56 protein-coding genes, 2 other RNA genes and 1 pseudogene (1 of these 59 running past the window's edge) are annotated in these 57,671 nt (G+C 41.6%); 44 read left to right on the forward strand and 15 right to left on the reverse strand.

What is annotated here, in order from left to right:
* Together H540_RS30785 and recU are read right to left on the reverse strand one after the other, a co-directional pair.
* Nucleotides 1–2,423, reverse strand: a 2,423-nt coding sequence (locus tag H540_RS30785; protein WP_051317264.1) for a penicillin-binding protein 1A, incomplete at its 3' end; no start/stop codon positions are given.
* Nucleotides 2,424–2,486: 63 nt separating this feature from the next.
* Nucleotides 2,487–3,089, reverse strand: a complete 603-nt coding sequence (gene recU, locus H540_RS0124110) for a Holliday junction resolvase RecU (protein ID WP_028402739.1) — start codon at nucleotides 3,087–3,089, stop codon at nucleotides 2,487–2,489.
* A 116-nt stretch (nucleotides 3,090–3,205) separates the two neighbouring features.
* Here recU and H540_RS0124115 point away from each other — a divergent pair, with 116 nt between their 5' ends.
* From H540_RS0124115 to H540_RS0124130, 3 genes are all read left to right on the forward strand, one after another.
* A complete protein-coding gene (locus H540_RS0124115) occupies nucleotides 3,206–4,222 on the forward strand; it encodes a DUF2515 domain-containing protein (RefSeq protein WP_034671873.1) in 1,017 nt (338 codons plus the stop codon).
* Nucleotides 4,223–4,716: 494 nt separating this feature from the next.
* Nucleotides 4,717–4,965: a hypothetical protein gene (locus tag H540_RS0124125; protein ID WP_028402741.1), complete on the forward strand. Its 249-nt coding sequence runs from the start codon at nucleotides 4,717–4,719 to the stop codon at nucleotides 4,963–4,965.
* 13 nt (nucleotides 4,966–4,978) lie between these two features.
* Nucleotides 4,979–5,326, forward strand: coding sequence for a YppE family protein (locus H540_RS0124130; protein WP_028402742.1), 348 nt, complete (start codon nucleotides 4,979–4,981; stop codon nucleotides 5,324–5,326).
* A gap of 43 nt (nucleotides 5,327–5,369) precedes the next feature.
* Here the strand turns inward: H540_RS0124130 and H540_RS0124135 are convergent, their stop codons facing one another.
* Complete coding sequence (locus tag H540_RS0124135) at nucleotides 5,370–5,579, reverse strand: YppF family protein (protein WP_028402743.1); 210 nt, start codon at nucleotides 5,577–5,579, stop codon at nucleotides 5,370–5,372.
* A gap of 277 nt (nucleotides 5,580–5,856) precedes the next feature.
* On the opposite strand from H540_RS0124135, the gene H540_RS30790 reads away from it, so the two are divergent.
* On the forward strand, nucleotides 5,857–6,228 hold the full coding sequence (locus H540_RS30790) for a YppG family protein (protein ID WP_155891136.1): 372 nt from the start codon (nucleotides 5,857–5,859) through the stop codon (nucleotides 6,226–6,228).
* Nucleotides 6,229–6,265: 37 nt separating this feature from the next.
* Here H540_RS30790 and H540_RS0124145 read toward each other — a convergent pair whose 3' ends face one another.
* Nucleotides 6,266–7,018, reverse strand: a complete 753-nt coding sequence (locus tag H540_RS0124145; protein WP_028402744.1) for a GntR family transcriptional regulator — start codon at nucleotides 7,016–7,018, stop codon at nucleotides 6,266–6,268.
* A gap of 423 nt (nucleotides 7,019–7,441) precedes the next feature.
* Here H540_RS0124145 and H540_RS35725 point away from each other — a divergent pair, with 423 nt between their 5' ends.
* From H540_RS35725 to H540_RS0124180, 8 genes are all read left to right on the forward strand, one after another.
* On the forward strand, nucleotides 7,442–8,071 hold the full coding sequence (locus H540_RS35725; RefSeq protein WP_081415265.1) for a CotD family spore coat protein: 630 nt from the start codon (nucleotides 7,442–7,444) through the stop codon (nucleotides 8,069–8,071).
* A gap of 62 nt (nucleotides 8,072–8,133) precedes the next feature.
* The gene (locus H540_RS0124155) at nucleotides 8,134–8,688 is read left to right on the forward strand and encodes an SLOG family protein (protein ID WP_028402745.1); all 555 of its coding nucleotides are present in this window, start codon (nucleotides 8,134–8,136) and stop codon (nucleotides 8,686–8,688) included.
* A 177-nt stretch (nucleotides 8,689–8,865) separates the two neighbouring features.
* Nucleotides 8,866–9,183 (forward strand): cell division regulator GpsB, encoded by a 318-nt coding sequence (gpsB, locus tag H540_RS0124160; protein ID WP_028402746.1) that lies wholly within the window; start codon nucleotides 8,866–8,868, stop codon nucleotides 9,181–9,183.
* 68 nt (nucleotides 9,184–9,251) lie between these two features.
* Nucleotides 9,252–9,636, forward strand: an RNA gene (rnpB, locus tag H540_RS32625) — RNase P RNA component class B.
* A gap of 123 nt (nucleotides 9,637–9,759) precedes the next feature.
* Complete coding sequence (locus tag H540_RS0124165; RefSeq protein WP_028402747.1) at nucleotides 9,760–10,896, forward strand: THUMP domain-containing class I SAM-dependent RNA methyltransferase; 1,137 nt, start codon at nucleotides 9,760–9,762, stop codon at nucleotides 10,894–10,896.
* Nucleotides 10,897–10,958: 62 nt separating this feature from the next.
* The gene (locus H540_RS0124170) at nucleotides 10,959–11,144 is read left to right on the forward strand and encodes a DUF3921 family protein (protein ID WP_028402748.1); all 186 of its coding nucleotides are present in this window, start codon (nucleotides 10,959–10,961) and stop codon (nucleotides 11,142–11,144) included.
* 58 nt (nucleotides 11,145–11,202) lie between these two features.
* Nucleotides 11,203–13,140: an ATP-dependent DNA helicase gene (locus H540_RS0124175; RefSeq protein WP_028402749.1), complete on the forward strand. Its 1,938-nt coding sequence runs from the start codon at nucleotides 11,203–11,205 to the stop codon at nucleotides 13,138–13,140.
* An 82-nt stretch (nucleotides 13,141–13,222) separates the two neighbouring features.
* Nucleotides 13,223–14,743 (forward strand): carboxypeptidase M32, encoded by a 1,521-nt coding sequence (locus H540_RS0124180; RefSeq protein ID WP_028402750.1) that lies wholly within the window; start codon nucleotides 13,223–13,225, stop codon nucleotides 14,741–14,743.
* Nucleotides 14,744–14,764: 21 nt separating this feature from the next.
* Here the strand turns inward: H540_RS0124180 and H540_RS0124185 are convergent, their stop codons facing one another.
* Nucleotides 14,765–15,901, reverse strand: a complete 1,137-nt coding sequence (locus tag H540_RS0124185) for a DUF418 domain-containing protein (RefSeq protein ID WP_028402751.1) — start codon at nucleotides 15,899–15,901, stop codon at nucleotides 14,765–14,767.
* 243 nt (nucleotides 15,902–16,144) lie between these two features.
* Here H540_RS0124185 and H540_RS0124190 point away from each other — a divergent pair, with 243 nt between their 5' ends.
* From H540_RS0124190 to H540_RS0124205, 3 genes are all read left to right on the forward strand, one after another.
* Nucleotides 16,145–17,233, forward strand: coding sequence for a type III polyketide synthase (locus H540_RS0124190; RefSeq protein ID WP_028402752.1), 1,089 nt, complete (start codon nucleotides 16,145–16,147; stop codon nucleotides 17,231–17,233).
* Nucleotides 17,233–17,778, forward strand: coding sequence for an isoprenylcysteine carboxyl methyltransferase family protein (locus H540_RS0124195; protein ID WP_028402753.1), 546 nt, complete (start codon nucleotides 17,233–17,235; stop codon nucleotides 17,776–17,778). The genes H540_RS0124190 and H540_RS0124195 overlap by 1 nt, the downstream gene beginning before the upstream one ends.
* A gap of 295 nt (nucleotides 17,779–18,073) precedes the next feature.
* Nucleotides 18,074–21,727, forward strand: a complete 3,654-nt coding sequence (locus tag H540_RS0124205; RefSeq protein ID WP_028402754.1) for a dynamin family protein — start codon at nucleotides 18,074–18,076, stop codon at nucleotides 21,725–21,727.
* A 25-nt stretch (nucleotides 21,728–21,752) separates the two neighbouring features.
* Here H540_RS0124205 and H540_RS0124210 read toward each other — a convergent pair whose 3' ends face one another.
* The gene (locus H540_RS0124210) at nucleotides 21,753–22,013 is read right to left on the reverse strand and encodes a DUF3931 domain-containing protein (RefSeq protein ID WP_028402755.1); all 261 of its coding nucleotides are present in this window, start codon (nucleotides 22,011–22,013) and stop codon (nucleotides 21,753–21,755) included.
* 66 nt (nucleotides 22,014–22,079) lie between these two features.
* Here H540_RS0124210 and H540_RS30800 point away from each other — a divergent pair.
* The 8 genes and pseudogenes from H540_RS30800 to H540_RS0124250 all read left to right on the forward strand — a co-directional run bounded on the left by H540_RS30800 (nucleotide 22,080) and on the right by H540_RS0124250 (nucleotide 27,505).
* Nucleotides 22,080–22,519 (forward strand): annotated as a pseudogene (locus tag H540_RS30800) (GNAT family N-acetyltransferase).
* Nucleotides 22,520–22,531: 12 nt separating this feature from the next.
* Entirely contained in the window at nucleotides 22,532–22,792 is a 261-nt protein-coding gene (locus H540_RS0124220) for a YpbS family protein (protein WP_028402756.1), read from the forward strand.
* 11 nt (nucleotides 22,793–22,803) lie between these two features.
* Nucleotides 22,804–23,640 (forward strand): sulfurtransferase, encoded by an 837-nt coding sequence (locus H540_RS0124225; RefSeq protein ID WP_034671874.1) that lies wholly within the window; start codon nucleotides 22,804–22,806, stop codon nucleotides 23,638–23,640.
* A 109-nt stretch (nucleotides 23,641–23,749) separates the two neighbouring features.
* A non-coding RNA gene (gene ssrS / locus H540_RS32630) (6S RNA) lies at nucleotides 23,750–23,928 on the forward strand.
* 49 nt (nucleotides 23,929–23,977) lie between these two features.
* A complete protein-coding gene (locus H540_RS0124230) occupies nucleotides 23,978–24,844 on the forward strand; it encodes a 5'-3' exonuclease (RefSeq protein WP_028402758.1) in 867 nt (288 codons plus the stop codon).
* Nucleotides 24,845–25,205: 361 nt separating this feature from the next.
* The gene (locus tag H540_RS0124240; protein ID WP_028402759.1) at nucleotides 25,206–26,465 is read left to right on the forward strand and encodes a DUF2157 domain-containing protein; all 1,260 of its coding nucleotides are present in this window, start codon (nucleotides 25,206–25,208) and stop codon (nucleotides 26,463–26,465) included.
* Nucleotides 26,462–26,959, forward strand: coding sequence for a GDYXXLXY domain-containing protein (locus H540_RS0124245; protein WP_028402760.1), 498 nt, complete (start codon nucleotides 26,462–26,464; stop codon nucleotides 26,957–26,959). The genes H540_RS0124240 and H540_RS0124245 overlap by 4 nt, the downstream gene beginning before the upstream one ends.
* Nucleotides 26,960–27,247: 288 nt before the next feature.
* Nucleotides 27,248–27,505: a DUF6123 family protein gene (locus H540_RS0124250; protein ID WP_028402761.1), complete on the forward strand. Its 258-nt coding sequence runs from the start codon at nucleotides 27,248–27,250 to the stop codon at nucleotides 27,503–27,505.
* A 2-nt stretch (nucleotides 27,506–27,507) separates the two neighbouring features.
* Here the strand turns inward: H540_RS0124250 and H540_RS0124255 are convergent, their stop codons facing one another.
* From H540_RS0124255 to H540_RS0124265, 3 genes are read right to left on the reverse strand one after another with little or no spacing between them, the layout of a single operon-like run.
* On the reverse strand, nucleotides 27,508–28,401 hold the full coding sequence (locus tag H540_RS0124255; protein ID WP_028402762.1) for a DMT family transporter: 894 nt from the start codon (nucleotides 28,399–28,401) through the stop codon (nucleotides 27,508–27,510).
* Nucleotides 28,402–28,405: 4 nt separating this feature from the next.
* On the reverse strand, nucleotides 28,406–28,798 hold the full coding sequence (locus tag H540_RS0124260; RefSeq protein ID WP_028402763.1) for a reverse transcriptase-like protein: 393 nt from the start codon (nucleotides 28,796–28,798) through the stop codon (nucleotides 28,406–28,408).
* A 14-nt stretch (nucleotides 28,799–28,812) separates the two neighbouring features.
* Nucleotides 28,813–29,685 (reverse strand): aldose 1-epimerase family protein, encoded by an 873-nt coding sequence (locus H540_RS0124265; RefSeq protein ID WP_028402764.1) that lies wholly within the window; start codon nucleotides 29,683–29,685, stop codon nucleotides 28,813–28,815.
* A gap of 300 nt (nucleotides 29,686–29,985) precedes the next feature.
* Here H540_RS0124265 and H540_RS0124270 point away from each other — a divergent pair, with 300 nt between their 5' ends.
* Both H540_RS0124270 and H540_RS32635 read left to right on the forward strand, forming a co-directional pair.
* Nucleotides 29,986–30,642 (forward strand): ribonuclease H family protein, encoded by a 657-nt coding sequence (locus H540_RS0124270; RefSeq protein WP_028402765.1) that lies wholly within the window; start codon nucleotides 29,986–29,988, stop codon nucleotides 30,640–30,642.
* Between the two features lie 14 nt (nucleotides 30,643–30,656).
* Nucleotides 30,657–30,833 (forward strand): zinc-finger domain-containing protein, encoded by a 177-nt coding sequence (locus H540_RS32635; protein ID WP_081415266.1) that lies wholly within the window; start codon nucleotides 30,657–30,659, stop codon nucleotides 30,831–30,833.
* A gap of 308 nt (nucleotides 30,834–31,141) precedes the next feature.
* On the opposite strand, the gene H540_RS0124285 is transcribed toward H540_RS32635, so the two are convergent.
* Together H540_RS0124285 and cspD are read right to left on the reverse strand one after the other, a co-directional pair.
* The gene (locus H540_RS0124285) at nucleotides 31,142–31,408 is read right to left on the reverse strand and encodes a DUF2564 family protein (RefSeq protein WP_028402767.1); all 267 of its coding nucleotides are present in this window, start codon (nucleotides 31,406–31,408) and stop codon (nucleotides 31,142–31,144) included.
* Between the two features lie 364 nt (nucleotides 31,409–31,772).
* Complete coding sequence (gene cspD / locus H540_RS0124295) at nucleotides 31,773–31,970, reverse strand: cold-shock protein CspD (protein WP_028402769.1); 198 nt, start codon at nucleotides 31,968–31,970, stop codon at nucleotides 31,773–31,775.
* Nucleotides 31,971–32,162: 192 nt separating this feature from the next.
* Between cspD and H540_RS0124300 the strand changes: the two genes are divergently transcribed.
* From H540_RS0124300 to H540_RS0124325, 6 genes are all read left to right on the forward strand, one after another.
* Nucleotides 32,163–32,900 (forward strand): YqcI/YcgG family protein, encoded by a 738-nt coding sequence (locus tag H540_RS0124300; RefSeq protein ID WP_028402770.1) that lies wholly within the window; start codon nucleotides 32,163–32,165, stop codon nucleotides 32,898–32,900.
* 422 nt (nucleotides 32,901–33,322) lie between these two features.
* Complete coding sequence (locus H540_RS0124305; protein ID WP_028402771.1) at nucleotides 33,323–33,955, forward strand: LysE family transporter; 633 nt, start codon at nucleotides 33,323–33,325, stop codon at nucleotides 33,953–33,955.
* Nucleotides 33,956–33,968: 13 nt separating this feature from the next.
* Nucleotides 33,969–34,265: a hypothetical protein gene (locus H540_RS30805; protein ID WP_051317265.1), complete on the forward strand. Its 297-nt coding sequence runs from the start codon at nucleotides 33,969–33,971 to the stop codon at nucleotides 34,263–34,265.
* Nucleotides 34,266–34,391: 126 nt separating this feature from the next.
* Nucleotides 34,392–34,550, forward strand: coding sequence for a hypothetical protein (locus tag H540_RS30810; protein WP_245592344.1), 159 nt, complete (start codon nucleotides 34,392–34,394; stop codon nucleotides 34,548–34,550).
* A 570-nt stretch (nucleotides 34,551–35,120) separates the two neighbouring features.
* Nucleotides 35,121–35,459, forward strand: coding sequence for a DUF485 domain-containing protein (locus H540_RS0124320; protein WP_425388173.1), 339 nt, complete (start codon nucleotides 35,121–35,123; stop codon nucleotides 35,457–35,459).
* A gap of 2 nt (nucleotides 35,460–35,461) precedes the next feature.
* Nucleotides 35,462–37,012, forward strand: coding sequence for a solute symporter family protein (locus H540_RS0124325; protein WP_028402773.1), 1,551 nt, complete (start codon nucleotides 35,462–35,464; stop codon nucleotides 37,010–37,012).
* A gap of 156 nt (nucleotides 37,013–37,168) precedes the next feature.
* Here H540_RS0124325 and H540_RS34295 read toward each other — a convergent pair whose 3' ends face one another.
* On the reverse strand, nucleotides 37,169–37,759 hold the full coding sequence (locus H540_RS34295) for a hypothetical protein (protein WP_211241929.1): 591 nt from the start codon (nucleotides 37,757–37,759) through the stop codon (nucleotides 37,169–37,171).
* A 385-nt stretch (nucleotides 37,760–38,144) separates the two neighbouring features.
* On the opposite strand from H540_RS34295, the gene H540_RS30820 reads away from it, so the two are divergent.
* Together H540_RS30820 and H540_RS0124340 are read left to right on the forward strand one after the other, a co-directional pair.
* Nucleotides 38,145–39,068: a DNA-binding domain-containing protein gene (locus H540_RS30820; RefSeq protein ID WP_034671894.1), complete on the forward strand. Its 924-nt coding sequence runs from the start codon at nucleotides 38,145–38,147 to the stop codon at nucleotides 39,066–39,068.
* 262 nt (nucleotides 39,069–39,330) lie between these two features.
* Nucleotides 39,331–40,002, forward strand: coding sequence for an HAD family hydrolase (locus H540_RS0124340; RefSeq protein WP_028402775.1), 672 nt, complete (start codon nucleotides 39,331–39,333; stop codon nucleotides 40,000–40,002).
* 481 nt (nucleotides 40,003–40,483) lie between these two features.
* Here H540_RS0124340 and H540_RS0124345 read toward each other — a convergent pair whose 3' ends face one another.
* The gene (locus H540_RS0124345) at nucleotides 40,484–40,717 is read right to left on the reverse strand and encodes a hemolysin XhlA family protein (RefSeq protein ID WP_028402776.1); all 234 of its coding nucleotides are present in this window, start codon (nucleotides 40,715–40,717) and stop codon (nucleotides 40,484–40,486) included.
* A 196-nt stretch (nucleotides 40,718–40,913) separates the two neighbouring features.
* Complete coding sequence (locus H540_RS0124355; RefSeq protein ID WP_028402777.1) at nucleotides 40,914–41,522, reverse strand: YczE/YyaS/YitT family protein; 609 nt, start codon at nucleotides 41,520–41,522, stop codon at nucleotides 40,914–40,916.
* A gap of 212 nt (nucleotides 41,523–41,734) precedes the next feature.
* Between H540_RS0124355 and H540_RS0124360 the strand changes: the two genes are divergently transcribed.
* From H540_RS0124360 to H540_RS0124375, 4 genes are all read left to right on the forward strand, one after another.
* Nucleotides 41,735–43,888 (forward strand): DNA topoisomerase III, encoded by a 2,154-nt coding sequence (locus H540_RS0124360; RefSeq protein ID WP_028402778.1) that lies wholly within the window; start codon nucleotides 41,735–41,737, stop codon nucleotides 43,886–43,888.
* Between the two features lie 332 nt (nucleotides 43,889–44,220).
* Nucleotides 44,221–44,904 (forward strand): GntR family transcriptional regulator, encoded by a 684-nt coding sequence (locus tag H540_RS0124365; RefSeq protein ID WP_028402779.1) that lies wholly within the window; start codon nucleotides 44,221–44,223, stop codon nucleotides 44,902–44,904.
* A 269-nt stretch (nucleotides 44,905–45,173) separates the two neighbouring features.
* Nucleotides 45,174–46,232 carry a tartrate dehydrogenase gene (locus tag H540_RS0124370; RefSeq protein WP_028402780.1) on the forward strand — a complete coding sequence of 353 codons (1,059 nt, stop codon included), beginning with the start codon at nucleotides 45,174–45,176 and terminating at the stop codon, nucleotides 46,230–46,232.
* Between the two features lie 383 nt (nucleotides 46,233–46,615).
* A complete protein-coding gene (locus H540_RS0124375; protein ID WP_028402781.1) occupies nucleotides 46,616–47,755 on the forward strand; it encodes a glycerate kinase in 1,140 nt (379 codons plus the stop codon).
* Nucleotides 47,756–48,228: 473 nt separating this feature from the next.
* On the opposite strand, the gene H540_RS35730 is transcribed toward H540_RS0124375, so the two are convergent.
* Nucleotides 48,229–48,354, reverse strand: coding sequence for a transcriptional regulator, SarA/Rot family (locus tag H540_RS35730; protein WP_155891140.1), 126 nt, complete (start codon nucleotides 48,352–48,354; stop codon nucleotides 48,229–48,231).
* A 218-nt stretch (nucleotides 48,355–48,572) separates the two neighbouring features.
* On the opposite strand from H540_RS35730, the gene H540_RS0124380 reads away from it, so the two are divergent.
* The 7 genes from H540_RS0124380 to H540_RS30825 form a co-directional block, all read left to right on the forward strand.
* Nucleotides 48,573–49,502, forward strand: coding sequence for an SDR family oxidoreductase (locus tag H540_RS0124380; protein WP_028402782.1), 930 nt, complete (start codon nucleotides 48,573–48,575; stop codon nucleotides 49,500–49,502).
* Between the two features lie 630 nt (nucleotides 49,503–50,132).
* A complete protein-coding gene (locus H540_RS0124390) occupies nucleotides 50,133–51,128 on the forward strand; it encodes a GAF domain-containing protein (RefSeq protein WP_028402784.1) in 996 nt (331 codons plus the stop codon).
* A gap of 16 nt (nucleotides 51,129–51,144) precedes the next feature.
* Nucleotides 51,145–52,194 carry a tetratricopeptide repeat protein gene (locus H540_RS0124395; RefSeq protein ID WP_028402785.1) on the forward strand — a complete coding sequence of 350 codons (1,050 nt, stop codon included), beginning with the start codon at nucleotides 51,145–51,147 and terminating at the stop codon, nucleotides 52,192–52,194.
* Entirely contained in the window at nucleotides 52,191–54,038 is a 1,848-nt protein-coding gene (locus H540_RS0124400; RefSeq protein ID WP_028402786.1) for a DUF2194 domain-containing protein, read from the forward strand. Before H540_RS0124395 ends, H540_RS0124400 begins: the two co-directional genes overlap by 4 nt.
* Entirely contained in the window at nucleotides 54,035–55,504 is a 1,470-nt protein-coding gene (gene pelF, locus H540_RS0124405; protein WP_028402787.1) for a GT4 family glycosyltransferase PelF, read from the forward strand. The genes H540_RS0124400 and pelF overlap by 4 nt, the downstream gene beginning before the upstream one ends.
* Nucleotides 55,450–56,928, forward strand: a complete 1,479-nt coding sequence (gene pelG / locus H540_RS0124410; RefSeq protein WP_028402788.1) for an exopolysaccharide Pel transporter PelG — start codon at nucleotides 55,450–55,452, stop codon at nucleotides 56,926–56,928. Before pelF ends, pelG begins: the two co-directional genes overlap by 55 nt.
* Before the next feature lie 336 nt (nucleotides 56,929–57,264).
* Nucleotides 57,265–57,671 carry the 5' end (the start) of a glycoside hydrolase family 191 protein gene (locus tag H540_RS30825; protein WP_162144556.1) on the forward strand. The gene runs 463 nt beyond the window's last position, so 407 of the gene's 870 nt are visible here — the first part of the coding sequence; its start codon is at nucleotides 57,265–57,267; its stop codon lies off the right edge, out of view.

A 57,671-nucleotide genomic window follows, 5' to 3' on the forward strand; every position in this document is an offset into this window, starting at 1 on the left:
GGATTAGTACCAGTGCCTGGATTAGTACCAGTGCCTGGATTAGTACCAGTGCCTGGTGTTCCAGTTGTGCCGTCACCATTATTTGGTGTAGCAGGCTTTTGCTCAGGTGCAGGGCTTCCTGTTATGGTAACAGTTGCAGTTGCAGCATTGCTCGATTTGCCGTTTGCTGTAGCCACAACAGAGAAGGAATAGCTGCTGCCCGGTTTCACGCCGCTCAATGTAATGCTATTGCTCTTCGTAGATCCTAACGATGTTTTCGCACCGCCGTCTAATGTATAGCTTACATCAAATGCTACGTCTTGTGTTTCGTCGGACTTTTGGTAAGACCAGCTTAATGAAATCGTGTTAGAAGCTTGGTCGTATTTTGCTTGCAAGCCGGCAGGAGCGTTTGGCTTTTCTTGTGGCGTAACAGCTTTTTCACCGCCTGTAACGCCCAGTTCATTTCCGATTTTATAAACGCTGGACGGCTGTTCAAATGCAGATGTATCCGTACCGAATTTATCCATCATGCTTTTGAAGATATATTGTGAGATTTTTGTCGAATTGCCCCCAAGGTACATGTCTTCTCCGTTTTTTACGTACCCCGTCCAAACAGACATCGTATATTGCGGTGTATATCCGACAAACCAACTGTCGTTTGTCGCGTTTGACGGATAACCATATTTACGAAGCACATCTTTCGGATAGTTCGTTGTTCCCGTTTTTCCGGCTACATCAAGACGTCCGATATTTGCGGCTTGTCCTGTACCGGAGTGCACTACTGTACGAAGCATATCCGTTATCATGTATGCCGTGTAATCGTTCATAACTCGTTTTTCCTTTGGCTTGAAGCTTACTTCTTTGCCATCCGGGAATACGACTTTCGTTACGAAATGCGGCTTAATATATACGCCGTCGTTGCCGAAAGCGCTGTATGCGCCTGACATTTCGAGCGGGTTGACTTGGTTCGCCCCGATTGCGAATGACTCGAATACTTGCCCTTTATCAAAGGTGATGCCGAGGTTTTCCGCAAATGCTTTGGATTTATTAATGCCTACTTCACGCATTGTGAGAAGGGCAGGGATATTGTAAGATTGCTCCAACGCTTTTCGAATGGATAGCATGCCGTGGTATTGATTGTCCCAGTTCGAAATTTCAGCACCGGTGTCGTACTTTGTCGCTTTATCGTTAATCTGGTGGGACGTCGCCCATTTAAGATTCTCAATCGCAGGACCGTAGTCGAAAATCGGTTTGAACGTAGAACCTGGCTGACGGTCAATATCAATCGCATAGTTGCTGCCGCGGAATGTTCCTTTATTTTCTTTGCGGCCGCTTCCGATTGCGCGCACTTCACCAGTTTTCGTGTCTTGGAATACGAAAGCTGCCTGGAATTGGTCATTTGGATATTTAAAGCCATCTCCTGTTTCTGCAAGCTGATCTGCATACTTTTGTGCTTCAGGATCTAGCGTAGTATAAATAGATAAACCGTCAGTGCCGATATTTACATCTTTAAGCTGGCTTTCTACTTCTTTTGCTGCTGCATCCAAGAACGCCTGATAAGGCATTTCAGAGTTTGAAGAAGGATGAACGCCTTGGTCGACCGGTACCTTCATGGCATCTTCCATTTGCTGCTTAGAAATAACCCCTTGCTTATTCATTAATGTTAACACTAGATTTCTGCGTTTTGTCGCATCTGCTTTATGCTCCGGTTTGGAAGGATCATATCTGTTCGGCCCTTGCGGCAAACCAGCAAGCATAGCCGCTTGCGGCAGTGTTATGTTTTTCAAGTCCTTTACATCAATGCCATAGTAGTTTTTAGCAGCCGCTGCAAGACCCCATGAGCTGTTGCCGAGGTTGATTTTATTTAAATACATTTCCAAAATTTCGTGCTTGGAATATTTTTGCTCCAGCTTATATGCCAAGTACCATTCCTGCACTTTACGCTTCAGCGTTTTATCCGGTGACAGGAAAGAGTTTTTAATAACCTGCTGGGTGATGGTGCTTCCGCCTTGAGAACCGAAGCCGCCTGTAAGGTTTTCAAAAATGGCTTTTGCTGTTCGTTTTATATCAATGCCGTGATGCTGATAGAACCGGGCATCTTCAGTTGATAAAAAGGCATCCTCAACCACTTTCGGAATTTGCTCATACGTAATAGGAGTTCGCTTTTGTACACCGTATTCATGTATAAAGTTTCCGTTTTTATCATAAAATTTGGTCGATGCAGGGTCGGCCAGTTTAGAGTCATCTATTTTTGGCGCATCTTTAATCATGGCAAAGAAAGTAGCAACTCCTGCTCCAAGTGTAACTATACCAATCAGTAAGCAGGCTACCAAGAATTTTTTGAAGAACGAACCTTTCTTGCGCGGTTTTTTGTTGTTTTGCTGTTCTTGCTTTACTTTTTCTGCTTGTTTACGTTCTTCACGAGAACGATAATTATCTGACATTATCTTTCTCCTACCTTTCACTTTCTAAAAAAAGTCAAGACATGAACTTTATTGATGACTTTATCATGAAAAATAAAGCATGTCTAGTATGCGAAGATAATCGATGCGCGGATGATAACCTGATGGTAACATATGTCCGAACGTTTCGATTTCTTGCTTTGTAATCGACTTTCGCCCGCCTTCTTGCTGTCGATTCCAGAATTGAATCACATATTTGCCTTCGAGGAAATAAATCTGATCATGATACGAAAATTTAATAATAACGAAGGCGATTCCATCGTGATGCAGCACTTGGTTTATATGCTCAATTTGATGCGGATGAAAGTTTTGCAGAGGAAAGCTTGTTTTGTTCTGTGTTTCCTTTGCTTCAAAATCCACGTATTTCCCCTTATAGACGCCGTTGTAGTCAGTTGTAGAAGGCTGTTTGAAGTACGCTTCTTTAATGACAGCCGCGCTTCGCTGCGGGTAATCAACCTTTACAACTTGAAGCGGAATCGGCTTTTTATGAATACAAGCAACGCCGCCCGCAAGATAATATTGATTCGTATCATTTAGTTCCTCTTCTAAAGACATACCTCTGTTACTATAAGTATGTTTTTTTACCGGCGGGTTATGAGCGGCCTCTTGCTTTGTATACCTTTTGCCGTTCGGGTAACGGATTGTCATCGCTCGTCCACTCCAGCTTAAGAATTACTTACAAAGGTGATTATATCAAAAAACAGACAAAATAGGTCATAAAGTTTTGCGTACAAACAGGGAAAGATAGAAACGAGGTGGATAAAGTGACACGTTTTTATGCAGATTATGATCAAATCCGCAAACGCAGGCAAACCATTTTTTGGACATCTGAAGAAAAAAAGATTACAGAAGAAATAGGGCAAATCACGAGGCTCGGGAATATAGATAATATTTCTCGTACGCATACATATAAGGAATATTATAGAAGAAATCAAGAAATTCAATGGGCGTTTCTCGCAAGTATGGTATCGCGCAACGCAGGCTGGAATATGACAGATTTAGAAGGAAATTACTATCCGAAGGTATTATCAAAGGAAGTAAGAAAACGATTGTTTTTGACATATGAGAGAGCAAATTGGTTCATCTTTTCCGATGCGTATCCGCAATTACTGCTGTATGAGTACTCTGTAAGAATGAAACAGCCTCTATTTCATTTACTGGGGGCTTTTTCCGTTTCTGTTTTTATGGAGGCGGAGTGGGAGCGGTTTTGGGAGGAGAAGGATAAGAATCGTTTGATAACAGCTCTCATTATGAATGAACAGCACGTGATTCAAAAGCCGGTCATTGAGCATCCATATTTTCAAAAGCATGTATTTCATTCTCTTTTGTTCAAATTTCAAGAGATTTTTCATTTTAGCTCCGTGCTGTTTCCAACTACAGCTGGAAAATTGTATGGGTTTTCTGTTCATGAATTCATTTATCCGGTAAAAAGAGTAGAGCTTGGCAAAAAGCTGGCATGGATTTTATTTCACCCGGATTATTATAAAGCATTTTGGCAGTTTTCCGAAGAAACTGTACACACAGGATCACGTGTCGATTATGAGCAGTATTTTTCATTTTCCAAGGAACAGGATACACCTTATTTGCGAGATGTCTATCCGGTCGTTCCGCATCAACGGCATATAAATGAAGATTGGTTTAAGGAAAGCGATGAAGTCTTCTCATTGTTTTCTCCCGTTTCTAATCAACAGAAATTTGATCTGACAGAGTGGTTTTTAATCAAGCAAAAACAGTTGCATATCTTCACAGTTTTTGATAAAATTTTAAATTTAGAGGATTAAAAAAGCAAGAGATTCACTCTTGCTTTTTTGTGAAGGTATGAAAGTGCGGATGTTTTTGTTTCGGAGCTGAACGAGCCGGCTTCGCTTTTCTTGATGTCCAGCTCCGCCGGCTAGGCACTCCCGCCTAAGAACCTCCACCACAAAAAGGCAAAAAGCGCCTTTTAGGGCGGAGAACCTTTGGCTCTGTGCCTGAACGAGCCGGCTCCGCTTTTCTTATTTATGTAGCAGGAAAGTTAGGTCCGTCAAGTTTTGGGTTTCCTGTTTGCGGCGCGTTTCGTTTTTGTTTGTTCTCCTGCTCTTTTTTCTGTTGTTCTTTGCTTTTTTCCATCTTAAACACCTCCCATCCGTATTGTAGCCATCTTTGCTGAATTCATACCAGCGAGAAAAACCGCTTTCTTTGCCGAATGAAAACTAGTTTTGTCATACAAGAAGGGAGTGCTTTCGCTTAAGTAGAATGTATGTAGCAATGAAAGGCAAAAAGGGAGGTATCGGTTATGAAGGTAGTTCCTAAGGAGAGTGTGATGAAACAAATTGAAGAGCTTGTCAGTACTCTTGATTTGCTGGAAATGAATATAACACTGCGTGTAAATCATACTATTAAACACAAAGAAGACGATGTGCTGGACGGGACAGAAATTATTCATGCACATGTTGCTCATATGGAGGCAAAAATGGTTCGCCATTTAGAAGAAGGGAATTGGCTGAAAAGCGCGATCTCCTTGCATGCATTGGCAGTGATGTAAAGAAGGTGAAAATGTGAAACATACGGAAGAACTTTTGGAACTTACCGCTCAGCTCCTTGCTTGGAATGAGCGTACCATGCAAATATTTCAGAAGCGGACGGAAAGAGAAACCGATTTTTATACTGAAGTGAAACCATTTGTTGAGAAATTGGATGCAGCAGCAGAGAAATGGAAAGAGACGGCGGAACTGTGGATAAGCGAAGAGAAGCCCAAATACATTCATAGTGTACAAATTCAGCAAACCTACGACAATCTGCAGCGCAGTGCCGTGGAATGCTTCATGCCTCAAACAAAAGAAAAACGTTTTAATGAGACGCATCAAGCAATTGAATACGTGCTGAACAGTATACTGGAGTTTTAATGATAGTAAAAAAAGAAAAAAGAGAGGAAGCTCCTCTCTTTTATTATGAATTCCTTTGTATAATTCCTTCTAACATGTAATCCGGTTTTTTTGCACCAATTGCTTCTAATTCGCGAACTACATTTCGATATTGTGCCAGCCCCATTTCTCCCCGTAAATAACGCTGCCCGGCAAAATCCAACAACTCATTCATATCCGCCGGCTCATACTGCTTGATTCCGACAAAGATAATACGTAACTCCCCTAGTGTCATTATTTTACCCCCTTGAGAAGAATGCTCTTCTACTTTCATCGTAGCATAAAAATGTAATTTTCATTAATTTTTAAAAATTTAGACTTCCGACAAGGATAGACATGAATAGATTCTTACATGAACATCCCCCACTTACCGTTACACACCATTCACACGCTTGAAGTGGGGGTATTCTCGCCTAATTTATGATAAATTGTTACGAGTAAATGTTAAAGAGGTTACACATTCGCCCGCTTCTTTTCATATTCTAATGTGAAAAGAAATACGAGGAGGGAATATGATGTTTCCAAATCAAGAAAGACCATATACGTTATATAACATGCATCCGTTTGAGCCGTATCAAACAAATCAAATGAATTATTACCAGCCGTTTCAAGTATCTTACATGAATCAGCAGCCTGCTTTCTACCCGCCGCAAAATCCATATCAGCAGACACCGTGGAATCCATATAAGCCATACCCGACAGCAAACAAGCAAAACTATAAAAAACAGCCCCAAGGCCAGTTCTCCAATATCGTTTCACAATTTAAAACAGCGGACGGGAACTATGATATTAATAAAATGATGAATACAGCGGGGCAAATGATGAATGCGATGAATCAAGTTACAGGGCTTGTTAAGCAGGTGGGAGGCTTTTTTGTAAGGTAATGAAAGAGCAACACCAAGGTTGCTCTTTTTTCTTCCTTTATATATAGATTAGACGTTTTAGATCCGCGTCTCTTGCAAGCTCGTGAATAAATTTATATCGATCGGCACGATAAGTGGAAATAACATATTCAAACGGTGTTCCATTAGCTAAATAGGAGGTTCGTTTCATACATAATACAGGAGCCCCGTATTCTATTTGCAGAGAATTTGCTTGCAGTTTGTCAGCAATAGAAGCTTCTATTTCTTGCTGGGCGAATTGGATAGTGTAGCCGAGCTTCTGTTCTATATGACGATACAAAGATTGATGAACGATATCTTCTGTAAGTCCTATAAGCAGATTGGCAGGAACGTAAGTTGTTTCAATTGCCATGGGCAAATCATCTGCTAAGCGAATTCGCCGAATCTCGTATACAGGCGTATACTCCTTAAGGTGTAGAGCTTGCGCAGCGCTATAGTCTGCAGGAGTAATTGTGAAGTCAAGGAATACATTGGACGGCTTCATGCCCCTGCCTGTCATATCTTCTGTAAAGCTCGTTAATCCAGTTAAAGTTTGTTCTATTTTTTGATTGCCGACAAATGTTCCTCTGCCTTTTTTCCTGTATAAATATCCTTGCAGTACGAGGTTATTCAGCGCTTGCCGGACTGTCATGCGGCTTATTTGATAGAGCTCCGCATACTCGCGTTCTGAAGGGATCATCTGGTTGGTCTGTAACTCTCCGCTTTCAATTTGATGTTTGATGTGTTCTAATAGCTGATGATATATAGGAATTGGCGAATGCTTGTTAATCAACGAAAATCCTCCTTTACAATCCTGTCTCTTTCCATTATTTTAGAGTACGCAAAACTGTTGAGCAATGCCTTCTGCTGCTTTTTTGTGTAAGAAACAAAAAATATTTAAAAAAAGAATAAATATTGAAAATTCAGAATATAAAAACTTTATTTTCGTTCTATAAAATAGTTGTCTGTCCTCCGATTCCGATTTAAAATTATGTCTTGTGTAGACTATTGATAATGGAGAGGAAAAAAACGTGAAGAAAGCAATTTTATATCTGTTCTTTGCGATGGTGACGTTAACGTTTTTGGTTTTTACGAGTTTTAAGCATATTTTGTACACTATTTTCTCATAACAAATAGGTATTTGTATCAGTCATGTACTATATCTCTGTCATATTGTAAAGTGTAACCACATTATGATGGAGAGGAGAAAAAAACTATGTATTGTAAGCCTTGTTTTGGAGGCCCTTATGGGGCGCCTTCTTATGTTTCACCGGCTGCAATAGGTCCTGTTGCAACAACACCGCCTATAGTGCACCCGTCAAAGTATTGTGAAACTCACACATTTTCTGCAACGGTCGTACCACACATTCATCCAACGCATAACACATTAGTTAACCATCAAATGATTCAAAATCAGCACTACTTCCCGCAAACACAATCTGCAGTAAATACAGTGCAGCAAACAAATGTTCCTGGCTTTGGTCCTACGCCTTATGGTCCAGGAGCAGGTTTTGGCCCAGGAGCAGGCTTTGGCCCAGGAGCAGGCTTTGGCCCAGGAGCAGGCTTTGGCCCAGGAGCAGGCTTTGGTCCAGGAGCAGGCTTTGGTCCAGGAGCAGGCTTTGGTCCAGGAGCAGGCTTTGGCCCAGGAGCAGGTTTTGGCCCAGGACCACAAGTGGCAGGTGCTATGGCAGGTCCAAGTGGGATGCCAGGCGGAATGCCAGGTGGAATGCCAGGCGGAATGCCAGGCGGAATGCCAGGCGGAATGCCAGGTGGAATGCCAGGAATGGTGGCAGGAGCAGGAACTGGAAATATGGGACCTAGCGTTGGTGGCATGTTCAAAAAGTAAGGAACTAGAACTAGCTTCGGCTGGTTCTTTTCTTATGTGTAAGCTAAAGAAGGGTGAGGCAAATGAAAGTATTAGCTGTAACAGGATATAAGCCATTTGAAATTGGTGTTTTTTCACAGGAGCACCCGGGAGTTCGTTACATAAAAAAGGCATTGCATCGTTCTCTTCTTTCTATGCTTGAAGAGGGGCTCGAATGGGTTATAATCAGCGGGCAGCTTGGTGTAGAGCTATGGGCGGCAGAAGTTGTATTTGATCTGCAAATGGAATTTCCCAGCTTGAAGCTCGGTGTATTTACGCCGTTTTTAGATCAAGAAGAGAACTGGAATGAAGCAAACAAGGAACATTATGAGTTTGTTGTTGCGCAGGCAGATCATGTAGACAGCATTACAAAACGGAAATATGAAAGTCCGCAGCAGTTTCAATTGAAAACTCGGTTTTTTATTGAAAAAAGCGATGCGCTGCTAGCAATGTATGATGAAGAAAAGGAAGGAAGTCCAAAGTTTCTCGTGCAAGCGGCAATGGCACGGGAAAATTATCCTTGCTATTTGATTCGATTTTCCGATTTACAAGATATAATTGACGATGAACAGTGGAATATGGAGGATCAGCAATCCTAAGAAAAACCGCCCGATCCTTTTTATATACAAGTGAATAAAAAACGTCTTTTATAAAAGATAAGAAAATGAAAGAGACATTGTACAAACAATCACGAGAATGGTAAAATATTCTTAGCGTGCTTGAGGAAAATGCATGCAAGAATATTGAAGTTTTTGTAAAGACTTGAGGTGAAAGAAATGCTTTCCGATAAATTAAAGCTGACAGCGAAAGACATTTTAGAAAAAGAATTTAAAACAGGAATCCGCGGATATCAGCAAGAAGAAGTGGATAAATTTCTAGACTTAGTGATTAAAGATTATGAAGCACTTCATCAGGAGATTGAACATTTACAGCAGGAAAATGCCCGCTTAAAACGCATGGTGGAAGAACAGAAAATGAAGCAGCCGGCTGCAGTGCCAACGCCGCCGCCAGTGTATAACAATACGAACACGGATATTTTACGCCGTCTTTCAAATTTGGAAAAGGCTGTGTTTGGAAGCAAGTTATACGACTGATGTAAAGAATTTTATGTAAAAATACATTGCATCTTTTTCGTTTTTCTACTATACTAATATCTGTCATAACGTTTGGGTGATCGCTGCAGCGCAAGCTGTAGAGGAAAGTCCATGCTCGCACGGCCTGAGACGGCCGTAGTGTTCGTGCCTAGCGAAGTCATAAGCTAGGGTAGCTCGGCATCATGCTGGGCTAACGGCGGGGAAACAGCCTAAGTCTTCGGATATGGCTGGAATACTCTGAAAGTGCCACAGTGACGTAGTCCCGGAAGAAATGACGGGAGTGGAACGCGGTAAACCCCACGAGTGAGAAACCCAAATTATGGTAGGGGCATCTTCTCCAAGGAAATGAACAAGGGAGAAGGACAGATCATGCATCTGTAGACAGATGGTCACCACCGGAGTACGAGGCGGGAGCCGCTTGCAGTACAAAGGTACAGAACATGGCTTACAAAACGTTATGAACCAACATCACGAAATACAGCTCTCCTAACTAAAGGGGAGCTTTTTGTGTGCTGTATGAATGTGAAAGTAATGAGTTAAAATGGTAAAGAAGTTCTTGGTGTTAGGAGAATGAATATGAATAAAATTACGCTGATTGCTACAGCGGCTATGGGGCTAGAAGCGCTTGTTGCGCGAGAGGTTCGCAGCCTTGGATATGAATGCGAAGTCGATAACGGAAAGGTTACTTTTCAAGCAGATGCAGATGCGATTTGCCGTGCCAATCTTTGGCTGCGCACAGCAGATCGTATTAAAGTTAAAGTGGGAGAATTTAAAGCCACAACATTTGATGAGCTGTTTGAAAAAACAAAAGCATTGAACTGGGGCGATTATATACCAGAAAACGCAGAGTTTCCGGTCATTGGAAAATCTGTAAAGTCGCAGCTGTTCAGCGTATCAGATTGCCAAGGAATTGTGAAGAAGGCAGTGGTGGAGAAGCTGCGCCATACATATAAGCGCTCGACTTGGTTTGAAGAGACGGGACCGCTTTACCGTATAGAAGTTTCGCTGCTTAAGGATATTGCGACATTAACCATTGATGCGAGCGGAGTCGGTCTGCACAAGCGAGGATATCGTGTGGGACAAGGAGAAGCGCCGCTGAAGGAAACGCTGGCAGCTTCTCTTATCATGCTGACAAACTGGAGACCGGATCAGCCGTTCGTTGACCCGTTTTGCGGTTCGGGAACAATTGCGATTGAAGCGGCATTAATCGGCCAAAACATCGCACCCGGATTTAATCGTGAATTTGCGTCCGACAGATGGGAATGGATCGGAAAAGAGAGATGGAACCGCGCTCGCCAAGAGGTTGAAGACTTGGCGAATTATGATCAGCCGCTCCATATTATCGGTTCAGATATCGATCATCGTATGGTGCAAGTTGCACAGGATAATGCAGATGAAGTCGGCTTAGGGGACTTGATTACGTTTAAGCAGATGCAAGTAAAAGATTTTACAGCAAAAGAGGAATACGGTTATGTCGTGACGAATCCTCCATACGGAGAACGCTTGAGCGAAAAGCCTCTTGTAGAGAAGCTATATACGGATATGGGACGTGCATTTCAGGAACTTGATACATGGTCTGTCTATGTGCTGACAAGTCACGAGCAATTTGAAACGTTTTATGGGAAACCGGCGTCCAAGAAACGGAAGCTGTTTAACGGTTTTATTCGTACTGACTACTATCAATACTTTGGAAAACGCCCGCCGAAAGAATAGAATAAAACACCCTTGGAAGACGTATACTGTTTATTATGCATGTTTCAAGGGAGGTACGCGGAATGAAAAAGAACGTTTCAGAGTTTGACATGATTCAAAAGGCGATCTATCACACTTATGATGTGCTGGAAAATGAGTGTGCAGATCTTGCAGTGGATGAAATGAAAGCTGCACGGGAGCATTATTTGCTGGCACTCTCACATAAAACTTTAATTGATAAGCAGTATTTAAAACGAATGATAGAGTAAAAAGTTTTCCGCTTTGGAAAACTTTTTACATTTTAGAATGTAACAGTTGGAGGAGAATATGTTGACGAGAGAAAAGCTGCCGTTTGAAGTAGGAAAGCAGGATAATTTCTTTGATAAGCTGAACGAATGGGTTGGCGACGTGTTTTACGATATTTTGCCGGAAGCAGGATTTGAACTGAGAGATGAACAAGTTTTTATGGCGTTTCAGCTCGACCGTGCGTTTCGCGAAAAGAAAGTCATGTTTGCAGAGGCTGGAGTAGGAACGGGAAAAACAATTGTGTACTTGCTGTATGCGATTTGTTATGCCCGTTATACAGGAAAGCCGGCTATTGTTGCTTGCGCGGATGAAACGCTGATTGAGCAGCTTGTAAAAGAAGAAGGGGATATCGCAAAGCTGTCAAAAGCCCTTGATTTAAGAGTTGACGTACGCTTGGCAAAATCTATGGATAATTATCTTTGTTTAAAGAAAATAGAAGGCATTATGGAAGGGTATCCGTCCGAGGCAATCGAAGATGCATATGACAGCTTGCCTGAATTTGTTTTCGATCACGGAACCATGCAGACATTCCAGCATTATGGTGATCGGAAAGAATATCCTTTATTAAACGATGAAGAATGGTCCCAAGTAGCTTGGGATTATTTCCAGGACTGCTCTACGTGCGATAAGCGGCACCGTTGCGGTCAAACATTGTCCCGCGACCATTATCGAAAGGCGGCAGATCTAATTATTTGCTCGCAGGATTTTTATATGGAGCACATTTGGACTTATGACGCGCGCAAGCGGGAAGGACAAATGCCGCTCTTGCCTGAGGGAAGCTGCGTCGTATTTGATGAGGGGCATCTTGTAGAGTATGCGGCACAAAAAGCGCTGACTTACCGTTTAAAGCAAACGATGATGGAGGATCTCTTGACAAGATTGCTGCAAAACGATATTCGCCAAGAGTTTGCAGAGCTTATCGAAGATTCTATTTTGCAGGCAAGCGAATTTTTCTATTCCTTAAAAGAGCATACAAAAGAAATAGCAGGATCTGATCGTTTAGAGATTACCCGCTCAAATGATTTGATTCGGGAAGCGAAGCGGCTGTATAAAAAAGTAGAAGAAATAGGCGATGCCCTTGTCTTTGAAAGCGAACTCTATACAGTAGATCAATATGATTTAAATATAGTGGACGAGCATTTGGATATGCTGGAGCACTCATTGAAGCTGTTCATCCATGAAGAGAAGGTAATTGCTTGGGCAGAAGAAGGAGAGGGCGTGTTGACGCTTATTATCATGCCGCGTGCTGTAGAAGAAGTGCTTCGGGAAAAAGTGTTCGCAAAGAAAATTCCTTACATCTTCTCATCTGCGACGTTATCAGAAAACAGCTCATTCGATTTTATTGCAAACACCCTTGGCGTACAGGACTATTTATCGTTTTCAGTAGCCTCTCCGTTTGATTATGAAGAGCAAATGAGGGTGGTTCTGCCGACGTTCTTACACGACATATTCGCGAAAAAAATGGAGTATGCAATCAGGGAGCTTAAGAAAACAGAGGGACGAACGCTGATCTTATTCCGTACGAAGCAGGAGCTGCAAGCTTTTAAAGAGGAGATGGACAAGCAGGAGATGAATATCCCGTTTTTATATGAAGGCGATCAAGAAATCAGCCAGCTCGTGTCCCGCTTCCAAAATGAAGAGGAGACTGTGCTTTGTGCCGTTCATTTATGGGAAGGTTTGGATATTCCAGGCTCATCTTTATCGCACGTCATCATTTGGTCGCTGCCGTTCCCTCCAAATGATCCGGTATTTGAAGCAAAGCGAAGCAACGTTGCAGACCCGTTTAGGGAAGTTGACTTGCCGTATATGATTCTTCGTCTTCGTCAGGGCATCGGACGTCTTATCCGAACAAGTGAGGACAACGGATATATTTCGATTTTCCTCACAGAGGATGAAAAACCGGAAGTCATAAATGCGGTAAGAAACGCGTTACCTGTTGAAGGAGAAATGGTGAAATAAGCTTGGCAGCCGCCAAGCTTATTTTGTTTGGAAGGAATTTTGTCCTTTGTACAGAATTTCTAGAAAAAAAGGAGGATTAAATATGACAACGTATACATATGAAACAGAAAAAAAGTTTTTAGCATACGTAAACAAAATGATGAATTATGAAGAGGCACTGAATCTTATGTTTTGGGATTTGCGCACAGGAGCGCCGAAAAACGGGGTGGAGCAGCGTTCTGAAGTAATCAGTATGCTGTCAACGGAAGTATTTACGATGTCTACATCTGATGAAATGAATGCATACTTAGAAGAATTAGAGGGTCTCATTCAGGATGGAAAGGTTTCTTTAAAAACGCAGAAAATTGTGGAAGAATGCCGTAAAGATTATGATAGAAATAAGAAAATTCCTGAAGAAGAATATACAGAATATGTAAAGCTGCAGGCGAAAGCGGAAAGCATGTGGGAAACTGCAAAGGCGGAGTCGGATTTTGCCATGTTCCAGCCATACTTAGAGAAAATTGTAGCATTTAAAAAGAAATTTATATCGTATTGGGGATACAAAGAGTATAAGTATGACACGCTGCTCGATATGTATGAGCTAGGTATGACAACAGAAGTTTTAGACCGCGTTTTCGGTCAGCTGCGCGAACGAATCGTCCCGCTTGTCAAACAAATTGCGGAGTCCGGCAAAGGGCTGAAAACAGAGCCGCTTACTGCACATTTTCCACAAGAACAGCAGCGCGCGCTCAGCTTGGCCCTGTTAAAGCAATTAAGCTATAACTTTGAAGCGGGGCGTCTTGATGAGACGGTTCATCCATTTGCTATTACGTTAAATCCCGGAGATGTCCGCATCACAACGAAATATGATGAGAACGACTTCCGTACAGCTGTATTCGGGACGATTCATGAATGCGGTCATGCTGTATACGAACAAAACATTTCCGCCGATTTAATCGGCACACCGCTTTGTGACGGTACATCCATGGGAATACACGAATCACAATCTCTTTTCTTTGAGAACTTTATCGGCCGCAACAAGCATTTTTGGAAACAGAACTACGAGCTGTTAAAATCGTATGCGAATGGACAATTTGATGATGTATCTCTTGATGAATTTTACGATGCAATCAACGAATCCAAGCCGTCTCTTATCCGGATTGAAGCGGATGAATTGACATATCCGCTGCACGTTATGGTTCGCTATGAAATCGAAAAGGGTTTATTTGACGGGAATTTAGAAGTGAAGGACTTGCCTAAAGTATGGAATGACAAGATGGAGGAATATCTTGGCGTTCGTCCGCACAGCGATGCAGCCGGCGTACTGCAGGATGTACATTGGGCAGGAGGAGATTTCGGATACTTCCCGTCTTATGCATTAGGCTATATGTATGCGGCACAATTCAAAAATAGGATGCTTCGCGATATCCCGAATTTTGATGAATTGCTTGAAGAAGGAAATATAGAGCCGGTTCGTCAGTGGCTGACTGAACACGTTCATCAATACGGCAAAATGAAGAAACCGCTTGAGATTTTGCGCGATGTGACAGGCGAAGGACTGAACGCAAATTATCTTGCCGATTACTTGGAAGAGAAGTATAAAGCCATTTATAACTTGGCGTAACAGCATAGAAAAATCACCAGGTCAACCTGGTGATTTTTCTTGTTTCAATCTGCCGTACGTGCCGAGGCGCCAAATATATTCCATCGGACCGTACGAGAAATGGGAGAGCCACAGCCTGCTTCCCCATATTTGCAGCATATAAAAAACAAGACAAAACGGGATGCCCGCATACAGGGGCAGTGCTGCGCTGTTTTTGAAGCAGATGTTGAATATGAGGACAGTTGCGATGGTTTGCAGTAAATAGTTTGTAAGAGCCATGCGCCCGACATATTGAAAAGGCCGAAGCAGCCGCTGCCATTTCTCGCGCTCCATCATTCGGAGCAGCGTAAGAACATAAAAGATAAAGAGTGTTTTGCCGCTTGCGACAACATAAGGAAACACTTCTGCAGCATTATAGACATCCGTTGAAACAAAGTAAGAAAGAATTTTATACCAGCTCGGAAGTGTGAGAAGGAACGCGATAATTTGCAGCTTTTTTAGTTTTCCATCAAGCTCCTTTACACGGCGGAATATGTCTTTTTTGCCGAAGTACAACCCGAGAAGGAATAAGCCGAGCGTTTCCGGGATATATATGAGGTTGACTGCAATTTGTTCACTTGTGAAGGAAGCAAACCGCTCTTGTACTTGCTCTGTCCAATCCGCAAGCGGTGCCGGATAAGAAGAAGTGCTGCTGTGCGGCGTGAAACTGTACGCGACAAAAATGAATAACATGAACAGCATCAGCAGCATAAACGCCCATACCATAACAGTTTTCGGTCTTTTTTTGTAAAACATAAGCAAAAGAAAAGCAGTCACAGCATACGAATGGAGAATATCCCCTCTCCAAAGCAGTATAAAATGCAGGGCGCCGAACATAAGCAAAAGCAGCAGCCGCCGTATAAACAGAAGCTTCGGCCAGCTCGTTATTGTTTCAGCCCGAGTCATAAATATATAAAAGCCAAGCCCGAACAAAAATGAAAATATGGTATAGAATTTCGTTTGTACAAAAAGATCATAAAAGCATCGTATGTAAGCATCTATACCTATGTAGGCGCGCTCTTGGTCATGCATTTCCACGCCGGTTAAAGAAGGCCAGTTCACGAAGAAAATGCCGAGTATGGCGAAGCCGCGAATGACGTCCATCGAATGAATGCGCTCCTGTTTGATATTTATATTCATCATATCTCTCCCCTCATGACACAATTATAGATGCCGGCAGAACGAGATTTCCATATTTTTTTACTGCTAACCTTCGCATAGTGCGGTATAATAAGAGTGCACAACAACAGTTTTACCACTCCTTTAAAACAGGCAGCACAGCCTGGAAGCTCCCGTCAGAGGAGCTTTTTTTTGTTTTTTGTGCATACTTTGCGTCCTGTTAGAAGAAAGTAAGGGAAATATCGGAAAATAGGAGTGGGACGTATGCCGAAAATCGTGTCCGTAGGAATTTCCCCGCCGCCGCACATACTGACGCAGGAAACGGTTGTGAGCTTTGTGAAGGACTTGTTTGGAGGTACATTTAAGGACATTAAGCGGCTTCTTGGTGTATTCGAAAACGGGCAGATTGAAAAGCGGCATTTTGCAAAGGATTTCTCTTGGTTTCAAAAGGAGCGCACATTTGAAGAACGGAACCATGCATACATAGAAAGCTCCGTGACATTAGGAGCAAAAGCAATTGAAAATTGTTTGAGCAATTCATATTTTCTGCAGCGCCCTGTATGTGCAGAAGACATTGAGGCGTTTTTTTTTATCTCTTCCACAGGGCTTGCGACACCGACAATCGATGCGAAAATTATGAATGTCCTCCCGTTTTCAGCTCATACGAAGCGTATTCCGATTTGGGGGCTGGGCTGTGCGGGAGGAGCGGCTGGTTTATCTCGGGCGTTTGAATACTGTAAAGCTTTTCCGAAAGCAAAGGTAATTGTATTGGCTGTGGAGCTGTGCAGCCTGACATTCCAGCGTAACGATTTATCAAAAAGCAATTTGATCGGCACATCTTTGTTTGCTGATGGAGTCGCTTGCGTGCTCGTTGCAGGCGATGAAGCAGATGTAGCTTCTGCATTGCCTGTGCTGCCCGCTTATAAAAGCTCCCAGTCCACTCTTATGAAGGATGCAGAGGATGTAATGGGCTGGGATGTGCGAAATAACGGTTTATACGTTATTTTTTCCAAGGATATCCCCACTATCATTCGAAGTTGGCTTCGTCCGAATGTCGAGAGCTTCTTAATGAAGCAGGACATGCGGGTAGGGGACCTTATGCATTTTATCGCGCATCCCGGCGGCAAAAAGGTATTGGAAGCATACGAGGAATCTCTGGGCATGACAGAAGATAAAACGCGTATATCCTTTGAAGTCCTGCGGCAATATGGCAATATGTCTTCCGCGACTGTATTGTACGTGCTCGAGGAATATATGCAGATGGTTCGAACAGCAGGCGAATCTGGTTTGATTGCGGCATTAGGTCCGGGATTCAGCTCTGAGCTTATTTTAGTGGAGTGGGTGGAAGTGTAATGGTGTTTTTTGTCTTTTTTGCTTTTGTTGTGCTGCAGCGTATCGTAGAGCTGGTGATTGCAAAGAGAAACGAAACGCGCATGAAGGAGAAGGGAGCGATTGAGTTTGGCGAAGGGCACTATAAATATATTGTCCTTTTACATATTTCCTTTTTGCTTTCTGCGGCAGGCGAGGTGCTGTTTTTTCATAAAAACATATCTCCGCTTTGGCCGATTCTTCTTCTCGCATTTACCGGTACGCAGCTGCTCCGCGTATGGGCCATTTCTTCTCTCGGTCCATATTGGAACACGAAAATCATTGTGCTGCCAGAAGCTGAGATTATAAAAAAAGGACCGTACCGCTTTATAAGACACCCGAATTATACAGTCGTTATCTTAGAGATTTTGCTCATTCCGCTGTTGTTTCAGGCGTATTTCACAGCGATGCTGTTCAGTGTTCTAAATATTTTCGTGCTGCATATACGTATTCAAGAAGAAGAAAGAGTGCTGGCTGCAATGACAAACTATGAAAAAGCATTTGCAAAAATTTCGCGTTTTACTCCTTAATTATATTGATAATCATTCTCTTTAGTGATACAATACATTTAAAATTGATAATGATTATCAGAAGGTGGCGGTAAAAATGGTATATGGTTTTCTGGCAGGTACGATCGTTGTATATATGGCGGTAACAAAATATGTGCTGAAGAACGTTGCAGGAGCGGCAAAATGAATAAGCTGAAATAAAAAATCCCTTTCTAATATAAAAGTGAAAGGGATTTTTTTGTTTTTCTAATGTGAAAAGGACGAAAATTTAGTAAGATAAAGAAAGAATATCTTGAGGTAAAGGGGAATACAAGGGATGGTTAAAATCGCACAATCACAAGTACAACGCTTGTTGTATTTGTATGACATGTGGAAAGACAAAGGGGACGCCCAGAACAGCGCACGCCTAGGCGATGTGATCCGAAAATACGCCAAGCAGGAATTCATGATTGCGTTTTGCGGACACTTCTCTGCTGGAAAATCCACTATGATGAATTATTTATACGGAGAAGATTTGCTGCCGACAAGTCCGATTCCGACAAGCGCCAATGTCGTTAAAATTCAGCGTGGCGAAAATCGGGTTGTATTAACGCTTAAATCCGGAGAGCAGCATGCGTATGAAGGGGCGTATACAGACGAACAGCTGAAGCAGCTGTGCAAAAACGGCGATGAGGTCATCGGCATTCATATTACAAGAACAGACGCGGCTTTGCCAGAAGGTGTGATGCTTGTAGATACGCCTGGCATTGATTCCACAGATGACGCACATAAGCTTGCCACTGAATCTGCGCTTCATCTCGCGGACGTGATTTTTTATATGATGGATTACAATCATGTGCAATCAGAAGTGAACTTGCAGTTTGTAAAAGAATTGAAGGACCGGCAAAAGCGCGTATACCTTATCGTGAATCAAATTGATAAACATAAGGAAGAGGAGCTGACTTTTGAGGCCTATGCTGACAGTGTAGCGGCATCCTTCGCAAACTGGAATATTAGTACTGACGGTATTTTTTATACGTCGCTGCGCAATCGGAAACATCCTCATAACGAAATCGCGAAGCTTGAAAACCTCATCGAGGATATTATGAAGCAGCGCATGACGTATATGGAAGAGAGTGCAGACAAGGAAGCAAGTTATTTGTTAAAGGAGCACGAGAGATTTCTGTATAAGAACCATCAAGAAGAGATGGAAGAAATGCAGGAAGATTTATCCGGCGCCTCTTTACAGGAAGCAGAGAGCGCTCTTGCTCAGCTGTATGAGCAGGAGCAGCAGCTTTTGCAAAGTGAAAAAACAGCCAAGACTGATTTTTTAAAGGGATTGGATCACATTTTGCAAAATGCATACTTGCTTCCGTTTGATGTACGCAGTTTAGCTGAAGCATACTTGGAGACGGAGTTGTCCAACTTCAAGGTCGGTTTATTTTTTTCAAAAGCAAAAACACAAAAGGAAAAAGAGCAGCGCTTGCTTGCATTTTACGAAAAGTTCCGCGAGACTGCACAAGCACAGCTTGATTTCCATGTGAAAGAATATATACTGGCCTTTTTGCAAGAGCAAGGCATTTATACAGAAGAGGCGGGACGCCAGGCATACGAAATTTCCGCATCGTTTGAGCCGGCGCTTTTAACAGACAATGTGAAGCGGGGCGCAGGTCTGACAGGCGATTATGTATTGAATTATACAAATGATGTGGCCGCAGCGGTGAAAAAGCTTGTGCGCGATCAGACAGCGATCTTTATGGAGCAGCAGTTCGCTTTGCTTGCACAAAAGCGGCAGCAAGAGCTTGCGAATATCCAGAGAGAGATTATAATGTATGAAAAGCAAAAAACGGCATATACAGCTGTAAAGGAGAGTGCGCAAAGCGTACACGCTTATATACAAGAGCTGTATGATGTATGGGAGGAGCGGAAGCAGCCTGAGATAAGGACGATAGACAGTCTGCTTGAAGAACAAACAGCTGTTGTTTCTAAGCCGCTGTTGATCGCGCCGCAAGAGCAGAACGCAGTTGAGGAAATGGAAGAAAAGGTTATTCCTGCTGCAGCGCCCGGAAATCGCGTTCATGCGATTGTAGATTATGTGAAGAAGGCAGAAGCTGTCATTAGGTCCATTCCTGCTTTCCATCATTTGCATAATGAAATGATGGAAAAGCGCTCCCGCGTGGAAACAAAGCAGTTTACTGTAGCGTTATTCGGTGCGTTTAGTGCAGGGAAATCTTCATTTGCCAATGCGCTTTTAGGTGCGAAAGTGCTTCCTGTATCACCGAATCCTACGACTGCTGCCATCAATAAAATCGTACCAGTGACGAGCGAGAGACCTCATGGAACGGTGCTCGTTCAGTTGAAAGCGGCAGAGACGCTGCTTCAAGATTTACAGCTTGTATATAAAATATTTGAAAAGAATGTATCCTCTCTGCAAGAAGCGATTGATGGGATACCTGAATTGCTTGGGCATCCTTCCCCGAGCGGCCGTCAAAAAACAACGCTCAGCTTTTTGCGGGCAGTGCAAGCCGGGTATCCTGTCTTTGCCGAACATTTGGGGGAAATGCTTGAAACAAACATAGCGGATTTTGCTGAGTACGTAGCAAACGAAGAAAAATCATGCTTTGTTGAATATATGGAGCTGTATTACGATTGCGAATTCACGAGAAAAGGCATTACGCTTGTCGATACGCCGGGAGCGGATTCCGTGAACGCGCGCCATACGGATGTAGCGTTTCAGTATATTAAGAACGCCGACGCCATCTTATTCGTCACATATTATAACCATGTATTTTCCCGAGCTGACCGCGAGTTTCTCATTCAGCTCGGCCGCGTCAAAGATTCGTTTGCCATGGATAAAATGTTTTTCTTGATAAATGCGGCAGACTTGGCAGCTACTGCTGATGAATTGCAAACGGTAAAGGACTATATAAGCGGACAGCTTCTGCAGTACGGGATCCGTCACCCGCGTTTATTCGCGGTGTCCAGCTTGTTTGCGCTCGATGAAAAGCTTGGCAAAAGCATCGCGCCGGGTCAATACGGTATAATGGAACAATCCGGCATGCAGCATTTTGAAGAAGCATTCACGTCCTTTATCATGCGTGATTTAATGCTTGTGTCATTAGTGGCGCTGCAGGGCGCTGTACATGCTTGTGAAAATCTGTTGCACACAATGATTACAAATGCATTAGAAGGAAACGAGCAAAAAGAAGCAAAGCGCCGACGCTATGAAAAAGAACGGGAATTTATGCAACGGGCCGTTTCTTCGTACAGTGTTTTAACAGAAGAACAGGCGCTCATGCAGGAAATCCGGGAACTTTTGTATTATGTAAAGCAGCGTGTATTTTTCCGTTACAATGACGTATTTACGGAAATTTTCAATCCGGCAATACTGCGGGCAGATAACGGCGATGTGAAACAGAGACTGCGGGAATGCGTAATGGAAATGATCGATTTCTTGAAGCATGATCTTATGCAGGAGATGAGAGCGACTTCCTTGCGCGTGGAAAGCTGGATGAACAAAAAGCTGGAGTTTTCAAAGAATGCATTAAAGGAGCAGTGTCTCGAGCGGAACGAATATGTATCGCTCTCTGACAGCGATGCATTTGTTTACTCCTCTGTTCATCATGCAGAGCCGTTTGTGCACATGGAGGCGCAGCAATTTAAAAAAGCTATGTCTTATTTTAAAAATGCAAAGAGCTTTTTTGAGAAAAATGAAAAAGTGCTGTTCCAAGACGAAATGAAACTTGTGTTAGATCCAGAGGCATCGCAGTATATACAGGAAGAAGCAGAGATATTGACGCGCCATTATGCGGAGGAATGGCAGGCGGCGTGGCAAAACGTGAAAGATCATTTGCAAGAAGACATCACGCAATATTTTGAAGGTGTACTGCATGCTCTATCAGAGGATATTGACGTATCGCTCTATGAACAGGCAAAAGAAAACCTGCAGCAAATTCGAAAAGCGATAGACGAGGAGCTGAATATGGTATAATAGCTCTGACCCCGGAGGGCCAGAGCTAAGAAAAGAAAAGGCGCTCAATGCGTTTTTGCAATACCATATCCAGCGTCTTTACAAGTCCGGCGTATTCATCCGTGGACACCATATGCGAAAGCACGAGCCGTTTTCCTTCGGGGGTTTCGCCGGACAAAATAAAGGAGGTCAGTTCGTACGTTTTTCCTTCCATAATTAAGGTCGGATATTTCGTTTCGGGGCTCTTTCCTTTTCCGCCGTCAATCGCTATAATGTTGCATCTGTTCTTGCTATCGTTTTCGTTCATTGCTTATCCCCCCTTTGTATTACATATTTACGGGGCAAAAAGTTTAGAACAAGAAAGGGAAGAAGCATGAAACAAGTTATAATTGAACAAGATGTGCATGTACCTATGGAGCTGCTTTTGCTTGCGGATCCGAGCGAGAAACAAATTTCTTCGTACTTAAAAAGAGGACTTGTGTTTTCTGTCCATATGCAAGGTGAGCTTTTGGGTGCATACGTACTGCTCACGGCCGGGCACGATGGAAATCATGAATGTTGCGCTAAAAAGCAGCAGGGACAAGGTATCGGCAAACAGATGATTTTCCATGCGATTGAAACGGCAAAACAGCATAACATGCATACGCGATCGGCACAGGCAACTCTAGTGTCGGGCAGCTTGCACTGTATCAAAAATGCGGATTTCGCATTGTCGGAATTGAACAAAATTATTTTATCAAGCATTATGACGAACCGATTGCGGAAAATGGTATACAATGCCGTGATATGATTCGTCTTGCTATAGACTTATAAGAGGTGAATAGAATGGAAGTACATAAAGCGATAACAGCTCATTCAAAAAAACAGCAAGCGGCTGTCGTGGAATTTTTGAAATTGGAAACGCAGAGAGAAGCGGCAATTGAGGCTGCAGTGGCATTATGCCAAAACGGTCAACCTTTTTCTGTGGATGCGATTAATGCAGTAACGCGGGAAATAAATGCTTTTGCAAAAGACGGGGTTGTGCCAGAGCGCAAATATGTAACACCTGAAATGGTGCAGGAGTACGTGAATCGCCTCAAAAAATAGGGGGAATTGTGATGAACTATGTTGTGGAAGCAAAGTGGCTGGCAGAGCATATACATGATGAATCTGTTCGTATCATCGATTGCCGTTTCGATCTTGGCAATACATCTTTAGGACAAGAACAATATCTTAAAGAGCATATTGTGAACGCTCTGTATTTTAATCTCGATACAGATTTATCCGGGAATATTGCCACCCATGGCGGGCGGCATCCGCTCCCGGATTTAGAGCTATTTGTTGAAAAACTTTCAGATGCAGGCATTGATCAAGATACAACAATTGTAGCTTATGACAGTCAGCATGGTGCAATGGCATCTCGATTTTGGTGGATGCTCACATATCTAGGTCATCACAAGGCATTTGTGCTGAACGGGGGCTTCCCGGAATGGAAGAAACAAGGTCTGCCGACAACTGAACAAGTTCCAGTTTTTACAAGAAAAAATTTTATTGCTTATCCTCAGCATGACATGCTCGTGCATATGGAGGATGTTAAGGAACGTTTGGAGAAAGGGCATGATTTTATTTTAATTGATTCCCGTGAGCCTGGCCGTTACAAAGGTTTAGAAGAACCGATTGATGCAAAAGCGGGGCATATCCCCACGGCACACAATCAATTTTGGAAAGAGGGCGTAACTGCCGAAGGAATGTTCAAGTCAAAAGAAGAGCAAGAAGAGCGCTTTAAAGTCTTGGATAAGAACAAAGAAATTATCGTGTACTGCGGGTCAGGCGTTACGGCTTGCCCGAATGTACTGGCAATGAAGTCTGCCGGTTTTTCTAACGTGAAATTATATGGCGGAAGCTGGAGCGACTGGATTTCTTATGAAGACAATCCTGTAGCATCTAAAAATTAAAAACTCTTGTATTGCGAAGCTCCTGTTTTTGTAATACAATAGGTTCACAAAGATGATACAAACATGATTTTACAGTATAGCTTAAATATGATACGATAATAACAAATAAAACGTCCTGCGGTGTACGTGGCTTGTTTATGTCTTAAACCAACATTGTTAATATGGAAGCTCAATATTTAAATACTGACATCATGCCTTGCAGTAAGGAAGATGAAGGCGTTTGTGAGAGCATCCACCTGCGAGAGCGGGTTTATGGACATACTGGAGTGACGGCACAGCGGGGTACCTACATAACCTTACGATTTTCGTGAGGTTTTTTATTTTGGGAGGAAAATACATGAAGAAGATTTTATTAATTGACGGAATGGCCTTATTATTTCGTTCCTTTTATGCAACAAGCGTATATGGACAATTTATGAAGATGAAAAACGGTACGCCGACAAACGGCATTCACGGCTTCGTCAAACATGTTTTAGCAGCGATACAGGAAGTGCAGCCGACACATGTAGTGGCATGCTGGGATATGGGCAGCACAACGTTCCGTACCGAATCATTCGAACAATATAAAGCGAACCGCGTTGCTCCTCCTGATGAACTGAAGCCGCAATTTGATTTAGTAAAAGAAGCAGCTGCGATGCTTGGCATTCCAAACGTCGGACTGGCAGGCTATGAAGCGGATGATTGCATCGGCACGCTGGCAAGAGTGTATCAAGAAGACGGCGAGGTATTTGTCCTTACTGGCGATACGGATTTACTGCAGCTAGCTGATGTAAATACAACGATTATGCTTATGCGCAAAGGGATTGGAAACTATGAGTTTTATACACCGGAGAACATTCTCTCGGAAAAAGGCGTGCACCCATGGCAAATTGTCCACGTAAAAGCGTTCATGGGAGATTCGAGTGACAACTATCCAGGCGTAAAAGGCATTGGAGAAAAAACGGCGTATAAGCTCATTCAGCAATTCGGCACGGTGCAAGGCGTATTGGACAACCTGCCGTTATTAACGAAAGCGCAGCGTACGAAAATTGAAGCTGATATGGACAATCTGTTTTTATCCCTGCAACTGGCGGAAATTCATTGCGAAGTGCCGATTTCGTGCGAGCTTACGGAAGCGTTATTCATGATTAGTGAAGAGCACATACATCAAATATGCAAAGAACTGGAATGGAGCCGTCCGGAGCCATTTCTCATGATGCTGTAGAGCGGTCAAGCGACCGCTCTATTTTTCTGGCCAGCCTTTCATTTTTTTCGTACATTCCTCTTTACTGTAATAGCTGCTATGCCTTGTATCGACTTGCCGGCACATAAAGCTGTTTGTGATAGGAGGGATTCAATGAATGCTCTCCGGTACCAGTACATAAAACGCCTCATAGATTTTTTCCGCGGCAATGTGAAAATCCATAGCAGTCCCCATAAAATGTGAAAAATTTCAGTATATAGGAAATAGTGGGAAAAACATCTACCGATAAATTTTAGAATAGAGTAAAATTACACTATAAGAAAAGATGGTAATGATGTGAACACAATAACTCATATAATGTAATAACACAGGAGGGGAGAATATGAAGCGAAATGAGTTGGTTTCTTTCATAGAGAAATGGATTAATGAAGGGATCATTACTTCTGAACAAGGGGAGCGCATGCTGTCTTCGGCAGAGACAAGGACAGAAGAACGCGGGTTTTTGCTGCGCTTGCTGCCTTTGTTCGCAGCGATTTTGCTTGGACTGAGTATGCTTACCTTTATTGCTTCTAACTGGGGCGGCATGACGGATGAAGCAAAGCTCGCTGTCATTTTTATTTTCGTTCCGGCATTCTATGCGGCAGGAGCAATCTTGTACAGGAAAGGAAAGCATTCGTGGGGAATTGCCGGCATTTTTTTAGGCGTAGTCAGCTTTGGAGTGGGAATGCTGTTAATTTCTGACATGTTCCAGTACATGGCATACGATGCATCTCTCTTTTTCTTTTGGTCTTTGTTCGCGCTCTTATTTGCATGCTTGTACCGCAACATGCTGTTAATTGTTCTGGCCGCACTTTTAACAATTGCAGGGCAAATATACAGTGCATCCGCATTTGAGTCGGTTCATACGGGCATTCTACTCGTTTCTACAGTTTGTTTTATATATATTGTACAGAAAGAAAAGAGATGGATGTACAGCTTTATTTTGGCGCTGCTCACGATAATACAGTGGTGTGTATTGCTTCCATTCAGCTTCCATGCACCGGGAGGCGTTTGGGCGCAGCTTGTACAATACACCGTTCCCTTTATTGTACTGATGATCATGGTATTTATGGGAGAAAAAGCAAAGGAAGACTATATCACTCTATTTAAGAAAGCGGCGCTGTTTGCCTTATATCTTTATTATGTATATAACATTATTCTGTCGGAAGCCATTGTAGCAAATCATGTGAAACCGGCTGTCATTACAATTTATGCATTACTGCTGCTTCTTGCGTTTACTTTGTCTTATTCTTGGAAAAAGCAAACTGGTACCATATTTTCGATTTATGAGTGGATTTTATTTGTTCCTGTCCTGTTTCTTCAAAACGAAACAGCTGCGGATTGGGCTGCCCTCCTTATTGTAATGTGCTATCCGGTCGGATTGCTGCTGGAAGGGTACAAATATGTACAAAAACAAAAAATAGCAGCTGGTTCGCGTTTGTTCATCGTCAGCATATTTGCAGTTTACTTCCAATTCGGTTTTACATATATGTCAAAATCGCTTTTCTTCCTCATTGGAGCAGTGCTTATTATCGTACTTTATATCTTTCTGTCAAAAAAAGAAAAACAGGTGCTGCAGCATGGAAGGGAGCAGAAAAAATGAGGAAGAAAACATGGTTTATCATTGTATTGGTCATTTGTCAACTGCTCGTGCTCGCAGGAATGGCGGGGATTCGGTATTATACAAAGGCAAACGGCAAGGATATTGTTTTGCTGACGGAGCCTGCAAATTTCAGTGAAATGAGGTATGAAAATACGATTTATCTTTCTTATACGGCAAGCAGCATTTCCTGGGAAAAATGGAGCGGCAAGCAGCGTCCGGAGCAGGGTGACAAGGTATATGTTTTGTTCCAAAAAAGCGGGAATGTATATGAGCCTGTGCGCGTGACAAAAGAGAAAATAGAGTCATCAAACGATACCGAAGCAATTTTAGCCGGCAAGTATCAATATGAATCGGATGGTACTATGCATATCTCCTATGGTCTGGAACGTTATCGTTTCAAACAGAACGAGTCCTTGAAGCCCGGAGAACGGCAGTGGAAGGTACATGTGAAGGTATCTGATTATCATCAGTTTATTACAAAGATAGAACCGTAGACAAAGAGGGCGCTGCGCTCTCTTTTTGAAACGCAAAAAAGTATAAAATTTGGGGCGGAGAACCTCTGCCTTCCGGAGCTGAACGAGCCGATTCCGCTTTTTTTGTCTAGCTCCATCGGCTAACTCCTCCTGTCAGAGAACCCCCGCCCATAAAGGTAAAAAGCACCTTTTTGGGCGGAGAACCTCTGCCTTCCGAAGTTGAACGAGCCGATTCCGCTTTTCTTGTGTTTTCAGAAAACAAAAAACAAGTTATGATAGTTAGGACAGCATGGATAAGGTGGGAACAGAATGACAACGAACGAATATATCTCTTTTTTGCGTGCAAAGGGCTTTAAACTGCCAGAGGATGCGCTTGGATTTATCGCTTTTGGCCAAAAATATACGGAAGCGCCCGATGAAATGGTAAATATCGCAATAGAAGCCACGCTAAAGCATCAGCGTCATTTTGACGGAAGCTATTTCGTTGCGCTTTTAGAAAGACTGCAGCAGGAAAAGATTGCAGATAAAAAAAGCGCACAGGCATATGTGCGCAGGCTTGAAAGATAAGCCTACGCTGCCTGTGCTTTTTCTTTTGGCTTGCTTGGAAGCTCCGCAAAAATCATGCCGAGCAAAATGAGCGCGCAGCCGGCTATAGCCGGTACGGTTAGTGTTTCATTAGCGGCAAATACACCAGTTAAGGCAGCAAATACCGGCTCCATCGCCAAAATGATCGCTACGCGTGTCGGCGAAGTGTGTGTTTGCGCTGCAGTTTGTACGAAAAAAGCGATCGACGTAGCAAACACAGCAGTCAAGAGCAGCGCAAACAAAAAGGAGCTGCTTGTCCAAAGCGCAGGGGATAAAATGCGCTGCCAATCTTCAAACAAAACTGCGCAAATAGAGGAAAACACTCCGACGGCAAGAACCTGCATCGCACTTAAAAACAGGGGAGTAAACCGGCGTGAATATTTTCCGTTCATTAAAATGTGAACCGCAAATGAAACTGCACAGCATAATACTAGAATATCGCCTGTGTTGAAGGTGAAGGAATTATCGGCAGTCAGCAGGAACAAGCCGATTGTTGCCACGAAAACCCCCAGTACAGCAAGCAATCCGGTTTTCTGCCTAAGAAATAAAAACGAGAACAGCGGAATCATGACAATGCTTAACCCTGTTAAAAATCCGGCCTTTGAAGAGGTTGTGTATAAGAGTCCGAACGTTTGAAATAAGTAGCCCGCGAATAAAAAGAAGCCGATTAAGATGCCTGGAGCAATAGACTGTTTCCTTTCTTTTGCAGGGCGAAACAAAAGTGCAATTAGAAGGATAAAGCCCGCAAGCAAAAAGCGCACTGCATTAAAGGTAAATGGCTCCACTAATGAAATGGCATTTTGTACGATAACGAATGTTATGCCCCATATAAAGGCTACAAATAATAAACCAAGATGTGCAAAAAACTCTTTGCGCAACATACTACCTCCTTTGTTGTGAAATCGCTTTTCGTGCTAGTTCGTCCGCCACTTTATTTTGTTGGCTCGGAATCCACTTTAGAAAAAATAAATCAAATTGTTCAATAAGCTGCAGCGCTTCCGCAAGCAGGGGCATAAATGTTTTATTCTTCACATATTGCTTTTCTACAGCTCGCTCTACAAGCTGGGAATCCGTTCGGAACGACACCACTTTATAGTTATGCGCCAGGCAATATTTTAATGCTGCAAGCAACGCTTTGTATTCTGCTTCATGGTTGCTCATGTTGCCAAGCGGAATAGAAAGCTGAACAGGTTTGTCAATGCCTCTGATGAAAATGCCTGCGCCGGACGGACCGGGATTTCCTTTTGTTGCTCCGTCAATGTAAACCTCGATCAACTTAATGCCTCCTTTTATCCAATAGTAATGGTATACTGAGCAGCGAAAGTTTTGCTCTGTTCCAAAATTTGAATCCCCTTCTTATCCTTCAGCTCGCCGGGCGCCCCGGCTTTATCTGCCATTCCGTACCAAGGTTCAATGCATACAAAAGGCGCTCCCGTGCCTTCCGACCAAATCCCTACATACGGAAATCCCTCAAAATTGACTCGTATAAACTTATCATGATTGCGTCCGCGAATGGAAATTTCATTTTTGTTCAATCCTTCTAAAATAATGGCATCGTCTGCAAACAGCTCCTGCGAAAGAGGTAAAATTTCTGCAGCATCAGCAAGAAGCTTTTTCTCGTCCGTAATATACCCGTTATCAAGCGTATATGTTGCTAACTGTTCCGGCTCGGAAAATTGCAAATAGTAATCGGTGTAGGCTTCTCCTTCTAGAAGAGGAACGCGGAATCCCGGGTGCGCGCCGATGGAAAAATACATGTCGCTGTGACCGCAGTTCTTTACTTCATACGCAATGTGAAGGGATGCTTGCTCCAATTTATAAGTAATATACAATTCAAATTGGAATGGATAGATTTGCATCGTATCTTCGTTGCTTGCTAAACGATATGTAAGGCTGTCTTTTGTTTCATCCGTCAATTCAAACATCGAATCTCTGGCAAAACCATGCTGGGGAAGAGTATAGGATCGTCCATTCACATAATATGTATTTTCTACTAATCTGCCGACAATGGGAAACAAGACAGGCGCATGACGCTTCCAATAGGCAGGGTCAGCTTGCCATATATACTCTGTATCGTCGCTTTTAGACCGTACACTCGTCAGTTCAGCACCAATTTTCGATACACAAATACGCAGGTGTTCATTTGCAATCGTCGAAATCATATGTATTCTCTCCTTTGAATGGAATAGTTCTATTATAACAAGCATGTGAACAAATACATAAAGAAAAAGGACAGCCTACTCAAGTTGTCCTGCAGAACCGATTTTCATGCGTCTTGCAATATAGCTAAACGGTGTATTGGCAACCGATACCAATTTATTTCCTCCAAGTTTTAATATCGCGGGATGGTTGTGAATCGCGCAGTGTGTATGAAAATAATAACGTATTGTAAAATAGGGAGAGAAGATAATTCAATGTATTTTCGTAAAGTCTTTAAATTTTGATAATAAAGGAGCCCTTTCATGAAATATCGAATTGAATGGACATATAAAACGAAGAACGGCTTGGAAACAGTTTTGCAAACAGAATATTTACGCTTAGAAGAAGCATTGCAATTCGCTGTGGATTTTGAAAAAACCGGGCGGGCAAAGGAAATTGCTTTTTATGATGAGATGGGTACGCATTGGAGCAAAAAAGAAGCGGAGAAGCTCGTGAAGCAGGTAGAAGAAGAGCCCCACGACGTTGTTCTTTATTTTGACGGAGGTTATGATATTCAAACGAAACAAGCCGGTGTCGGTGTGAGTATTTACTACAAACAAAATGGAAAAACTTATCGTATCCGCCGCAATGAACCATTCGGAGAGCTGGAAAACAATAATGAAGCAGAGTACGCTGCCCTGCAGTTTGGCATACAAATATTAGAAGAGTTAGGTGTGCAGTATCAATCCGTTATACTGCGCGGAGATTCGCAAGTCGTTTTGAATCAATTATCGGGCGAGTGGCCTTGCTATGAAGAAAATTTAAACAAGTATCTTGATCGTATCGAGGAAAAAGCCAAAGCGCTGAAGCTGAAATTAGCGTGTGAACCGATTTCACGAAAAAGCAACAAAGAAGCGCATCAGCTTGCTTCTCAAGCGCTGGAAGGAGTTTTTATCGACAGTCATGCAATTGTCGAGTGAAAGGTGGAGACATTGTGAACCGAAAGCAGCTGATTTCACAAGTGCATGATTTAATTGAAACATACTGCGCAGGCTGCTTTGTGAACAGTCATTTTCGCAAGGAGCACGGAAAAAGCTATGCACAGTCATTTTGTATTAAGCAATGCACAGTAGGCGAAAAATTAAAAGAATACGGCAAAAAGCTGTCATAATAAGAAAAGCGGAATCGGCTTGTTCAGGCGCAGAACCTAAGGTTCTCCGCCCTAAAAAGCGCTTTTTGCTTTTTTGTGGCGGAGGTTCTTAGGTGGCAGCGCCTAGCCGATGGAGCTAGACATCAAGAAAAGCGAAGCCCTCGAGGTGCAGAATCAGAGGTTCTCCGCCCTTAAAGGCGCTTTTTGCCAATACATCGGCGGAGCTAGACATGCCCCAAAGTTTCATACTTTCTAAAGAAAAAACCGCCCAAGGGGCGGTTTTCTTCTGGCTGATGCAGGGGAAAAGCATCCTGCCTACGAGTTTCATCTTAATGTTTTGCTGCAATCAACTGATGTTCTACGCTCGAAAGCTTTGCTTCTTGCTCTTGTAAAAAATCTGCATCCAAATCGGTTGCGACACCTTTCATTTGTTCAAGCTGAGCGCGCGCTTCTGCCGCTGCCGTTGCTGCACGCTGCAGCGATTCCGGGTCCATGGTGACTGTAGCAGAGCCTATCATTTGTTGCGCTGCCTCCACTTTCATAGACACTTGTTCAAAACCATTAAACGGTTTACTCACTGCTTTTGCCTCCTTCATTCCTTATCAAGCATAGTGTTTGTCCGCAAAAAAGGAAATATGCAAAAAGAAAAGTTCTGCCGGCTCGTTCAGGTGCAGAACCAGAGGTTCTCACCCCTCAAAGGTGCTTTTTACCTTTGTGTGGGTGAGGTTCTCTGGTGGCAGCACCTAGCCGGAGGAGCTAGACATCAAGAAAAGCGGAGCCGGCTCGTTCAGGTGCAGAACCAGAGGTTCTCTACCCTTAAAGGCGCTTTTTGCCTTTATGTGGTAGAGGTTCTCTGGTGGCAGCACCTAGCCGGAGGAGCTGGACATGCCTTCATTTGATACTCTTCATACAAAAAAAGCTGTCCCTATACTTGGGACAGCCTTTCGTATTTAAACAAAATTATACTCTTACAACGTTAGCAGCTTGAGGTCCACGGTTTCCTTCTACGATATCGAAAGAAACTTCTTGGCCTTCTTCTAAGGATTTGAAGCCTTCGCCTTGAATAGCAGAGAAATGTACGAATACATCGTTGCCGCCTTCTACTTCAATGAAACCAAAGCCCTTTTCGTTGTTAAACCATTTTACTTTTCCTTGCATGTTATATTTCCTCCTAGAACGTTACTATCTCATTTAATATGTATACACATGCTAAATGACAATTCTAATATACACCAATTGGAAGATATTAGTCAAGTAAGCGTTTTACTTTTTGAAAAGTACAGGGAAAGGTTATAGTACATCCCCTCTTCAAATATGTTTAATTGTGGTTGTACATAGAGGAGGGAATATATGCAAACGTCAAAAACATCATACTTGCTTGATAACGAAAGCATACAAAACCGAAAAGATTTGCCGGAATGGCTTCATATGGAATTCCAAAATTTCTCGAAGGTTGTATCTAATCCTACATTTCCATGTTATTTCGGCATGACGGCTCTTAAAAAGAATGAGCTGCGCTATTCCTTTATCATGCAGGATGATTGGAGCATGCTTCCTCAGGCCCTGCTTTCGTTTTTAGAGCGTATCAAGCAAAAGCCCCTAGTGCGGCGCGGCTTGTTTCTATTCGCGGAACCGGAGAAAGAGGAGCGCTCACTTGACTACTACCGTGCATATTTTTGGAAAGTGCTTCAATATTTGCATGAAAAAGACAATCTACAGTGGCCGTCCCATATTCCGCAGGATCCTGATCATTATTTGTGGGAATTTTCTTTTGGAGGAGAACCGATTTTTGCGTTTGGAAACGCACCGGCTTATAAACAGCGGAAAACGAGAGATCTTGGCCGCTCGCTTATTATCGGGTTTCAGCCGCGCATCATTTTTGAAGGGCTGGAAGGTGATCGACCGAAAGGAGCCTATTCAAGACAAATGGTGCGGGAGCGCGTGGAGAAATGGGACGGCTTGCCGAAGCATCCGAACATCAGCCATTACGGTGATTTGGATCATCGTGAATGGAAGCAATATTTTATTGGAGATGATAGTAAGCCTATTGAAGGAAAATGTCCGTTTCATCATAAAAAAGGCCGTTAGCTTGCTGACGGCCTTTTTTATAAGCGGGAAAGAAAGCTTGAATATGTCAGGTTGCATCTGAACGAACAGGCAGCGCCTTTCTTGTAAATATAAGAAATTATAAAATTTCACGTAATGAATTTAATTATTTTTCTTCATTTAAAACCCATGATGTTCCCAGTTTACGACATACAAAAGAACGAACATGCTTACTTAGTCAAAAATACCGGAGTGGACGTAAAGGTTTTGAACGTTACTATACTCAGCAGGCGCTCTATGCCCGCCTAAAAAGAATGTTGGGCGGGTTTCTCCTATGCTGCGTTTTTCTTGTATGCATATTTCTTGCCGGAGCGGGTAGTTTAAAGTTGGAAGTTTCCATTTTTCGTCTATTTTTTGGAAAAACCTCATTTATTAATATTAAAATGGAAAGAAAGGAATCGTATATGTTCTTTGTTTTGATTCAGCAAATCGTTCTCGGTATTTCTCTCGCAGCTCCCGTAGGTCCTATCAATATTGAAATAGTGAAGCGCGGCATTGAGAAGGGATTTTGGCATGCTTGGTCAGTCGGACTCGGAGGCATGACTGCGGATATCTTGTTTATGCTGCTCATTTACTGTGGATTATCGTCATTTTTTATGTATCCGCCTGTACAGCTGTTCATGTATTGCATCGGCTTTTTTTTGCTGTTTCATCTCGGTTTTACGAGTATTAAACAAGGAATTTCAAAGCGCGGGATGGAATATATGAAGGAAGAGATTGGCGGAATACGGCAATCTTATGTAACTGGATTTGTCATCGCTCTCTCAAACCCGCTGAATTTAGTATTTTGGTTCGGTGTTTACGGAAGCACGCTGAGCTCTCTGCTGACAAAGGTAAGTAAACAGGAGGCGATGTTGTACAGTCTTTGTATCATTTTAGGAATTATTTTATGGAATTTAAATATAGCTTTTTCCATTCACTTTGGCCGCACGCTGCTGAAACCTCGAATGTTGGGATGGATTACGGCAGGAGCGGGAGTGGTTTTGGTCGGCTACTCTATTCACTTCGCTTATAAGGCAGTACAGCTATTCATTTAGGGAGGGATAAAGAATGTATCGTACAACTGTTAACGAAAAAGAAATCATCGTAAAATTATCAACAAAACTGATAAAAGAAGTAGAAAATCGTACGCCTGTTTATGAATCTGTTGTATCGATTGCACAGCGTGTGCTGCAGCGCCCTGAGCAGGTGAGCTTTGCAGTTAACCATAAGGAAATCGGACTTATTATCGGCGAGGTGCATAGGGGAGAAATAGTTGTTTTTTCTGTGGAGCATATCATTGAAAAGCAAAATATTTTTCAGCAGCAGCTGCTTGACCGCAATTTTGAACAGGGGGCCAGCTTCTAAAACCACATATGCTTTTTCTAGTTTTCACTATATAAACAATTTGTGTATATATTCGCAAATTGTTGCGATTTTCGAATATAAGGGGCTCGGACCGTATGCTATAGTAAAAGCAGAAAGAGCATAGGGATGATGAAGATGATCCGATGTGAATGGCAGGATTTCTCCACTGAAACAGAGCCGTATATATATGAAAAATTCGAGGAAATTGCAGGCGATGAATTTGATGTGATGATGGATGAAAGCGGATTTCCGCAATATGTTTGGACCGCCAATTATGTACCGTAACAAAGAGAAACAAGATCTTAGAAGAAATCGAGTTTAAAATCATTCTGAGAAATCTAGTTTGTGAATAATAAAAACAGCTGCTAAAATGGCAGCTGTTTTTATTTGTATGCATCATTTTCTTTTAGCATATTTTGTCGATCGAAATCTTGTTTTGTATGTTGAATGGCAAAAGCATATAAGAGAAAAACAGCATGGTTGTTACATTGCGATAGAAACCTAGCAGACGGACAGAAATATATGGAGAAAGAACACGATTAACATTAAGAAGAATGATGGAAAAAAATCCCGTCATAATAGCACTTAAAATAAGATAGGGGAATAATTTTGAGAGCGTTTTCTATTATAATAAATCATTTCAAAAAATTGGAATAAAATGACCAAATTTGTCTAACGAAAACCCTTTCATAAGCAGGACAGATTCAATAAAATGAACTTAAGTTTCTGAATATTACTGATATTTTATTGTGTTTTCATTCATTTGCATGATGTATTTATAGAGAGGGGAGGGCAGATCGCACGAATGCTCTTATACAGGATTCATGCATGAATTTCAGAGGGGAGAGGATTACGATGGAAATGAAGCAAGATACACACACAAACCAAAATGAAATCGATTATACGGAAATCGCTAAGTCTGCTGAGTTCAAACAGCTGTTGCAAGCTAAAAAGAAGTTTATTATTCCTATGTCTTTATTCTTTTTTTGTTTTTACATTGCGCTGCCTCTTATGACATCTTATTCAAAGGTGCTTAACAAAACGGCATTCGGCGATATCACTTGGGCTTGGGTGTTCGCGTTCGGTCAGTTTGTGATGACGTGGTCGCTTTGTATGATTTACAGCAAAAAAGCTGCGTCCTTTGACAAAATATCTGCCGGTATTCTGCAAAAATTAAATAGGGGGAGGGGCTAAGGTTGAATACTACTGCTTTTGCATTGTTCTTAGTAATCGTTTTAGGTACGCTCGTAATTACATACTACGCCTCGAAGAAGACAAAAAATGCAAGCGATTTTTATACAGCCGGCGGCGGACTGACAGGCTGGCAAAACGGACTGGCGATTGCCGGCGACTATATGTCGGCTGCATCATTTTTAGGGATTGCCGGCGCTGTTGCCTTAACAGGATTTGACGGTTTCTTCTATAGCATCGGATTTCTTGTTGCTTATTTGGTCGTTCTTTACTTAGTGGCAGAGCCGCTGCGCAACTTAGGAAAGTTTACTTTGGCAGATATGATCGCAGCGCGTTTTGACCAAAGAAAAGTACGCGGCGTCGCAGCGTTAAACACGATGACAATCTCCATTTTCTATATGATTGCACAGCTGGTAGGAGCAGGTGCACTTATCAAATTATTATTGGGAATCGAATATACTACTTCTGTGTTAATCGTAGGAACGCTGATGACAGTGTATGTAATTTTCGGCGGTATGACTGCGACGAGTTGGGTGCAGATCGTAAAAGCAGTTCTTCTGATGGCCGGTACTCTTGTGATTTCTATTATCGTATTTGCGAAGTTTGGCTTTAGTGTAACAGAGATGTTCAGTCAAATGAAAACGGCAACGCCGCTCAAGGAAACATTTTTAAACCCAGGCGTGAAGTACAAAAACGGATTGGACACACTTTCTTTAAATTTGGCGCTTGTTCTCGGAACAGCAGGATTGCCGCATATCCTTGTCCGTTTCTTTACAGTGCGTGATGCAAAAACGGCTCGTCAATCTGTTGTATATGCGACATGGATGATTGGTGCCTTCTATATTATGACTATTTTTCTTGGATTCGGAGCAGCGGCATTCGTTGGCAACGCTGAAATCATAAAAGCGAACCCAGCCGGAAACATGGCTGCACCTTTATTGGCAAAGGAATTAGGCGGAAACTTCTTATTTGCATTCGTATCTGCTGTTGCTTTTGCGACAATTCTGGCGGTTGTGGCAGGTCTTGTTTTAACGGCAGCTTCTGCCTTTGCTCATGATTTCTACAACGAAATTTTGCGTCGCGGCAAAGCGACAGAAAAGGAACAGGTTTCAATGGCTCGTTACGCTTCCGTCGGTGTTGCAGTATTATCCATCGTGTTAGCATTGTTCGCTCAAACATTAAACGTGGCATTCCTTGTAGCGCTTGCGTTTGCAGTAGCAGCAAGTGCGAATCTGCCGGTCATTTTATTTACGATTTACTGGAAGAAATTTAATACAGCAGGTGCAATTGCAGGGATGCTGACTGGATTAATTTCCGCGATTGTGCTTGTGGCTATAAGCCCGAACGTGTGGAATCCAGTAGCAGGAAAAGCGATTTTTGTAGGGGAGCCGTTAATTACTTTAACAAATCCAGGGATTATCTCTATCCCGCTTGGCTTCTTAGCCGCTTATCTTGGAACGGTTCTTTCCGGCAAAAAAGAAAGCGAAGCAAAATTTGATGAAATTCTTGTTAAATCCAATACGGGCCACGGCATCAGCAACGTGTCCTCTCATTGATGAAGAAAGCAAGGCTTATTGTTCTTTAATGTATGAATCATCTTGTTTGTCATATTCATATCGTTTTTTGTAAAAGGTGTATTTTTATTCTATTTTAAATTGGTATATGAAAATGAATAGAAGAAAGCATGACAAGTCGTCATGCTTTCTTTTGCGTCAATTCGCAGCGTATTGGAAAATCAAGCGGCCTGATTGTGCATCATAGCTCGTTGACAGCTTTGCTTTTGCAAAGGAAAGGGATTGGTTAATTTGATTTGCCGGTTTGCCTTCTCCTAAATTTTGCAGAATGTTCGCAATTTCCGAATCGGATAGCTGCGGATCAATTAGTTTTAAGATTACCGCAACCGCATCAAAAAAGGATGTGTAAGCCTGTTGAGTTGGAACTGAGCCTACAAGAGCTAGATTGGTATAGACACCGCTTTTTTTATCTACCGTAATTCCGACTCCGTTGCCGTTGCTGATAGGAATGCTGAATACGATATACTCAGTCGTATCCTGATATACTTGTGGATTTTGCATAGCGATACCAAACTGCTGAGCGAGGCTGTTAAACGATGAGATAAATTTATTGATCTCATATTGCTGAATCGGATCCCCATTCGGTGCAGGTTGTGGATTTGGAGCAGGAGTAGGATTTGGAGTAGGATTTGGAGTAGGATTTGGAGTTGGGGCAGGAGCAGGAGCAGGCACAGGTTCCGATTTTTTTGGTGAATCTTTTTCACAAGCGCTTATGAAGCCAAATGCCAAAAGACATGCTGCTAACATGCGCAAAAGCTTATGAATATAAATCTCCCCTTTCTGAGAAGCTGTTTCTTGCTGTAAGAGGGTTTCTCTTTAGTTTCACTATATGAGGGAGTATTTTCTGTTATACGTGGACTGACTGGTTTTTTGTCGAATTATCTTGTCTTATGGGAAAAGCGTATCTCTGCCAGGAGGCCGTATAAATCGCAATAAGGAAATGGAAATATTGATTATAATTGTAACGAATTTATTTTTCGTTCTTTTTAAAGAGCGATTTTAAAATATATTGACGTATAATAAAAAAATGAAGTAGAATGTGGATAATAAAGGGGATTTAATAGAAAAACGTTCTTTATAAGATAATGGAAAATTAGAAAAGGGGCAGGAATCGATGAATCGAGATTACATTATTACAGAAATAATGAGTGTTTTAAAACAGTGTATATCTTCCCATATGCCATTTTCTCAAATAGAACAAATACTGGAGCGTGCAGCGGACAAGTGTCATGTAGAATATGAGGATGTAGTAGCCTTATATAATAAAATGTCTCTTTTTCAAGCCGAGATAGAAAAAATGGGCGGAGAAGAGGCATATGAAAAGTCTGGATTTATGTGGTTTAAACCGGAACTGGAGCTGTTATTACATGCATATAAGTTCTTTCAAAAGAACGGCATCAGTGTAATCATTATTTCCGAAAAGCTGAGTAAAGACGGTCTGAATATCTTTCCAAAAACGAAAAGTCAATTGCAAAACACATACTATAAATTGCGAAACAATCAGCTTTCGTTAGAAAATCTGACAAAACAAAAGCCAGGCCGAAAACCCGGGCAAGAGTATCCAAAAGAGTCCAGAAAGCAGTCGAAGCAAGTAAATTGGCCTGCAGGAGAAATTGCAAATCAGCAAAATCATCTTGCCCAAAGAGACGCACAAGTAGTTCACGACAAACCGAAAAAAAATCTCGTACAGCTTTTATCAGGCATGATTCATCATTTTCAGATCATCAGTGAACATAATAAAGAAAACGAAAAGAAAATGTATCAGCTTATAGAAGGTATATACGAGCTGTCCAGCATAGCAGCACAAAGCACAAAAACGCCAGAAACAGAAGTAAGTCTTCTGCTGCAAGAAACAGAGCGATTAAAAAGAGAAAAGACAGAAATGGCGGAGCATATTCAAAGTATAGTAGGCAATGTTCATTCCTTTATTGAGAGCTCTGATGTAGAGCAAATTAAAGGATTGTCTAAGTTTGTTGATACATGCAAAACGGATTTGAACAAGCTGAGCTTATATAGTACGCAAGCAACTGAAGTATAAATATGCTTGTATGCAGGCGGTAGTTCTTGTTTTTATTCAAACTGATAATAGAGGGAAACTAACAGATTCTTTTCGGTTATAGAAAAGGACTTTTCTTTATAATAGATTTAATATATAGAAATAACATTATCGTAACTAATTTTATGAATGCATTATTCTTAATATTCTGCGTTTATATTATTTGCTCCATAGCATGTGACTGTACGAAGAGCCGTTTCAATCCATGAAGGACGGGAAGAAGTTTAAAGAAAGAAGGTTTTTCATGATCAAAGGTATTATCTTCGACTTTGACGGACTTGTAGTTGATACGGAAACAATATGGTTTCAAGCGTTTCAAGAAGCGGTACACCGATATGGAATGAATTTGACTTTAGAGCAATTTGCCCGCGTTATCGGAACGCATGATGCGGAATTGTACTCGCTTATAGAAAGAAGCATCACAAAACCGGCAACCTTAGAACAAATAAAAAAAGAAGCGCATGAGCTTTTTCACCTAAAGATGGGAGAGCCTGTCCTGCGCGATGGCGTAAAGGAGTACTTGGAAGCAGCAACAGCGCTCGGTTTACATATAGGTCTAGCCTCCAGTTCAAGCCGCAATTGGATAGAAGGGTATCTAAACAAACTCGGCATTATTGATTATTTTCAAGTAATTAAAACAAAAGAAGATGTAAAGTATGTAAAACCAGATCCGGAGCTATATATTCAGGCTCATACTGCACTTGGCATCGAGCCTCATGAAAGCATTGCATTTGAGGATTCTCTTAACGGCCTCATAGCTGCGCGAAAAGCCGGGCTGCATTGTGTTATCGTTCCTAATTCTGTCACTATGAATCTTCCATTTGAAGATTTCAGTCACCGTATTTCTTCTATGAGCGAGAGCAAGCTTGAAGATGTGATGCAAAAAGTGATTGAGGCTTCAGTTCATAAAGGTTAGCTACATCCGCTATATAAATGCAACTAAAAAAATCGACATAAAAACTTTTCTTTTAGGGGGGAGAGAGCATCCGGCTAAGCGTAGAAGCGGTCAAACCCTTTTCGTGGCCCACGCAGGGAGAGAGAGAGGGAGCGAGCGCAGTTTCCCTTTTGTTCTACGTGGCAAACGATAGATATGGCGGAATAACAAAGTGGACTTATATAGCATGGGTATGCCGTGAAATAAATGCTGTAACAAATTAAGGGAGATTGCGTATGCAAGCAGTCTCCTTTAAAAACACTCTATTAAATCAAATAAACAAATTATATAGAATAAATAATGAATATATATTATTTTTACAGACAAAAACATAGAAAAAATGAGCAGGAGAAAGAATCGCCCTGAATAAAAGCAGAAAGACTATACAACATGAAAAAGAGCAACACCAATTATGCGAGCTGCTCTCACCAACCTTCACCGTATTCTTCTGCCGACATATTTCTTACATGCCTCCTTTAAACAGCAGCATCAGTAAAGCAGTGATAATAGAAGCGATGACAATGCGTAGAATCCACATAGTATTACTCATAATGCTGCGCAGTTCCTCTTTTATATCATCAATATCCTTTTCACTGACTGTAATTCGTCTTTCTAATAATTGAATATCATTCGTTAAGTTCTTTTGTACTTTTTTTATTTCTTTTATCTCTTCTTTGGAATAATTTCTTTCCTCCAACACATTCACCTCCTCGTAATGTGCTTGTCCTATTATATGTAAATGGAGTTTCATACGTGATAATACAGGTACAAATGTTTAAACAAGAGTACAACAAAATGTCCGAACGCGGAGACGCTTATGAAGTCAAAGCTTATTCTTCTGATGCCGCGACGTATAAGCAATGATTCCATAAAAAATAGCCCTTCAAAAAGGACTATTGTTGCAGGCTTTGTCTTTTCAGCATTTGCGCAAACATCGGATAGAAGTATTGTACAACGAAGCCAAGGGAAGCTGTTACGATAATTGTACCGACCCCGATTGCTCCTTTAAAGAGGAATGCCAATAACAGCGCAAATGTTTCGCTGATGATACGGGAAGTGCGCAAGTTCAAGTTGAAGCGTGTATGAATCGCTACCATCAATGTATCCATCGGGCTTGAAGGGAACTTTGCCTGCAAGTAAATCGCAACCCCGATTCCCATTGTGAGAATACCGGAAATAAGAGCTGTGTATTGTAGGAAAACAGCTTGAGGCGAAAAGTCTTTTAATACAACAAGCAGCCAGAAGTCAATGAGCATGCCGATTACGAAAATTGTTGCGGCTGCTAAAATTTCCGGACGCTTTTTCAATAAAAAAGCATTGATGAAGATGAGAACAATTCCGTTGATGAACACGCACGTTCCGATTGTTAAGTCAAACATTCTGGATTCTCCGACCGCGAGCGCATCCCATGCGGAAGCGCCTAGGTTGGATTTAATAATCAGCGCAACACCAAGTGTTAAAATCAATAATCCGAGTGTGAAAAAAGCAAAACGTTCTTTCATAGATTTTCTCCTTATCATATGTCCGCACGTTATAGTTGTCAGACGTCTGAACAAATGGTATATCCAAATCATACTGAAAGTGCTTTCAAAAAGCAAGATAAATTTTATGGCAATCTATAGTAGAAGCAGCGGCAGAACGTTTCATCCTGTCCGTTGAACTTCTGTTCCTTCAAGGTTTATAATAGGAGAAGGTAAAAAGGGAAGGTGTTTTCATGAAGGTTATCATTGCGGAAAAGCCGGATCAGGCCATGAAGCTGGCGGCTCCATTCAAATATAAGAAGAAAGATGGGTACATAGAAGTTGCGCCGAATTCATATTTTCCAAACGGTGCTTTTTTTACATGGGCGGTCGGTCATATTTGCGAGCTTTTATCACCAGAGGAATATAACGATGCATGGAAAAAGTGGTCTGTAGCTGCATTGCCGATGATTCCGGAAAGGTTTCAGTACAAAGTAACAAAATCCAAAGCAAAACAGTTTTACACGATTCGTGACCTTTTAAAAAAGTCAGAGGTAAAAGAAATCATTCACGCGGGCGATGCAGGCCGTGAGGGAGAGCTTATCGTCCGCACAATCCTCCAAACCGCGCACATTACGAAGCCGATGAAACGGTTATGGATTTCTTCGCTTACGGAAAAAGCTGTGAAAGACGGTTTCGCCAATCTACTTACGGAGAATGATACGCGCAATTTGTATTATGAAGCATACAGTCGCGCATGTGCGGACTGGCTTGTCGGAATGAATGCTTCACGGGTTTATACAATTTTAATGAAGCAAAAAGGAATTTCAGATGTATTTTCAGCGGGGCGAGTGCAGACGCCTACATTAGCCTTAGTTGTAAAGCGCGAAAAAGAGATTGCAAGTTTCGTGTCCAAGCCGTTTTGGGAAGTTATCGCTCTATTTGATATGGATGGTAAGCAGTATGAAGGGAAATGGCATAAGGATAATGAAACACGCTTGGATAATCCGGAGATGGCAGCGAAAATTGCAGCGTTTTGTCAAGGAAAGCCAGCGGCAGTGGATGAGATGGAAGTGGAGCGGAAAGAATTTCAACCACCGTATTTGTTTAATTTGTCATCTCTTCAGGCAACTGCCAATCGAGCTTTTAAATTCTCGCCGAAAAAAACATTGGATGTGGCGCAAAGCTTGTATACGAAAGGCTATTTATCCTATCCGAGATCAGATTCCAGCTTCGTGACAAAAGGAGAAGCGGCCGGTTTTTCCGATATTTTAGGAAAGCTCGGTCAGCAGGAAGCGTATAAAGCGTACTTTCCAACTCCAATCGCCTCTATCGCTAACAATAGACGGTACGTGAACGAAAAAAAGGTAACGGATCACTATGCTATCATTCCAACCGAGCAAGTGCCAGACGTAACGAAACTGAGCGGGGATGAACGGAAAATTTATGATTTAGTGGCAAAGCGTTTAATTGCGGCGCACTACGACCCTGCAATTTTCGATTATACAACAGTATCAACGCTTGTAGACGGAAGGGCCGTTTTCATTTCGAAAGGAAAGCAGCAAATTCAAGAAGGCTGGCGCAAGGTGCTGTATGCGGAATCCAGTAAAGAGGACGAAGATGATGTATTGCTGCCGCGTCTGGAAAAAGGCGAAACAGGTGTTGTTGCTGATGTGAAAGTAAAGGAAGGGAAAACGCAGCCGCCAAAACGCTATACAGAGGGGCAGCTTATTACGCTTATGAAAACGGCTGGCAAAGTTCTTGAAGATCAGCAGCTTGAAAAGGTACTGAATAAGGCTGAAGGACTTGGAACTGAAGCGACTCGCGCGGGCATCATTACGATGCTGAAAGACCGCAAGTATATTGATGTGAAAAACAATCAGGTATTTGCGACTGAAAAAGGAACGCTCCTTATTGACGCCATCGGAGAGCAGATTCTCGCTTCACCGGAAATGACGGCACGCTGGGAGCAGCGCCTCGCGGAAATTGGAGATGGCAAAGCAAATGCCGCTTCTTTTATGGAGCAAGCGAAAAAGCTGACTGCAAAAATGATCGAGCATGCAGTTGAGCAATCCAAAGAATGGGATTTCAGCAATGTTGATAAAGAACAGTTTCAGTCCAAGAAGCCGGAGAGAAGAGCCAATACACCGCTTGGCGCATGCAAAAAATGCGATGGTCAAGTAATAGATAAGGGAACATTCTATGGATGCACCAACTATGCGAAAACTAAATGCAATTTTACCATTTCAAAGAAAATCCTCGGTAAAACCGTTTCACAGGCAAACGTGAAGAAACTCATGAAGGATGGGGTAACCAATGTTATAAAAGGCTTTAAGAAGGGTGAGAAAACGTTTGACGCGAAGCTGGAATGGAAAGAGGATAAGGTGCAATTTTTGTTTGAAAAGTAATATATAAATGCAACTAAAAAATTGACATAAAAACGTTTCTTTTAGTTGGAAGAGAACAGCCGAATTGTAAAAATAGTCGGCTGTTCTTTATTTAATAATAAATTTTGTAATGGAGAAAGGTATGTAGTAGCATATCGATAGTATTTCATGGAATTGATGTTATGATAGCTAGATGTTAAGATAATGTAGATGCTCATTAATAGTTACTAGACAAGCTATAAACACCGTACTAAAGTTAGTTTGGTACTTTTTAATCATACATTTTACAACATTGGTTACGTTTATGAAATAATATAAATTCTAAACATACCTTGCAGAAAAAGGGTGAGAATATGAATGATTTTTTGATTGAAAAACCTGTGCCATATTATGAACAATTTTATCATTCAATAAAAAAGATGATATTTGAAGGGAAATTCAAACCAGGTGAACGTATTGTTGAGACCCAACTGGCTAAAGAATTTAATGTGAGTAAAAGTCCGATACGAGAAGCTATACGAATTTTAGAAAAAGAAGGACTAGTGATCGTTGATGAAAAATCAAGAGTTATGGTCTACGAGCCTACTATGAAAGATGTTGAGGAGATTTATTTTTGCCGCATGGCACTTGAATCTTTTGCAGTTGGGTTAACTACTAAAATCGCTACGGATGCTGAGTTAGATGAAATTGAAAGAACTTTGCTGCAAACGGAGCAGGCTATTCATGCTGTCCAAGAAGATAATACTATTATCACTTTAAATGAGTTATTTCACAGTTTAATCATCCAATACACTCAAAACAGTCGATTACAAAAACAACTGAATGATTTAAAATCACTCATGTACTTCTTTCGTATTTTAAACTTCCAAGGAGAAAACCGCGCCGAAATTATTCTAAATCAACATCGTGAAATATTTTATCATATTAAGAAGAGGGAAGAAGATCAGGCCTCAAAGGCAATGATTGATCACTTGAAATACGATCTTGACCATTTAATCGAAGTTCTACCTAAATCAACTGAAACCACGAAGCCATGATTATTAGATCATGGTTTTTTATTTTTTCTTCAAGCCATAAGTAAAATTTCTTCTGTAGTAAAAGTAAAAAGATGGATGGGAAATTTAATATGTTAATGAAAATGAAATGTAAGTATATAGTGGCTTCTGTTCATCAATTAAGAAAGTTATAAAAATTTTTCTTGTATGAAAACCTTCTTTCTTGTAAAATCAAAAACAAGGATACGGTCGACTGCCGACTATATCTTTAGGAACTAAGTTAAATTTCTATAATAGTGAGGAGTTTGATGATGAAAACTTTGAAAATCGCTAACATACCCGGAGATGGAGTGGGAAAAGAAGTTGTTCCAGCAGCGACAAGTGTTTTAAAGACGATATCAGATATTCATGGAGGATTAAAATTTGAGTTTGTAGATTTTCCTTGGAGTTGTGAGTACTATCTAGAGCATGGTAACATGATGCCGGAAGACGGTTTAGAGAGATTAAAAGATTTTGATAGTATTTTCTTGGGGGCAGTTGGTAATATAAATCTTGTTCCTGACCACGTTTCATTATGGGGGCTTCTAATCAAAATCCGCCGTGAGTTTGAGCAGGTTATTAATATACGCCCAGCAAAAATCATTAAAGGTGTTAAGTCTCCTTTGCTAAATCCCAAAGATTTTGACCTGATTGTTGTTCGAGAGAATAGTGAAGGGGAATACAGCTCGGTTGGAGGGAAAATATACCAAGGGGAAGATCAAATTGCCATTCAAAATGCCATTTTTTCAAGAAAAGGAACAGAAAAAGCTATGCGCTTTGCTTTTGAATTAGCATTAAAGCGGAGAAAGCATGTAACCAGTGCCACAAAATCCAACGGAATCTACCATTCTATGCCTTTTTGGGATAGTGTGTTTGAAGATGTTTCGAAAGATTATCCGGAAGTAAGCACAGACTCGCAACATATCGATGCGTTATCAGCATTCTTTGTTACTCGTCCTGAAAGATTTGACGTAATTGTAGCAAGTAATTTATTTGGGGATATTTTGACAGATTTAGGCGCAGCTATCATGGGCAGCGTTGGAATTGCTCCAGCAGCAAACATCAATGTCAACGGGAAATACCCTTCTATGTTTGAACCAGTCCATGGATCTGCCCCAGATATTATAGGGAAAGGCATTGCCAACCCAATCGGTCAAATTTGGACTGCCAAAATGATGTTAGACCATTTTGGTGAGGAAGAACTTGGAAGTGCCTTATTAAATGTGATTGAAGATGTAACAAGTGATGGATTCTTAACACCTGACATCGGTGGACAATGCACTACAAAAGATGTAACAGATGAAATCATTAAACGTCTTAAAGCTATATAAAGAAGATGAATCACTGATTAAAATGTTGATGTCACCCAATTCCTTCAAGAGAGCCTTTTAGCAAAACAATTGGTATTAGCTATTGAAAAAGGGACACTTCTCCTAGAGGAGAAGTCTGTCCAAAGTTAAACAAAATTCATCTATCAATTGTTTGGACTGACAGCATAATTTTGTTTATCATTCATAAAAAAGGAGGTGAATCCTGTGTTTGGAACCGCCAGACCTAACAGGTCGCCATAGACTGTCTTATGCATCTGGCATATGACGAAGGGAAGCCCTTCTCTGATGGAGTGACGTGAGAGTCGCCATAGAAGTGGAGATTTCATCTGGTTTCTCTGCGATTTGGTATGGTTTGATACGATTTCATCAACCAGGCGCTAAACATGAAGGTTTTAATTGCAATTGATTCATTTAAAGGAAGTATTTCTTCTACAGAGGGCAGTAAAGCTATTTCTTTAGGAATAAAAGATGTCTATCATGATGCGGAGATTGTGATTCTTCCTTTAGCAGACGGTGGCGAAGGTACTGTAGAAGCATTGATCCAAGCAACAGGCGGACAATCTATCAAAAAAGAAGTAACAGGACCGTTAAACGAAAAAGTAGATGCTGTATACGGTATCCTAGGAGATGAAAAAACGGCAGTTATTGAAGTCGCAGCAGCATGTGGTTTACCGCTTGTTCCTTCTAACAGACGAAATCCATCTGTTACAACTACATATGGCGTTGGCGAACTTATTTGTGATGCGATAGAAAAAGGATGTCGCGAATTTGTCATTGGACTTGGGGGCAGTGCCACAAATGATGCGGGTGTTGGAATGCTTCAAGCGTTAGGCTTTAGCTTCTTAGATCAACACAATGAGGAAGTAGGTTTGGGAGGACAAGAACTGCAAAATATTCGCAAAATTGATGTGACCCATGTACATCCCAAGTTGAAGGATTGCACGTTCAAAGTGGCATGTGATGTGAACAATCCTCTTTACGGACCAAGCGGAGCCACTTATGTTTTTGGTCCTCAAAAAGGAGCAACAGCAAAAATGGTAAAAGAGCTCGATAAAGGGCTTGAACACTTTGCACAGGTTGTTCTGTATGAGCTGGATACCGATGTTCATAACATTGTTGGAGCAGGAGCTGCCGGCGGACTGGGAGCTGCATTTTCAGGCTTCTTACACGCACATCTCCAGTCTGGAATCGAGCTAGTTTTAGATTTAATTAGAATGGAAGAAAAAATACAAGGCGTCGATTTTGTTATTACAGGTGAAGGAAAATTAGATGGGCAAACTTCAATGGGAAAGGCTCCTTTAGGCGTAGCACAATTGGCACATAGGCACCATATCCCAGTAATTGCACTAGCAGGCGGTATTTCAGAAGAAACATCGATTTTAAACAAACTTGGCATAACTTCTTATTTCTCTATTATGAATGCACCGATGTCCCTTGAACAAGCAATGGATCCGAAAGTTACTTTTGACAATTTACGATTAACTACTAATCAGTTATTTCGATTGATTCAAGCAGTCCGTTAACGACAGTGAAAGCCTAAGCAAACATTGCGGATTCCTCAAGAAAATCGTAACAAGCTGCGATAGGGGAGGCCTTATATCGGCGTATTGATTACGTCCGTTCTTTTGTTAAAATTGGAATTAATCATTAAAATTCAATTCCTTCGGATCAAGCACCAAAAGCTAATTGAATATAGTACAAATATACTGAAGGTGCGATAGATAAATGAAGTATTTGGTTCTGGTGCAAAAACTTCAAGACAGTTGCAAGTAATCTTTAAATCTTGGACATACTGATACTCTATGCTTCTAGGGAGTGATCTTTGCACCAGAACCTAATTTCGTATATATTATGACTAGCTATATGAGGTATTTAGTATAGAATGATTTTAGGAAAGATCACTCATTCGTACTTTGTTTAATAAGTGACTAAATGTTTTAATTTCCTCATCAGTAAAATTTTGAAATTTTTCTTCATAGGATTGATATAACATTTTCTACATCTTTTCAGCAAGTTCCTTCCCTTTGTCTGTTATAGAAAGGTATATGAACCTACGATCTTCTGCGCTTCTTTGTCTAATAACTAATCCTCTTTCTATTAATTTGTCACTAACTGCTGTAATGTTTCGTTTTCATACCGATCACATATCTTTGTAGAGTAGTAGTGTCAGTATGTCCAAATTTGATAGATTTTTTGCATCAAAACTGAACCCTTTAATTTATATTGAAAGCGGTAAAAATAATTTTACAATTATTTAATCTCTTTGTTACGTCTCGGTTATACATTTTAACTATAGTCTATTTAGAATACCTTAACTTTATGATTGAAAGGAGAAACATAATGAAAGTATTAGTGACTGGTGGGGCTGGATTTATTGGATCGCATATAGTAGATAAATTAATAGAGAATAATTATGAAGTAGTAATTGTAGATAACTTGTCAACTGGTAATCCTAAACATTTAAATCCATCTGCTACTTTTTATCAGGTCGATATAACAGAGAAAGACATGGAAACCGTTTTTCTAATTGAGAAACCTAATTATGTTATTCATCAAGCAGCGCAAATCGATATCCAAAGCTCTTTAAAGGACCCTAGTTTCGATGCTAAAGTTAATATATTAGGGACCATCAACGTTTTGGAAAAATGTATTAAATATAATGTAGAGAAGATTGTTTATGCTTCGTCAGCTGCGGCTTATGGAAAACCTATCTACTTAGGTGTGGATGAAAATCATGAGATTAATCCGATATCATTTTATGGTATTTCAAAACACACCCCGGAACACTATATCCAGACTTTTTCACAATTATATGATCTGAAATACACAATTCTCCGTTATGCCAACGTTTATGGTATTCGTCAAGATCCAAAAGGTGAGGGAGGAGTAGTATCGATTTTTGTAGATAAACTTTTGAATAATGAATCTCCTTTTATTTTTGGAGACGGGGAACAAACTAGGGATTTTATCAATGTTAAGGATATTGCTTCTGCAAATCTAGCTGCTCTAAACAAAGGGCACAATAATACTTTTAATATTAGTTGTAATACCCAAACAACAGTTAATGAACTGTTGTCGATGATGAACCAAATTTTAGATAAAAATGTGCGTCCCATTTATAGAGATCCAAGACCCGGAGATATTTTACATAGTTATTTAGATAATCAAAAGGCAAAAACTGTGTTAGGTTGGAACTCTGAGATTGATTTGTATGGTGGATTGAAAGAAACCATACAATATTATTCAAAACAGTATTCTTTATCTTTATAAAGAATAGAAAAAATTAATCTATGGTTTGTAAGCGATCGTGAATTTGGTAAAACAAACGGCGAATAACACGGCTGTCCCGATTTTTCCAATATAAAACGATTTTTCATGCTCAATTTCCGCGAATCTGGCGTAAAACTGGCCATAAAATTTTAACTGTTTATGTAGAAAGGGTGAGACAGCAAGCTGAGTTTGCATGGTTTTTGAATCATTTGTCATGTCTTTGATGAAAGAAATTCCAATGGCAACTGTAGCTCGTGAAGTCCAAAAACACGATACCTGACTCTGATTTCCTTCACAGTCTACTAACAACACATCGATATTCTATGAAAGGCTGTAAGTAGGTTATAAGGTCTAGTAAACTTGTTCTAGCATCAGTATTGAGCGAAGAGCCTCTAGGTTTAACTGGGATTTTATGAACGTTAATTATCATTTTTTACATGTTTGATTCGTAACATGAGCTAGTACCGAAATTACTATATTGTTATTTAACCATAAAACAGAATTTAAATCAATAAATTAACCGAGATAACGAAAAAATGTTTTAAAAAGAGTTTTTATTTTTATGAGTATACTTACCTGTATAGTGTTAATTACATTGGTCCAGGTAAATCAAGGGAAGTGAGTAGATAAATGTCGCAACTAAAAGATCAGTTTTTTGTAGGGCTACAAGTATTGATTGCCTTGATATTGATGACCACGTTCTTACCAAACAAGGTTTTGACCGAAATGAATCCGCATCCTTTTTTCATTGTTATCTTGTATGGAGCGTTGGCATCAGGTCCTTGGGCAGGCGTGTTCACTGGGGCTATTTCATCGTTACTCTATTTGTGTCTATCCTTCTATGCTGTAGGTTTTTCCTTCAATTCGGCTGCTCTTTCATTAGAGGGATTCATGGAGTTTCTTAAAGTGTATCCATCGGCTTATTTTGCACCGTTGCTGTTCTTAATTGTCGGTTATGTTGTTGGTGAGACCAGGTTGTCCTGGCATCGTCGCCTGCAACATGTAAACGAGCAGATGCAATTGTCACAAAAAGAAATGCAAGAGAGTACCCGTAGTTTACAAAAGGCAGAAGAGGCTCTTCTCGAACTTCAGGGACGGATACTAGGGCAAACGGCAAGCATGTTACGTCTATATCAGATGTCCCGAAACTTGAATGCCTTGTCGGTCGAGAAAATTTTCAGTGGAGTAATGGATGTTTTAGAAGACTTACTACAAGTGGAACAGGCTAGTATCTATCGACTAGACGAGAATGGACGCATTGCACAGCTCCTTTTACACAAAGGAGAATCGGTTTTGCCGAATTTGATCGAACAGAATTCACTTTGGCAGAGAACGGTCTCATATGGTAAGGTGCTGTCGTTTGTTGATGTTGAACAAGGTGAAGGTCCGATCTATATGGTTCCGATTCATGTCTCGCGTCACATGTATGCGATGATCGTGGTGCATCGTTTACCACGGATCAAAGTCAATTCCGATTCTCTCAAATTATTATCTATTATAGCAGATTGGACGGGCGCTTCGTTGGAAAGGGTTTACTCTCTCGAGCCAAAATATTTACTTAATGGCGAACGATTTGACGATCTTTTTAAAAACACGATTGTCAGTGAAGATGAAGTAATGGTTTAAGGAGGACAATTGAAAGATGCAAAGCTTATTTAAAACACATAGGTTCCTTCTTAATCCTCTTAAGGGGCAATATGATCGAAAGAGGGAGATTTCTTTACGTCATCTCCCCTCCATTATCGTATTTAGTTGTTTTGTACCAGTCGATATCTTTCTATTCGCGACGTTACTTTATACAGAGATATGGTGGTTGATACCACTGCGGATGATACTTGCTGGATTTGGGGTTTATCTTGCCCAGCCGGTTTCACGTACCCAGGTTTGGTCAAGTAGGCAAACGATGATCTCTTGGACTGTATTGCTCCTGCCTGGTTTGGGAAGCGTGATTGGCGTAGTTTGGTCGTTGATCCCTTCTCACCCTTATGGTGCCTGGGAAGATGTACCTGTTACTTCAGAAACATATCAATCGAAAGTAGATTGGGGAGCCCTGGTCGACATGGTACCGTTAATTGACGTCCTGACGGATGGAGAAGTGAACCAGAAGAAGGAAATGCTTCTTTACAGCCAAGAGTTAGAGGATAAGATAAACGTTCCGATCGTCCGGCATGGATTGGTCGATCAAGACCCTTCAGTGCGTTATTATGCTGCGTCGCTGATCAACCAAGCAGAGGCCGTACATACTGCGGAGATTACTCGTCTGGAACGGTTACTTTCAGAAGGCCAGGCGAACACGGATGCGTGGAACCGACTAGCAGAGGAATATTGGTCGTTGGTCGATGAAGGAATCGCCGGGGAAGAGCTAGGACGCTTCTATCAGGAAAAAAGACTTTATGCTCTCGAACAAAGTCTAGCGATTAATCCTCATCAACCTTTAACTGCGATTCAGCAGGCAGAGGCGTTCTTAGCCTTGGGAAGATGGAAAGAATCGATGCAAGTCGCAGCAAATTGGCTAACATCGCCTGAACGTGATCGAGCCCTTGGTGTGTTACTGGCCGTAGCGTATGAACAAAATGACCAATGGGAGATCAATCGTTTGTCTTTAATGGTTAAGAATTTGGAAGCACTACGCTCCGACGTACGGGGGTTGGTTGAATTGTATCGAGAACGGAGAAAGGATGTACTAGCATGAAGAGGATCAATCGCAAATTATTATACATCATCCTCTTACTCGTTGCCCTGATTCCAGCAATATACCGTTTCAGCAACTTCGCCCTACAAGAGCTGAAGTTGCTGAAAACAGAGACTGTTTCATTTGCGGCGGCTAAGACGGCTTCTCAACCAAACAGCCAGGGCGTACGGTATCTTATCATTGTTAAGGATACCGGCGACGACAAGGAGTTCTCAAAGGTTTTACCCAACTTAAAAATGGCATTTCAATACTCCAAACTGCCGCTTGACGTGATTACTTGGGAGGATTGGAACAAAGCTCCTCGCGATTTGACACCGTATGTACAAGGAGCAGTGATTCTGCTGGCAGAAGACGAGTCGGATTTAAAGTGGGCTGACAAACTGAAAGCTTATACGGAACAGTCAGGTGGTTTACTCGTCAATGCCTGGTCCAGCTCGAATTCTCCGTTGAACGAGTTCTTTGGAATTCAAGGGGAACCTCAATTCGTAACAGGTGATGCCTCGGGTTTACACTGGACGACGAAATTCTACCCTGGATTAAGCGATCAAGATTTAACAAAAAATTACTTGCAGTCATCTTCACTGGACGTTACCCTCAGTCCCGAGATGAAAGTATGGGCGGAGTCGGTAGCGCCAAAACGTGTTCCATACCTTTGGTACGGAGAGAGAGGTCATGGAAGAGTTCTAGTTTACAACTTGACTTCTCTTGCAACGAAGTATTTTCGCGGCGTGTTTATACAAGGAGTGCTAAAGGCACAGCCCGTCTCGGTTAAGGCAAGTGTTGGCGGACAGGTCTGGTTTATTGACGACTTTCCATCTCCGGTCGGAATTAATCAAGTGACTCAGGGGAACAAGACTGGGATGACGGATTATCAGTTTCGACTGAAACAGTTTGATCCCGACATGGAGCATATCGCAAACAAGTATGGTATCCGATTTTCGACAGGCATCATCATGACATATTCAAATAACGTGACCGCACCGTTTCTGATTCCAAAGTATGAGGAACTATATCATTTAGAGTCGATCATTGGCAGGGGGGGAGAACTTGGTCTACACGGTTACAACCATCAGCCATTGGTATCAGGGTATTCGGATAAACTGAGGAAGGAACTAGGTTATAATCCATGGCCATCAACAGATGACATGAAAGGGGCGCTTCAAACCGCTCGTGAAAACTGGCAGCAGTTGTTTAAAACACCTCTCCCAACCATGTATATCCCGCCTTCAAATATGCTGTCAACAGAGGGAGAAAAAACGTTACTTGATATGTTTCCAGAGCTGAAAACGATTAGTTCTATCTATACTAAGGATGTAAATGAAGGTACGTTCGAACAGGAGTTCTTACCTGATCCGAAATTCCCGCAGATTATGGGTACTCCACGAGCATCATATGGTTATATTTTGAATAGCAATCAAAAGTTTGAACTTTACAGCGTGGTCGCAAATCTTGGGATCGTATCTCACTTCAACCATCCAGATGATGTGTTTGATCCAGATCGTAATCATGACAAGCCCTGGACGGAATTACGTGATTCATTTGATTCCGTGGTGGGTGATGTAAATCAACGTTTCGGATGGTTGCGTCCATTAACGGCGACCCAGTTATCGGATGCCCTACGGGTGTATCACGAAGCCCATTTAAATATCGACCGCAGTGAACCAGGGCTGTTGAAAGTATCGGTGACGCCACTTCAAGGACCATTGTTCCTTGAAGTACGAGTACCTTCTCAATCCTCTTGGCACATCAAGCAGGGCGGTTCGATTGTTAAGGAAGACAAAGAATACGGAATTTTGTGGATACGCGTAGACGATCCTAACGTGGTGATGGAGGAGAAACGATGAAAGTAACCATGCTTCTTGAAGGAACCTATCCATATATTCAGGGGGGTGTTTCCAGTTGGATGCATCAGATGATTCAGGCCATGCAGGACTATGAGTTTACGTTAGTATACATTGGTGGGAAACGCCAGTCCCATGCACAATATCGTTATAAATTGCCGCACAATGTCATTGAAGTGCAGGAGATCTATTTGCAGGAAGCAGAATCAGGAAATGAAGAGTTATATGGGTGGAAGAAAAAGGAACAGGACGAGATGGTTCATTTTTTCCAAACAGGAGAATTGCCTTCTGTTGAGACGATATGGAGGTTACGACAGAAAAAATATACGCCAACGGCTGAGTCTGTGCTCCGTTCAGAGTGGGCATGGACTGCATTGCTCAATAGCTATCGTACATTACCGAATACACCTGGTTTCTCGGATTTCTTCTGGAATTGGCGTTCGATGTGGCTGCCGTTGTTGCGGCTGCTACGAGTATCGCCGCCAGAAGGGGATTTGTTATACAGTCCATCTACCGGATATGCTGGTTGGTACGGTGCACAAATACACCGATTAACCGGTCGTCCACTTATCATCACGGAGCATGGTATCTATGCACGAGAACGTGAAGAAGAGATCATCCGAGCCAATTGGATCATCGGTCCACTGAAAGCTTGGTGGAAAGATTTCTTCGATCATTTGAGCAAGGTCGCGTACAGAGATTGTACGTTTCTGACGACTCTCTCAGTGGTCAATCAGCAAGCGCAGTTAAGCTATGGAGCTGATTCGGCAAGGATGCGGCTGATTCCGAACGGAATCAATCTAGAGAAGTTTGCTCAGATAACACCTACATTGAATCGCTCGTTTACGATTGGAGCAATCCTGCGGGTAGTGCCAATCAAGGATGTGAAAACACTGATACGTGCAATGGCTATTGTTGTTACACAGATACCGGAAGCGAAGCTCATGCTGATGGGGCCTCAGGACGAAGATCCGGGATATTTCGCTGAATGTCAAATGTTAATTGAATCATTAGGGATTGGTACGTCTTGCGTATGGACAGGACCTGTTAATATTATGGAATACATGCCCAACCTCGATTGTATTGTTTTGACGTCGATTTCAGAAGGCCAGCCTCTTGTTCTACTTGAAGCGATGGCAGCCGGGATTCCCTGTGTTACTACAGATGTTGGAGCCTGCCGGGAATTAATGAAGGGACTGCCTGGTGAGGACATGCAACTCGGTCGTTGTGGATTTGTTACAAAACTCATGACTCCTGAAGAGACTGGGACTGCAATAGTGGAATTAGCTCGGAATCCTGAACTACGGGCGGAGATGGGATGTATTGGTCGGGAACGGGTAGCTCGTTATTACCAGTTTGATGATGTGATCAAGAAATATCGTGATTTGTTTGAAGAAGCAGTGGGGGGTGCAGCATGGCCGGTATCGGATTTACATTACAGAAGGCACTCGGCAGCAGCAAGAGTGTAAGCAAGAAGTGGCGGTTGTACGGGGCTGCGACGTTTGTAGTGGCAGGTCCCTGGGTGTTGACTCTGACAAGTCTGTTCATCCTTTATTTCTGGAGCAACCATTTTGGGATGACAAAGGAACAGCGAGATCTGTTTTTCGCAACAGTAACGTACGCAACGATGGGATCAAGCCTGATTTCGAACTTGGCGCAATTATTTCTAACCCGTTATCTAGCAGATGCGTTATACGTTAAATCTCATGACCGCTTACTAAGTGGATTCACATCAATTTTTGTATATTGCGGAACGACGGCACTCATTGGGAGTACAATCGGACAGTTGTTTCTGCCGCTGACGTTTTCTTATCGGATCTGGACGGTAGTATTAACTGTCACCCTGACGCTGCTCTGGTTGCTAATGATTCTGCTGTCGGCAGCAAAAGCATACCGGGACATTGCCCGCGGCTTTCTGGTAGGGATAGTCGTCCAACTTATCGTTATAATTACCTGGAGTGTGTGGGTACTGAAAGGTGGACCGGCTCCTAATCCGACAAGGATTCTTGCCGTGTATACGATTGGGCTGGGTTTAACGTTCCTCTGGATCGGAGGAGTGGTCATTAGAGACTTTTCGGGTCGGATTCCTGCACTTTTCGATATCCGCCAGCAGTATAAGTGCTACCCGGAACTGCTCTGGATTGGATTGTTCTATGGATTGACCTTATGGGTGGATAATATTGTCTATTGGTTCTCTGATATTCAGGTCAAAGTTTCTGATTCCTATCTGTTGGCACCAAGCTATGATTCAGCGAAGTTTTTAACACTTCTCGCATTCATTCCTTCTTTTGTGGTGTTCTCTATAAAGATAGAAACTAATTTTTATCAAGTATATCGGCAGTTTTATGATTCGATTGAACGGGGAGCCAATTTGGCACAAATCCAGATTTACGAAGAAGAATTACGGACACTGACGAAGAAAACACTTTTTAGGATAGCAAGGATACAAACAGTTACAGCAGTTCTAGGTTGGGTGATCGCCCAGCAATTTACTATAACGTACCATGAAGTTATCGAAATCTTTCAGTGGACAATTATTGGGAGTATCATGCATATGACATGGATCACCGTGTTCCTACTATTACTTTACTTCGATGCGCGAAAAAGCGCTTTGTGGTCGGTAAGTCTAGGCCTGCTCGCCCTGTTTATTACGACAGAGATTGCCAAATACATGCAGTGGCCAATCGGAACAGGGTACTTATTAGGAACAATATTGATGTTACTGATTGGGCTGCTGCTCCTAAACCAACATTTGAAAAGGTTACTTTACCACTCGTTTTTTAATACGATGGACAGAAGTCTACCACCAGCTGCCCAGCTTATGTCTAAGCAACAGAAAATAGGATTCCCGGTTATCCAAGAACGATCACAAGCAGGGAAAAAGGAAGAATGATGAATGACCAATTGATGAATTTTTATAAAATGACAAAGGGATGATGTAACATATTCAAGGTTTTGTACGGCCAAATAACTTTAGTCTCAGATCAGTCTAAACTTCGGAAAGAGAACTATTCATAGTTCTATCAATACCTAAGCCAATTAGATTCGAATCTGGCTCAGAATTTGCCTACACTTTGTAATCAAGTTTTAGCATCAAACTATTAAACTAATTTTTAAAAATACTTGACTTAATAGATACAGATTACAAATTAAATATAATGGAGTGAGAACTAGTTATTAGAAATTTAAGTAACTCAATTTTTATTTCTATGTTTTGGAGGTTATGAAAATGATATATAAGAAAAAATTATTAATTTTCTTTATACCATTTTCACTATTTTTAGTGTTTGCTCTGTTATTTGGTATAAGAGGATTTTTTCCAGAAAAACATCATTTCACCAAAAAAACTTCTTTTAAGGAAGTGTCTTCGTACAAAATATTTTATGGGGCTCCTAATGAAAAAATCTTAGAAGAAATGAAAAATTATAAAATGGTTATTGTAGAACCTTATGAATTTTCAAAAGAGCAGGTCGATAAAATTAAAAAAAACGGAACAATTGTAATGGGCTATATTAGTGTAATGGAACTTGATACATGGAAGAAAAATTTGGTTTCCAAGGCTGAACCTACTGATTATATTATAAGGAACGGGAGCCGTGTTCATTTTTCGAAGTGGGATTCTTATTTAATGGATAT

Origin of the sequence: Ectobacillus panaciterrae DSM 19096 (assembly GCF_000430785.1) — a bacterium.
Taxonomy (GTDB): Bacteria; Bacillota; Bacilli; order Bacillales; family Bacillaceae_G; genus Ectobacillus; species Ectobacillus panaciterrae.

Excerpts from the sequence above, each read along its gene's own strand:
- recU (WP_028402739.1), bottom strand. The coding sequence starts at position 3,089 with ATGACAATCCGTTACCCGAACGGCAAAAGGTATACAAAGCAAGAGGCC.
- H540_RS0124125 (WP_028402741.1), top strand. The coding sequence starts at position 4,717 with ATGAAGGTAGTTCCTAAGGAGAGTGTGATGAAACAAATTGAAGAGCTT.
- H540_RS0124135 (WP_028402743.1), bottom strand. The coding sequence starts at position 5,579 with ATGACACTAGGGGAGTTACGTATTATCTTTGTCGGAATCAAGCAGTAT.
- H540_RS30790 (WP_155891136.1), top strand. The coding sequence starts at position 5,857 with ATGATGTTTCCAAATCAAGAAAGACCATATACGTTATATAACATGCAT.
- H540_RS35725 (WP_081415265.1), top strand. The coding sequence starts at position 7,442 with ATGTATTGTAAGCCTTGTTTTGGAGGCCCTTATGGGGCGCCTTCTTAT.
- H540_RS0124155 (WP_028402745.1), top strand. The coding sequence starts at position 8,134 with ATGAAAGTATTAGCTGTAACAGGATATAAGCCATTTGAAATTGGTGTT.
- gpsB (WP_028402746.1), top strand. The coding sequence starts at position 8,866 with ATGCTTTCCGATAAATTAAAGCTGACAGCGAAAGACATTTTAGAAAAA.
- H540_RS0124165 (WP_028402747.1), top strand. The coding sequence starts at position 9,760 with ATGAATAAAATTACGCTGATTGCTACAGCGGCTATGGGGCTAGAAGCG.
- H540_RS0124170 (WP_028402748.1), top strand. The coding sequence starts at position 10,959 with ATGAAAAAGAACGTTTCAGAGTTTGACATGATTCAAAAGGCGATCTAT.
- H540_RS0124175 (WP_028402749.1), top strand. The coding sequence starts at position 11,203 with ATGTTGACGAGAGAAAAGCTGCCGTTTGAAGTAGGAAAGCAGGATAAT.
- H540_RS0124180 (WP_028402750.1), top strand. The coding sequence starts at position 13,223 with ATGACAACGTATACATATGAAACAGAAAAAAAGTTTTTAGCATACGTA.
- H540_RS0124185 (WP_028402751.1), bottom strand. The coding sequence starts at position 15,901 with ATGAATATAAATATCAAACAGGAGCGCATTCATTCGATGGACGTCATT.
- H540_RS0124190 (WP_028402752.1), top strand. The coding sequence starts at position 16,145 with ATGCCGAAAATCGTGTCCGTAGGAATTTCCCCGCCGCCGCACATACTG.
- H540_RS0124195 (WP_028402753.1), top strand. The coding sequence starts at position 17,233 with ATGGTGTTTTTTGTCTTTTTTGCTTTTGTTGTGCTGCAGCGTATCGTA.
- H540_RS0124205 (WP_028402754.1), top strand. The coding sequence starts at position 18,074 with ATGGTTAAAATCGCACAATCACAAGTACAACGCTTGTTGTATTTGTAT.
- H540_RS0124210 (WP_028402755.1), bottom strand. The coding sequence starts at position 22,013 with ATGAACGAAAACGATAGCAAGAACAGATGCAACATTATAGCGATTGAC.
- H540_RS0124220 (WP_028402756.1), top strand. The coding sequence starts at position 22,532 with ATGGAAGTACATAAAGCGATAACAGCTCATTCAAAAAAACAGCAAGCG.
- H540_RS0124225 (WP_034671874.1), top strand. The coding sequence starts at position 22,804 with ATGAACTATGTTGTGGAAGCAAAGTGGCTGGCAGAGCATATACATGAT.
- H540_RS0124230 (WP_028402758.1), top strand. The coding sequence starts at position 23,978 with ATGAAGAAGATTTTATTAATTGACGGAATGGCCTTATTATTTCGTTCC.
- H540_RS0124240 (WP_028402759.1), top strand. The coding sequence starts at position 25,206 with ATGAAGCGAAATGAGTTGGTTTCTTTCATAGAGAAATGGATTAATGAA.
- H540_RS0124245 (WP_028402760.1), top strand. The coding sequence starts at position 26,462 with ATGAGGAAGAAAACATGGTTTATCATTGTATTGGTCATTTGTCAACTG.
- H540_RS0124250 (WP_028402761.1), top strand. The coding sequence starts at position 27,248 with ATGACAACGAACGAATATATCTCTTTTTTGCGTGCAAAGGGCTTTAAA.
- H540_RS0124265 (WP_028402764.1), bottom strand. The coding sequence starts at position 29,685 with ATGATTTCGACGATTGCAAATGAACACCTGCGTATTTGTGTATCGAAA.
- H540_RS0124270 (WP_028402765.1), top strand. The coding sequence starts at position 29,986 with ATGAAATATCGAATTGAATGGACATATAAAACGAAGAACGGCTTGGAA.
- H540_RS0124285 (WP_028402767.1), bottom strand. The coding sequence starts at position 31,408 with ATGAAGGAGGCAAAAGCAGTGAGTAAACCGTTTAATGGTTTTGAACAA.
- cspD (WP_028402769.1), bottom strand. The coding sequence starts at position 31,970 with ATGCAAGGAAAAGTAAAATGGTTTAACAACGAAAAGGGCTTTGGTTTC.
- H540_RS0124300 (WP_028402770.1), top strand. The coding sequence starts at position 32,163 with ATGCAAACGTCAAAAACATCATACTTGCTTGATAACGAAAGCATACAA.
- H540_RS0124305 (WP_028402771.1), top strand. The coding sequence starts at position 33,323 with ATGTTCTTTGTTTTGATTCAGCAAATCGTTCTCGGTATTTCTCTCGCA.
- H540_RS30805 (WP_051317265.1), top strand. The coding sequence starts at position 33,969 with ATGTATCGTACAACTGTTAACGAAAAAGAAATCATCGTAAAATTATCA.
- H540_RS30810 (WP_245592344.1), top strand. The coding sequence starts at position 34,392 with ATGATGAAGATGATCCGATGTGAATGGCAGGATTTCTCCACTGAAACA.
- H540_RS0124320 (WP_425388173.1), top strand. The coding sequence starts at position 35,121 with ATGGAAATGAAGCAAGATACACACACAAACCAAAATGAAATCGATTAT.
- H540_RS30820 (WP_034671894.1), top strand. The coding sequence starts at position 38,145 with ATGAATCGAGATTACATTATTACAGAAATAATGAGTGTTTTAAAACAG.
- H540_RS0124340 (WP_028402775.1), top strand. The coding sequence starts at position 39,331 with ATGATCAAAGGTATTATCTTCGACTTTGACGGACTTGTAGTTGATACG.
- H540_RS0124355 (WP_028402777.1), bottom strand. The coding sequence starts at position 41,522 with ATGAAAGAACGTTTTGCTTTTTTCACACTCGGATTATTGATTTTAACA.
- H540_RS0124360 (WP_028402778.1), top strand. The coding sequence starts at position 41,735 with ATGAAGGTTATCATTGCGGAAAAGCCGGATCAGGCCATGAAGCTGGCG.
- H540_RS0124365 (WP_028402779.1), top strand. The coding sequence starts at position 44,221 with ATGAATGATTTTTTGATTGAAAAACCTGTGCCATATTATGAACAATTT.
- H540_RS0124370 (WP_028402780.1), top strand. The coding sequence starts at position 45,174 with ATGAAAACTTTGAAAATCGCTAACATACCCGGAGATGGAGTGGGAAAA.
- H540_RS0124375 (WP_028402781.1), top strand. The coding sequence starts at position 46,616 with ATGAAGGTTTTAATTGCAATTGATTCATTTAAAGGAAGTATTTCTTCT.
- H540_RS0124380 (WP_028402782.1), top strand. The coding sequence starts at position 48,573 with ATGAAAGTATTAGTGACTGGTGGGGCTGGATTTATTGGATCGCATATA.
- H540_RS0124390 (WP_028402784.1), top strand. The coding sequence starts at position 50,133 with ATGTCGCAACTAAAAGATCAGTTTTTTGTAGGGCTACAAGTATTGATT.
- H540_RS0124395 (WP_028402785.1), top strand. The coding sequence starts at position 51,145 with ATGCAAAGCTTATTTAAAACACATAGGTTCCTTCTTAATCCTCTTAAG.
- H540_RS0124400 (WP_028402786.1), top strand. The coding sequence starts at position 52,191 with ATGAAGAGGATCAATCGCAAATTATTATACATCATCCTCTTACTCGTT.
- pelF (WP_028402787.1), top strand. The coding sequence starts at position 54,035 with ATGAAAGTAACCATGCTTCTTGAAGGAACCTATCCATATATTCAGGGG.
- pelG (WP_028402788.1), top strand. The coding sequence starts at position 55,450 with ATGGCCGGTATCGGATTTACATTACAGAAGGCACTCGGCAGCAGCAAG.